Genomic DNA, 55,384 nt, shown 5'->3' with positions numbered 1-55,384 from the left:
CGCTCGGTGTCGCCGACCTGTGCTGGAGCGGCAGACAGGTCCGGTGGGTTCATGGAAGAGAACAGGTGGTGGCAGAGGCAGTCGCTCAGAGGGCCGACTGAAGGAGGTCGCGGTAGTCCTGCGCCGAGGCCAGTCGGGGATTGGTCTTGTGGCAGTGGTCTGCCAGGGCGCCCTGGATGACCCGGTCGAACAGATCCTCACCCACGCCCATGGCGGCAAGGCCGGCGGGCAGGCCCAGCCGGGCGTTCATGTCCCGGATGGCTTCGGGCACGTCGCTGCCGCTGGCCAGGCCCATGGCGTGCGCCATGCGCTGCAGGCGGTTGTCCTTCTTCATGGAGTCTGTCTCGGCGTTGAAGCGGATCACGGCCGGCAGGAACACGGCGTTGAGCGTGCCGTGGTGCAGCTTCGGATTGACGCCGCCCAGGCTGTGACTGAGCGAATGCACGCAGCCCAGCCCTTTCTGGAATGCCATCGCGCCCTGCATGGAGGCGCTCATCATGTTCAGGCGAGCTTCGCGGTCCTGGCCGTTCTTCGTGGCGCGCTCGATGTGCGCCCAGCCACGTTGCAGCCCGTCGAGCCCGATGCCGTCGGCGGGTGGATTGAAGGCGGGCGCCATGAAGGTTTCCATGCAGTGCGCGATCGCGTCCATGCCGGTGGCCGCCGTGAGCATGGGCGGCAGGCCCAGCGTGAGTTCGGGGTCGAGCAGGGCAGTGCGGGGCACCAGGTGCCAGCTGTGGAAGCCCAGCTTGCGACCGTCGTCGACGATCACGATGGCGCCGCGCGCGACTTCGCTCCCGGTGCCAGCGGTGGTGGGCACGGCAATGAGGGGTGGCACGCGGTCGGTGATCCTGGGCGAGCCTCCTTCGATGGTGGCGTAGGTCTTGAGCGGGCCTTCGTGGGTGCAGGCGATGGCCACGCCCTTGGCGCAGTCGATGGCGCTGCCGCCGCCCAGGGCAACGAGGCCGTCGCAGCCCTCGCTGCGGTAGATCGCCACCGCCGCGCGCACGGCGGCCTCGGTCGGGTTGGAGGGCGTCTGGTCGAACACCGCGGGCTTCATGCCAGGCAGCGCGGCCAGGGCCTTGTCCAGCAGGCCCGCGGCCTTCACGCCCGCATCGGTGACGATGAGCGGCTTGCGGATACCGACGCGCTCGCATTCGGTGGCCAGTTGGGAGAGCACCCCGAAGTCGATCAGGATGTTGGTCACGTAGAGGATTTGCGCCATGCGGGTGTCTCTGAGTTCTTTCGGGTTATGGTGAATCACTATAAGGTTGGAAGGCCCTGGGGCCAACGCAGTTCGTTCCCGATGCGTCGCAAAAAAGACAGAGACAATGCGGCGCATGTCGCCACCAACGAATCCCCGCAGCCTGCTCACGCCTGCCATGCGCGGGCTGCTCGATCGCATCGACCGCGCCGGCCATCCTCCCCTGCATGCGCTATCGCCAGACCAGGCGAAAGCCGCCTACCTGGCCGGCGCGCCCGTGCTGGACATCCCATTGCACAAGCTCACCCGGGTGCAGGACCTGCGCATTCCCACGCGCGACGGCGCGACCTTGCCTGCCCGGTTGTTGGCTCCCGCGCTGGACGTGGCACTGCCCGTGCTGCTGTTCTTCCACGGCGGCGGATTCACCGTGGGCAGCGTGGCCAGCCACGAGCCGCTGTGCCGCCATCTGGCCCATCTGGCGCACTGCGCGGTGCTCTCCGTGGATTACCGGCTGGCGCCAGCGTCGAAGTTTCCGACCGCGGTGGACGACGCCTGGGACGCGCTGGCCTGGCTGCGCGAGCAGGCCAACGAACTCGGGCTGGACGGCCGACGCATCGCAGTGGGTGGCGACAGCGCGGGCGGCACGCTGGCCGCCGTGACCGCGATCACGGCACGCGACGAGGGCTGGCCACTGGCGCTGCAGATGCTGTTCTATCCCGGCTGTGCGGGCCATCAGGACACCCACAGCCACAAGACATTTGCTCGCGGCTTCCTGCTGGAAGAAGCTCACATCACCTGGTTCTTCAGCCAATACCTGCGCACGCAGGCCGACCGCGACGACTGGCGTTTTGCTCCGCTGGATGGCGTCGACGGCACGGGGCACGTGCGCGAACTCGACGATGTGGCTCCCGCCTGGATCGGCCTGGCGGAATGCGATCCGCTCACGGACGAAGGCGTGATGTACGCCGACCGTCTGCGCCATGCGGGCGTGCCGGTGGCGCTGGAGATCTATGCCGGCATGGTGCACGGTTTCATCAACTTCGGTCGCGCCATCCCCCAGGCGTTGACTGCCCACAACGACGCGGCACGCGCGCTGCGCCGAGCTTTTCATCCGGAGAGGACCTGAGATGACCCTGAAACGCAGCGACTTCCGCTTCTTCCACCGGCTGCGCGTGCGCTGGGCCGAGGTGGACATGCAGAAGATCGTGTTCAACGCCCACTACCTGATGTACTTCGACACGGCGATCACCGACTACTGGAGGGCACTGGCGTTGCCGTACCAGGAGACGATGGACCAGCTGGGTGGCGATCTCTACGTGGTGAAAGCCACGGTTGAGTTCCATGCCTCGGCGCGGGTGGACGACCAGCTCGACATCGCCATGCGGTGCCTTCGCATCGGCAATTCGTCCCTCACGTTCCAGGGCGCCATCTTTCGCGGCGAGGACCACCTCATCACCGGCGAAATCGTCTACGTGTTCGCCGATCCGGCGACGCAGAAGTCGAGACCGGTACCGCCCGCGCTGCGCGAGACGCTGCTGGGCTTTGAGGCCGGCGAGGCGGTGACGCAGTTGCGTGTGGGGACGTGGACTGAACTGGGCACTGATGCCGGCGCCATCCGCACGGCGGTGTTCGTGCAGGAGCAGCGCATCCCGAAGGAGCTGGAATGGGACGAGGGCGACGCGGTGGCGGTGCATGCGGTGGCGTACAACCACCTGGGCCGCCCCGTGGCCACGGGGCGGCTGGTCTCTCACGCGCCAGGCGTGGCCAAGATCGGGCGCATGGCGGTCGACCGCACGCTGCGGGGCAGCCGCCTGGGCCGCGATGTGTTGCACGCCCTCATGGAGGCCGCTCGCGCTCGAGGCGACACCGAAGTGATGCTGCACGCGCAGCAGAGCGCCATCGGCTTCTACCGCCGCCTCGGCTATGTGGACCAGGGCGTACCTTTCGAGGAAGCGGGGATCCCTCACCAGGAAATGGTGGCGAAGCTCTAGGCCCAGAACAGGCCAACGCGGTGGTGGGCGTCACCCGGTGGCGAGGGCACTTGCGAATGATCGTGCGTCCACTCCATGACGTCCACCTGCCATCCGCTGTCGGCCGGGCGGGCACTGGCCACCAGGCTGCTGCGCGTGCCATAGGCGCGGCCGGGCATGCGCACGAAGGCACTGGAGAGCGCGCGTTCCGCGTCGCCCGGTACGCCGGTGAGAGGCAAGTCGGTGTCTGGCGCCGGCTGGTCGTCGAACAGCGCCTGCGCCAGGGGATCGATCCAGCCGCTCCGGTCATCGCGGCGCACCTGTTCCAGTGAGGCACGCACGGCCTGCTTGAGCCGCTGCGTCTTGGGCCAGGGCGTGTCCAGGCTGGCGTTGGACAACCCGTACACGCCATCGCCCAGCGCGCGGCGGTGCAGCGCGACCGGACGTTCTTCATGCGGCCGGTCCGGTTGCCGATTGCCCAGCCAGCTCCAGCGGCGGGCCTGAAAGTCGCCGACCACCAGGTTGAAGCCGCCATACGCTGCAGGATCGATGCCATCGGCGAATCGGTCCACATCGCCGTCGCCCTGAAGCCATCGCGTGACGAGTTCACCCCGGCTGCGGGCGCCCGGGCCCAGCACGGCTTGCCGCACGTTGGTGAGCATGGCCACGCGCCCCTGCGGGCTCAGGCCCAGCCAGGTGCCGCCATCTCGCAGGTCGCGCCCACCCACCACCTCGGTGCCATCGGGCAGCGCCCAGCGGTGCAGCGGCGCCGTGGGACGGTCCAGGTACTCATCGCGGTTGGCCGCGATGAGCAGCGGGCACGCCGGGTCGGCGTTCAGCGCGAAAGCGATGAGGCACATGGCGCAGCCTTCGGCCCGGCCCTCAGATGTCCTCGAGCAGGGAATAGGGCAGGGGCAGCAGCGTCAAGTGCGGCCCGCTCACGCTGCCCGCCCTCAGGCCACCTGCTGCCGCCGCGCTGGTCTGCAGGGAAACGATGGCGTCGAAGCCTTGCACCGGGTGAGGTGCCACTTCCACCACGGTGCCGCAGGGCTGGTCGGGATCGCCTTCGGAAAACACGTCCTGCCCCGCGACCAGCGCGCCTTCGGCATGCACCACATAGGCCCTGCGCTTGAGGGTGCCGCGGAACTGGCTTCGCGCCACCACCTCCTGGCCGGGGTAGCAACCCTTCTTGAAGTTCACGCCGCCCACAGATTCATAGTTCAACATCTGCGGCACGAACGACTCCACCACCGGCTGGCTCAGCATGGCCACACCGCTCTGCACCTCGAGCCACTGCCACAGCGGTTCGGCCAGCGCCGTTGCCGTGGGGGCCGCCGCGCCGACGGGCGCCACCCACAGGGCGCGGACGGCACCGGGCGCCGCCGGCAGACGCACCACGCTGACCTGGCCGTCCCGCCACTGGCTCCAAACTGCCGTCGGCAGCGCGGCAGGAACGCCACCGCCCGCCAGACCGAAGACCTGGAAGTTCTCGCTGGCGTCGCTCAGGCGGGCCTTGGCCCGCAACACGAACATGGACAGGCGCTTCAAGGTGGGTGCCAGCAGGTCGCGGTTGCACACGAGCAGGATGTCGTCGTGCGCGCGCTTGAATCCCACGAAGCTGGCCAGCATGCGGCCCTTGGCGGAGCAGAAGGCCGCCAGGCGCGCCTCGGACAGGCCCAGCAGGGAAAAATCCTGCGTGAGCTGGCCGTGCAGGAAAGCCGCAGCGTCCTCTCCCTCGACGCGGATCACGCCCAGTTGCGTGAGCGGGGTCGCGCCGTCCAGCATGGCAGCCTGCGCGGAAGGAGCGGGATCAAGGGAGTGGATCATGGTGGGGCGGTACTCGATGAATGGCGGGCAAGAGCCGGCCAGTGGGCAGGCGCGGGGCCCTGCGGGAGAGGGGGGCTCGATTATCATGGCCGGCCGGGCTGCCCGCAGCCCTCCCACCCCTTGTCCCTGCCCACACCAAGCCCGAGATGCGAATCCTCAAACTGCTGGTGGTCTACCCGCTGATCCTGGCCGTGCTGGCCGCCGTCGTCGGCATGTGGTGGCTGCAACAGCCGCTGCGCCTGCCCGCGGGCACCTCGGCGGAACGACCCCTGGATGTGACCATCGCCTCGGGCTCGTCGGCGCAGTCGATTGCCCAGACGCTGTCGGATGCCGGCATCGGTGCGCATCCCCAGATGCTCTACGCCTGGTTCCGCCTCTCGGGTGAATCGCGCGACATGAAGGCCGGCAGCTATGAGTTCGCCCCCGGCACCACGCCCCGGACCCTGCTGTCCAAGCTCGTTCGGGGCGAACAGGCGCTGCGCAGCATCACACTGGTGGAAGGCTGGAACGTGCGCCAGGTGCTGCAGGCCGTGCGCAGCGCGTCCGATCTCAAGCAGGACATGGAAGGTCTCAGCCAGGCCGACATCATGGCGCTCATCGGCTACCCCGGCCGCCACCCCGAGGGACGGTTTTTCCCGGACACCTACCGGGTGCTCAAGCACGCGCCGGCGTCCAGCGTGCTGCGCGCGGCCGCCAAGGCCATGGAAGAGCGCATGGCTCAGGCCTGGGCCCAGCGTGACCCCGCGACTCCGCTGCGCACGCCTGACGAGGCGCTGATCCTGGCCAGCATCATTGAAAAGGAAACCGGCCTGGAGAGCGACCGCCGTCGCATCGGTGGCGTGTTTTCCAACCGGCTGCGCATCGGCATGCGCCTGCAGACGGACCCCGCGGTCATCTACGGCCTGGGCGAAGCATTCGACGGCAACCTGCGGCGCAACGACCTCACCGAAGACACGCCCTACAACACCTACACGCGCGCCGGTCTGCCGCCCACGCCGATTGCCATGCCCGGCATGGCGTCCATCATGGCCGCGGTGCAGCCGCTGTCCACCAACTCCATCTACTTCGTGGCGCGCGGCGACGGCTCCAGCCAGTTCAGTTCATCGCTGGAAGAGCACAATGCGGCGGTCCGGCGCTACATCCTGCGCCGCTGAACCTCCCCCATCTCCCGCACATGCATCCGGCCGGACTCTTCATCACCTTCGAAGGCATCGACGGCGCGGGCAAGTCCACCCACATCGCCGCGCTGGCCGACGCTTTCCGAGCCGCGGGGCGTGGCCTGACACTCACGCGCGAACCGGGCGGCACGCCGCTGGCCGAGAAGCTCCGCGACATGGTGCTCAACGACGCCATGGACCCGCTGTGCGAGGCCTTGCTGATGTTTGCGGCCCGGCGGGACCACCTCGCGCAGGTCATCGAGCCCGCACTGGCACGGGGCGATGTGGTGCTGTGCGACCGCTTCACCGATGCCACGTTTGCCTACCAGGGCAGCGGGCGCGGCTTTGACCTGACGGTGCTGCGACAGCTCGAACAATGGGTGCAGGCGCGTCCCGATGCGACGGGACTGCGCCAGCCCGACCTGACCGTCTGGTTCGATCTGCCCCCGGACGTGGCCGCCCAGCGGCTGGCTGGCGCGCGCGTGCCCGACCGCTTCGAGGCCCAGCCCGTGGCTTTCTTCCAGCGTGTGGCAGAAGGCTACGCCCAGCGCCTGGCCGAAGACCCCGCCCGCTTCGTGCGCGTGCCGTCCGACCGATCGAAAGAGGCGGTCTGGCACGGTGTGCGCGCCGCGTTCGAGCAGCGAGGCTGGCTGCAACCTGCGCAGGCACCGGCATGAGCACCCTGGCACCCTGGCTGCAGACCCAACTGAAGGACCTGCTGGCCCAGCGGGGCCACGCCTTGCTGCTCGCCGGCCCTTCTGGCCTCGGGCAATACGACCTGGCGCTGGCGCTGGCCCGCGCCTGGCTGTGCGAGCGGCCGGGCCCGCAAGGCGCGTGCGGCGAATGCGGCAGTTGCCACGCCATCGATGTGCGCACGCACGCCGACCTGTGTGCCCTGATGCCTGAGACGCTGAGCCTGGAACTGGGTTGGCCGCTCGACGAGAGCGCGCAGAAAGAGATCGACGACAAGAAGCGCAAGCCCAGCAAGCTGATTCGCGTGGAGGCCGCGCGCGACGCAGTGGCCTTCACCCAGTTCACGCGCTCGCGGGGCAACACCAAGGTCATCCTGGTGTACCCGGCGGAGCGCATGAACATGGAGTCGGCCAACACGTTGCTCAAGACGCTGGAGGAGCCCGTGGGCGAGGTGCGATTCGTGCTCGCCACCGACGCCGCCCACCAGTTGCTGCCCACCATCCGCAGCCGTTGCCAGACGCACGCCATGGTGTGGCCCGACGAGGCCCAGGCGCTGGAATGGCTGGTGGCCCAGGATGCGGCCCGTGGAGCGAACAGGGAACAGGCCCGCGTGTGGCTGCAAGCGGCCGGTGGTCGACCCGACGATGCGCTGGATTGGGCTGCCTCCGGACTGCAGGGCGCGGCTTGGGGGCAACTGCCGGGTTCGCTCTCCCGCGGCGACTGGGCCCTGCTGTCGGACTGGGCGCCCGCGCGCCAGCTGGCGGTGCTGCAGAAGCTGTGTCACGACCTGATGGCCAAGGCCGCCGGCGCGCCGGCGCGCTTCTTTCCCGACGACCAGCTGCCGCCTGCACCCCGCTGGGGCGTGCTGGCCCAGTGGTCGCGCGAGCTCATGGCGGCGGCGCGCTCGGTGGAGCACCCCTACAGCGCCGGCCTGATGCAGGAAGCCTGGGCAGCCCGCACCCGCCAGGTGCTGGCAAGCACAGGGCAGGGCGGGGCCTAGTGGTGGCTCATCCCCACCAGGCCACCGCGCGGCGCCTGTCGGGACATAGCGCGCATATGTCACGGAAACACCCCGCTTTTGCACGCATGGCAGGGGTACTTCAGGGTCTTGTGCACCGACGATTGCCGCTAAACTGCCTCCCATGAGCACCAACCCTTCTCCAGCGGCCGCTGCAGCGCGCCCGAGCGTGATCCAGCTCTCCATCAAGGAGAAGGCTGCGTTGTATGCCGCGTACATCCCCCTGTTCGCCGATGGCGGCATCTTCATCCCGTCAGCGCGGGAGTACCGGTTGGGCGATGACGTCTATGTGCTGCTCAGCCTGCCCGACGACCCGCAGCGCTATCCGGTGGCGGGAAAGGTGGCCTGGGTCACGCCGCCCAAGGCACAGGGCGCTCGCACACAAGGCGTGGGCATCCGTTTCCCCGCTGACGAAAAGTCGCGCCAGCTCAAGCTGAAGATCGAGGAGATCCTCGGCTCCAACCTGGGTTCGGACAAGGCCACCCAGACGCTCTGATCCGTCCTCGCGGCGGTTTCTGCGAAGCCGATGCGGCGCACAATGCGTGTCCCATCGGCTTTTTGCTGCCCGTTCGATTCGCATGTTCACCGATTCCCATTGCCATCTGAGCTTTCCCGAGCTGCGTGAGCAGTTGCCCCACATCCTGCAGGCCATGGCCGAGGCGCAGGTCGAGCGCGCGCTGTGCATCTGCACCACCCTGGAAGAGTTCGAGGATGTCTACCAACTGGCCCACGACCATCCGCACCTGTGGGCGACGGTGGGCGTGCACCCCGACACCGAAGGCCTTCAGGAGCCCACGCTGGATGACCTGCTGGAGCGCGCTGCCCGCCCCCGGGTCATCGGCATCGGGGAGACGGGGCTGGACTACTACCGGCTCGGAGACCGCACGGTGGCCGACATGGCATGGCAACGCGAGCGGTACCGGACGCACATCCGGGCCGGGCGCCTGACCGACCTTCCGCTCGTCATTCACACCCGCAGTGCATCGGAAGACACCCTGGCGATCCTGCGGGAAGAGGGCGGCATCGGTTCCGCGACGGCCCGGGCCGGATCGGACGGCGCGCCCTCCCGCGGCGTGTTTCACTGCTTCACCGAATCCATGGCCGTGGCGCGCGCGGCGCTGGACCTGGGCTTCTACATTTCCTTCTCGGGCATCCTGACCTTCAAGACCGCCGCCGACCTGCGCGAGGTGGCTGCTTTCGTGCCACTGGACCGAACCCTGATCGAAACCGATAGTCCTTACCTGGCACCGGTGCCACATCGTGGCAAGACCAATTCCCCGGCCCTGGTGCCCTGGGTGGCGCGCCAGATCGCCGCCATCAAAGGCCTGGAGGTGCAGGATGTAGCCACCGCGACCAGCCGGAATTTTGATCTGCTGTTTGGCAGGGCGCTCGCCGCCGACTCCTGAAAACCTCTTGCAATACTTGAGATATATGAACAGACGCGTTGTTTTAAAAGCGATTTCCTTGTTGCCTCTGGTCAACCTGATGTCGGCATGGGCCAGCTCCTTCGACGACTTCTTCACGGCCATCAAGCGCGACGATGTCGGCGCGATCCAGGCCCTGGCACGGCGTGGCTTCGACCTCAATACCCGCAACGCCGCTGGAGAGCACCCCTTGTTCCTGGCGATCAGGGACGATGCGCCCGCCGTCGCCGACTTTCTGGCCGGCCAGAGTAAGGTGGATGTGAACGCCATCAGTGAGAAAGGTGAGACGCCGTTGATGATGGCCGCGCTCAAGGGACGCCTGGCGCTGGCCCGACGCCTCATCGAACGCAAGGCGGAGGTGAACAAGCCCGGCTGGACGCCGTTGCATTACGCCGCGACCTTCGCGGGTGCCGAAAGCCCGGCCATGGTGCGATTGCTGCTGGAGAACCACGCCTACATCGACGCCGAGTCGCCGAACCGGAGCACGCCGCTGATGATGGCCGCCCACTATGGCAACCCGGGCGTGGTCAAGCTGCTGCTGGAAGAGGGCGCCGACCCCTTGCTGAAGAACCAGAAGGGCCTGAGTGCCATCGACTTCGCCCAGGGCGCCAACCGGGCCGAAGCGGCGGAGATCATCGCCGCGTTCGTGCGGGCCAAGCAGCCGCGTGGCCGATGGTAATACCTTTCATTCATTCAAACATTGCTCCACAAGGAACGAAACGCCTGCTTTGAGGCCTGGAGTAGGTGTAATCCACATTGGTTCATCCAAACCGACGCATCAAAATCGCGCCGATACCCACAAATTGAGGAGACGCTGTGAAGCTCGCCAGTCAGAAGGACTTCTTTTCAGGACTCATGTTCACCATCGTCGGCATTGCCTTTGCCGTCGGTGCCACCAGTTTCACGGTCGGCACGGCATCCCGAATGGGGCCGGGCTACTTCCCGCTTCTGCTTGGCATCCTGCTCGCGGTGCTGGGCATTGCCGTCACCCTGTTGTCCTTTCGAAGCAAGGCCCCTGATGGCGACCCGATCGGTGCCTTCGCCTGGCGGCCGCTGGGCTACATCCTGGGCGCCAACCTGGCCTTTGGCGCCTTGCTCGTGGGCCTGCCGTCGATCGGCTTTCCGGCCATGGGGTTGATTGTTGCGATCTACGCACTGGTGATCATCGCCAGCATGGCACGCCCGAAATGGAGCCTGAAGGAATCGCTCATCCTGGCCACCATTCTCGCCGTGGGCAGTTACGGCGGCTTCGTCTACCTGCTCAACCTGCAGTTCCCCGTGTGGCCTGCTTTCCTGAATTCCTGATTCACTAGGCAGCACCCATCATGATGGAACTCTACGACCACCTGGCGCTGGGCTTCGGCGTCGCCTTCACTTTCCAGAACCTGGTCTATGCCTTCATCGGCTGCCTGCTCGGCACGCTGATCGGGGTGTTGCCGGGGATCGGCCCGCTGGCCACCATCGCCATGCTGCTGCCCGCCACTTACGGCCTGCCGCCGGTGGCCGCGCTGATCATGCTGGCCGGCATCTACTACGGCGCGCAATACGGCGGCTCCACCACCGCCATCCTGGTCAACTTGCCGGGTGAATCGTCTTCGGTGGTGACCGTGATCGACGGCCACCAGATGGCGCGCAAGGGCAGGGCGGGTCCTGCTCTCTCGGCCGCTGCGCTGGGCTCGTTCTTCGCAGGTTGTGTGGGCACGCTGGTGCTGGCGGCTTTTGCGCCGCCCCTCACCGAAGTGGCCCTGAGCTTTGGTCCGGCCGAGTATTTCGCGCTCATGGTGCTCGGTCTCATTGGTGCGGTGGTGCTGGCCTCCGGGTCGCTGATCAAGGCATTGGCCATGATCGTGCTCGGTCTTCTCATTGGCCTGGTGGGCACGGACGTGAACTCCGGCGTCGCACGGTTCAGCTTCGACATTCCCGAACTCACCGATGGCATCAGCTTCGTGGTGATCGCCATGGGCATCTTCGGCTACGGTGAAATCATCAGCAACCTGTCGCAGGACGAAGAGAAGCGGGAAGTCTTCGTGGGCAAGGTCAAGGGCCTGATGCCGACGGCAGAGGACTTCAAGCGCATGGCGCCTGCGGTGCTGCGCGGCACGGCGCTGGGCTCCGTGCTGGGGATCCTGCCGGGCGGTGGCGCCTTGCTGTCGTCCTTCGCGGCTTACACCATCGAGAAGAAGACCAAGCTCAAGCCCGGCGAAGTGCCTTTCGGCCAGGGCAACATCCGCGGCGTTGCGTCGCCCGAGGCGGCCAACAACGCAGGTTCGCAGACGTCGTTCATCCCGCTGCTCACGCTGGGCATTCCACCCAACGCCGTGATGGCGCTGATGGTGGGCGCCATGACGATCCACAACATCCAGCCGGGTCCGCAGGTGATGACCTCCAACCCCGAGCTGTTCTGGGGCCTGATCGCCTCGATGTGGATCGGCAATGCGATGCTCGTGATCCTGAACCTGCCGCTGATTGGCCTTTGGGTCAAGCTGCTGACCGTGCCGTACCGCTGGCTGTTCCCGGCCATCGTGCTGTTCTGTGCGATTGGCGTTTACTCGACCAACAACAACAGCTTCGACATCTGGATGGTGGCCATGTTCGGCTTCATCGGCTACCTTTTCATCAAGCTGGGTTGCGAGCCTGCGCCGCTGCTGCTGGGCTTGATCCTCGGGCCGATGATGGAGGAATACCTGCGCCGCGCCATGCTGATCTCTCGCGGGGACTGGTCGGTGTTCGTCACGCGCCCCATCTCTGCTTCGCTGCTTGCCGCGGCGGCCGTCTTGCTGGTGATCGTGCTGCTTCCATCCATCAAGAAGAAGCGCGAAGAAGCCTTCGTCGAAGACTGAAAAAGGGGCCTCTGGCCCCTTTCTTCATTTCATCCCCGGCCCACGAAGGGCATCTGGCTGGCCATCACGGTCATGTTCAGCACGTTGGTCGACAGCGGCAGAGCCGCCATGTAGCGCACCGCCTGCGCCACGTGCTCCACGTCCATCATGGGTTCCGTGGCCATCGTCCCGTTGGCCTGGCGCACCCCTTGTGTCATGCGTGCCGACAGCTCGGTCAGGGCGTTGCCGATGTCGATCTGGCTGCACACGATGTTGAAGTCCCGGCCATCCAGGGCGATGGTCTTGGTCAGGCCCAGCACGGCATGCTTGCTGGCCGTGTACGGGCTGCTGAAGGGGCGGGGCGCATGGGCCGAGATGGATCCGTTGTTGATGATCCGGCCACCTTGCGGCTTTTGCCGGCGCATCAGCCCGAAGGCCGCGCGTGCGCACAGGAAAACGCCGGTGACATTGGTGTCGATCACATCTTTCCAACGATCCACGGGCAGTTCGTCCATGGGAACCGCGGGCGCATTCACACCGGCGTTGTTGAACAGCAGGTCCAGCCTGCCGAAGCGCCGTTCGATGTTGTCGAACAAGGCCTGTACGCTTTCGGGGTCCCGAACGTCTGCGGGCACGGCCAGCGCCTGCTGGCCCGCAGCCTTGGCCGCTTCGGCCACGGCCGCCAGCGGCTCAGGTCGTCGGCCAGTGAGTACGACATGAAATCCGTCCTTCAAGAGCCCGAGCGCGACACTGCGACCGATGCCGGTGCCCGCGCCTGTGACGAGCGCGATCCTGGGAGAACTCTGTGATGCCATGGGTATGCCTTGTGGGTGGTTGGAAAAGTGGGTCTGATGGTAGTCGCGGCGGCGTGAATGCTCATTGCTTTGAAGTTCTACGATGTATATTATGTATAGTTCAATGTATAGAAGCTGCGGCCTGGAACTTGCTCATCCACCGCTGTCGCAAAGGCAGCGCCTTCAGGGCAAACACTGCTGACCCGCTTCCTGCGCTTCGTTACCCTGCACCTACAATCCATCGCCTGCAAACAACCATCGGGTCGTCCACAAGGCCGGCCTTCGAAAGATCTCCATGAAACACGCACTCCTGTCCCTCAGTCTCATTGGTGCCGCAGCGCTTGTCGGCTGTGGCAAGACCGAAACCCCTGCACCCGCACCAGCGCCCGCTGCCGCACCGGCCGCGGCACCTGCACCGGCTCCTGCAGAGATGCCGGAGCTCAAGGTCGCGATCGATCCGACCTACGAGCCGTTCACCTTCAAGACCGCCGACGGCAAACCCACCGGTTTCGATGTCGACATCGCCGAAGCGCTCTGCAACGAAATCAAGCGCAAGTGCGTGTACGTCGAACAGGTGTGGGACAGCATGATCCCGGGCCTCCAGGCCAAGAAGTACGACGTCATCGTCAGCTCGATGTCGATCACCGAGGAACGCCAGCAAGTGGTGGACTTCTCCGACAAATACTATTTCACGCCCAGCCGCATCGTGGTGAAGACCGGCACGGCATTCACCGACCTGGCGTCGCTCAAAGGCAAGAAGATCGGCGTCCTCAAAGGCAGCACGCAGGAAAAGTACGCCATGGCTGAGCTCAAGCCCGCCGGTGCCAGCATCGTTCCCTACGAAGCCCAGGATCAGGTCTATCTGGACATCAAGTCCGGCCGCCTCGATGGCACCGTGGCCGACCAGGTGGAGGTCAACGGTGGCTTCCTGAGCAAGCCTGAAGGTGCTGGCTACGGCTTCGTGGGCCCCGTCCTGAACGACCCCAAGTACTACGGTACTGGTGTCGGGGTGGCGCTGCGCAAGGGCGAGACCGAGCTCAAGGACCAGTTGAACGCAGCCATCAAGACCATTCGCAGCAATGGTGTCTACGAGACGGTGAGCAAGAAGTACTTCGACTTCGACGTCTACGGCAACTAAAAGCCCGGCGCCTTGACCGGCTACCACGCCTCGATCCTGCAGGGCGCCCTCCTCACGGTGGGCGTCTCGCTGGCGGCCTTGGTGGTGGCCGTCCTGCTGGGTCTATTGGGTGCCAGCGCCAAGCTCTCGGGCCGCCCCGTGCTCGTGGGCCTGGCCACGGTCTACACCACGCTGGTGCGGGGCGTCCCCGAACTGGTGCTGATGCTGCTGATCTTCTACGGCGGCACCATCGGCCTGAACCACTTGATCGAGGCAACGGGCAGCCGCGCCACGGTGGACATCAACCCGTTTCTCGCGGGCATGCTCACCATCGGCTTCATTTATGGCGCCTACATGACGGAAACCTTCCGCGGCGCCATTCTTTCCATTCCCAAAGGCCAGATGGAGGCGGGCTGGGCATTCGGCATGAGCCCGCTGCGCACCTTCTGGCGAATCACGGCACCGCAAATGGTGCGTTACGCGCTGCCCGGCTTCACCAACAACTGGCTGGTGCTGATCAAGGCCACGGCGCTGGTAAGCCTGATCGGTCTGCACGAGATGACCTACCTCGCCAAGCAGGCGAGCGCGGCCACGCGGGAGCCGTTCATGTATTTCCTGTTCGCTGCGGCCCTCTTCCTGATCTACACCACCGTCTCGCTGTGGGCCCTTCGGTGGCTTGACCGCCGCTTCAGCCTGGGCGTGAAGCGGGCGCGGGCATGAACTGGGAAGTCATCTTCCGGCCCACTTCGCTGGCCATGTACGGCGAAGGTCTCATCACCACGGTGTGGCTGCTGCTGTCGTCGCTGGGTGTGGGTGCCGTGCTGGCGCTGCTGTTCGCATTGGCGTTGACCAGTTCCATCGCGCCGCTGCGCTGGCTGGTCGGGGCCTACACGTATGTGATCCGCGGCACGCCATTGCTGATTCAGCTCTACCTCATCTATTACGGCCTGGCGCAGCTGGACTGGATCCAGGCGCGCTGGAACGACATCTGGCCCTGGACGCATTTCAAGGAGCCGTTCTTCTGCGCCCTACTGGCTTTCAGCCTGAACACGGCCGGCTACACGGCCGAGATGATCGCCGGGGCCATTCGCGAAACGGCCCCCGGTGAGATCGAGGCCGCGCAGGCCATGGGCATGAGCCGCCGTCTCGCGCTGCGCCGCATCGTGCTGCCCAGTGCCTTGCGCCGCACCCTGCCAGCCTACAGCAATGAAGTGGTGATGATGCTGCACGCCACCAGCCTGGCCAGCACGGTGCCGGCCATGCTGGATGTGACCGCTGCGGCCAGTCGCATCTACTCCGACTTTTACCTGCCCTTCGAGGCCTACTTGTTCGCCGCCGCGATTTACCTCACCATCACGTTCAGCCTGGTGGGCGCCTTCAAGCTGGCCGAGCGCCGCTTCCTGGCCCACCTCGCTCCGCGAGCTCATTGAATCGCGAAGAGAATCCAACGGCATGCAGCGCATCGAACATCCCCTGCCGAGTCCCAGCCTGGGCAGCCAGAAGACGCTGGTGAGCTTTCATTTCGGCTCGCCCGACGCCAGCCCGAAGGTTTACGTCCAGGCCAGCCTGCACGCGGAAGAACTCCCGGGCATGCTGGTGGCGCACCACCTTCGCGAACACCTGCAGGCCGCCGAAGCCGACGGCCACATCAGCGGCCAGGTGGTGCTGGTGCCGGTGGCCAATCCGATCGGCCTGTCCCAGCGGCTGGACCACAAGCCCATGGGCCGCTTCGAGTTCGACACGGCGCAGAACTTCAACCGCCACTACCCCGACCTGGCCGAAGCCGTACTGGCCGAGGCCACGAAGCAACTGGGGCAGGATGCGCAGGCCAACGTGGCGACGGTGCGCGCGCTGGTCGGCCAGTGGCTCCGGTCGTGGCAGCCCTCGAGCGAGCTGGAGGGCCTGCGTCGGCAACTGCTGCGGCTGTCGCACGACGCCGACCTGGTCCTGGACCTGCATTGCGACGGCGACGCGGTGATGCACCTCTACAGCGAGGAAGCGTGCTGGCCTCCGCTGGAACCCCTGGCGCGCCTGCTGGGTTGCAGGGCCGTGCTGCTGGCGCGCGAATCCGGCGGCGGCCCGTTTGACGAGCGCCTCTCGGGTCTGTGGTGGCAATTGGCCGATCGCCTGAAGGCGGCCGGCGTGCAGGTGCCGCTGCCCCAGGGCTGCGCCAGCACCACCGTGGAGTTGCGCGGTGAGGCGAACGTCTCGCACACGCTGGCGCGGCAGGACGCCCAGGCGCTACTCGCCTTCCTGGAGCACATCGGCGTGATCGCCACGCCCCACCCGCCCGCGCTGCCTGCCCTGCCCTGCACGCCCACGCCGCTGTCGGGATCGCAGACGCTGCGTTCACCAGTGCCCGGCGTGCTGGTGTTCCTCGCTGCCACCGGCGCCCGCCTGGCCGTGGGCGACGTGGTGGCCGAAGTCATCGACCCCACCGCGCCGGAACACGCGCGCGTTCACCCGGTGCGCGCGGAGGTGCCCGGCGTGCTGTATGCCACCGTGCGCGAACGCTACGTCGTTGCCGGCGGTGAGGTGGGCAAGATCGCCGGCCCCACGCCGTTCCGTTCAGGCGACCTGCTCGGCGCCTGAAACACGCTTTCAACCCTGGCCATGCCCATGACCATCGACACCGCCTCCGCCCGCTCGACGTCCCGACCGCTGCTGGAGGTGCACGACATCCACAAGCGGTTTGGTGATAACGAAGTGCTCAAGGGTGTGTCGCTGCAGGCCCGCGCGGGCGACGTCATCAGCCTGATCGGCAGTTCGGGCTCCGGCAAGAGCACGCTGTTGCGCTGCATCAACCTGCTGGAGAACCCCAACGCCGGGCGCATCGTGCTCGGCGGCGAGGAACTCCAGCTCAAGGCCGATCGACACGGTGAACTGCGGGCCGTGAACGCCGCGCAATTGCAGCGCTTGCGCACCAAGCTGGCCATGGTCTTCCAGCACTTCAACCTCTGGGCGCACATGACGGTGCTGCAGAACATCATCGAGGCGCCCGTGCACGTGCTCGGGATCCCGAAGGACAAGGCCGTGGAGACGGCGCGCCGCTACCTGGAACGCGTGGGACTGCGCGGCGTGGAAGACCGCTACCCCTCGCACATGAGCGGCGGCCAGCAGCAGCGGGTGGCGATTGCGCGCGCACTGGCGGTGGAACCCGACGTGATGCTGTTCGACGAACCCACCAGCGCGCTCGATCCCGAGCTGGTGGGCGAGGTGTTGCGCGTGATGAAGCTGCTGGCCGAGGAAGGCCGCACCATGGTGGTCGTCACACACGAGATGGGCTTTGCAAGAGAGGTGTCCTCTCACCTCATCTTCCTGCACAAAGGTTGCATCGAGGAACAAGGCGTGCCGGCCGAGGTGCTCGCGCGCCCGAAAAGCGAGCGCCTGGCCCAGTTCCTCTCCGGCAACCTCAAATGAGCGTCAGGGGCTGAGCGTGAGGCTCGACGCCCACTGCGTCGGGTTCATCGACAGTGTGCGGTACTGAACGCCCGCCCAGGGCTCGCTCATGTCGCGGTAGCGGCCCGAAAACACATTGCCGCTCTGCCCGGTCTGGTAGATGAAGCGTGAGTTGTCCAGATCGGCCAGGTCGTAGATGGCGCGCAGGCTGGCGGCGTGCCGGTTGGCGTACGGGGCATCCAGCTTGTCCAGGTGGTATTGCCCCACGTTCACCGTGAATGGATCGCCTCCCGTGGGCGTGCGAACCTCGAAGAAGTGCGCCAGGGGCTTCACGTTGCTGAGCGGCCGGTGGATGGAAATCGCGGGATGTGCTTCGCCCCATCGCCAGGCCGCCACGTCGGCACCGTGCACTTTCTGCAGCCGGTCCAGTGCATCGGCCAGCGCCGCGCTGCTGGCGGCGGCGCATCCTGCTGCCCCGCACCAGTTCGCGTCATCGCGCTCCAGGATGCCCTCGATGGTGTTGCGGAACAGCCGCTTGCCGTACATCGCTTCAAAGCGTTCCTTGCCCAGTCGCCCACCGACCACTTGCCGGGTGAACGAGTCGGCCCATGCCGAGTAAATGAGGGGTGCAGCCCGGTCGGCGCTCATGACGCCGTCGAAATCTTTCAACGCCGCCTGCGCGGCCGCCGCCAGCGGATGGTCGGACGCGGTCTTCTGCAGGAAGGGCAGCAGGCGCAACGTGGCCTGGGAGAACTGGTCGGCGTGCATCGCCTGAAAGGTGGCGACGCTGTGGCTCGGTGTCTTCTCCAGCAGTGCTTCGATGCGTTCCTGCCGGTAGGGAGCGGCCCAGTCCTGCGTCAGGAAGTGCGGGTAGTCCGGGCCGTGGATGCGCTGGTTGGCGGTGGCGATCCAGCCGCGCGAACCATCATCCTGGGGGGTGTCCTCGAACGGCAGCCAGCCGGTCCAGTCGTAGCGCGCATCCCACCCTGGCGCAGGCGCCACACCGCGAATGTCGTTGGCCGGCAACCTCAGCGGAATCTTGCCGACCGCCTTGTACTGGATGCGACCACTGCGGTCGGCCATCACCACGTTCTGCATGGGCGCGTGAAACTCGCGCATCGCCTCCAGCAGTTCCGGCACCGAGCGCGCCTGGTTCGACTTCATGGTGGCCACCACGTTGCGGTTGTCCGCGTCGAGCGCCGTCCAGCGAAGCGACAGCACGAAGCGCGTGGTGTCGAGCACCTGCGCATGTGCGGCCTGGGCATCGCTGAGCACCGGGCCGTGGCGCGTGCTGCGCACCGTGTGGATCACATCCATCTGGCCCTTGACGCGAATCGTCTCTGAACGGGTCGTGAACGGCGCCCAGGCCGGTTCGCTGCCTGGGCCGGGAACGCGGTACTGCGACGGGTTGGCCGGGTTGAGCTGCTCGAGGTAGAGGTCCTGCACATCGGGGCCGGTGTTGGTGAAGCCCCAGGCGACTTCGGCGGTGCGGCCGAGCACCACGAAGGGCGTGCCGGGCAGCGTGGCCCCGATCACGTCCATACCGGGCATGCCCTCGGCCGCGGGCGCCTGCAGCCGCGCGAAATACCAGATGGCGGGCGCACTCAGGCCCAGGTGCGGGTCGTTGGCCAGCAGCGGCTTGCCGGTGGCGCTGCGCGAACCGCCGACCACCCAGTTGTTGGACCCCTTGCCTTCCACGTCGCCCAGGCCTTGCGACCAGAGCGCCAGATCCGCGCCGATGCGGGCGAGGAACGCCTCACGCATGCCGTTGACGGGGGCCGGTGCGGTGCTTGTGGTGAGCGGGGTCGTGCGGTAGACGCCCAGATCCTTGTACAGCGCGGCAAGATCGGCCGACGATGCCGGCTGCTCGCCCGGATAGGGTGGAAACAGTTCCCAGAGCGCCCGGGTCTCGATCACTTTGAGCGCCGCGAGCCGCGCGAACTCGTTGCCCCAGTTCCCGCCGAGGTCCAGCGCCATCATGATCGACCAGCCCACGCTGTCCAGCGGATCCCACCAGGTGCCGGCGCGCGCCTGCTCCGAAGGATCGATGCCCAACAGCAGGAATTCCAGGCTGAGCGACTGGCTGCCTTGCGCGAAGAAGGCGTTGATGCCCGCGCTGTAAGCCTTCACGGCCTCCTTCGCCTCGGGCGGCAGACCATCGAACTGCGCACGTGCGGCCTCGCGGATGCCCAGTGTGCGCATCAGGCGGTCGGTCTCCAGCGTGGCCGGGCCCAGCACTTCGGAGAGCTGGCCGCGCATCACGCGGCGGTTGAACTCGAGTTGCCAGCCGCGCTCCTGCGCATGCACATAGCCCATGGCCATCCATGCGTCGGTGGGGCGACTGGCGAGGATGTGGGTCACATCGCTGGCATCGCGCTGCACCTTCACCGGCGCGGTGAGGCCCGGCAAGGCGAGCGAACCCGACATCTGGGGCAGGCTGCGCTGCACGTAGAACGCCGCCAGCGCCACGAGCAGCACCAGCACAAAGCCCAGCAGGGCGACCAATCGTCGAATCCAGCGCACGGGTTGTCTCCTGCATCGCTCCGAGGCCGGGCACCGGTCCGAAAGCGTTTGTTTTAAAGGTCGCCAGGTCTACTTGCGGACGAGGGCGTGACCGAGTGAAAGCGTGCCGTCCACCAGCTTGAAGCTCACGGTGGGGGCGCTGAAGTCGCTGAAAGGCGCGCCCATGGCGATCTCGCCATCGCTGTGCAGCAGGCATTCCTGACGGCGCAGCGAAATCGCGTTGTCGCCACCGGAAAACCGCACCCAGGTGCCGTAGCTGCTGATGTCTTCGAGCACGTAGTTGCCGGAGCGGATGTCGATCGCCGCGTGCAGGCGCGACACGCGGGGGTCGCTCACGATGAAGTCGGCCTCGGGCACGCGCCCGATCTTCAGCGGCAGGTCGGTGATGTTGAAGGCGTGGGTGGAATCGAGCCAGGCCAGTTCGATGCCGCCGAACATCGACTCGGCGGAGTTGTGCAGGGCATGCAGGTCGGCGGGCAACGTCAGGAACTCGGAGAGCATTTCGGGCTGCCATTCCACGCGGAACACCTCGCACGGTTCCACCCTGCCCTTGATGCGCATGGGCCCCAGGCTGCGGCTGCGCACGCCGTTGCGGGGCCCGAGCTTTCGGATGACGGTGTCGGTGGCCATGATCTGCTCGGGGCCGGCCAGATCGCTCAGTCGCGAGGCCACATTGACGGCGTCGCCAAAGCAGTCGCCATCGACGACCACCACCTGCCCGCGGGCCATGCCGATCTGCATTTGCAGCTTGAGGCGGTTGGGCCACTGGGCCACACGCTTGGCGTGCTCCTGCTGGATCTGCACCATGCTCTCCACCGCGCTCCGGTTGTTCGAAAACGACAACAGAACACCGTCGCCCAGCATTTTCACGACCTTGCCGCCACTCTCCACGCCGATCGTGCCGATCCACTGCGTCAGCCGGGTCACGGCCTTGGTGGCGCGGTCGTTACCCAGTGTTTCAAACACGGACACGCTGCCGGTCAGGTCGACAAAAGCAATAGTCAGTTCGGCCATAGGGACAGAGGAATATGCGCTGGATTACAACACACCGCCCCCCGTATTTTGAGAGCGGGCGCGACCCCTCGCCATACCCCGGTCGGCGGCTTGACAGACCTTGTTTTTAGGCTGCGCGAACCGGTTTCGCGGGCATCAACAGGCATAAAAAGGTATTACACACTTCAGCCTCATTCTGAAAAAACCCCTGTAAACATTTGATTTATCTGTTGTTTTTCGACTTTGATGCAAAATATGTCATGCACAAGCCGTGAAACGGGACGTATCCTGTATCCAATTCGTACAAAGTCGTTGAGGCCACTTCCATGCGCTGGTTCAAACCCGGTATCCGCCACAGTATTTCGGCGCTTCTGAGCCCTGAAGTGCGCAAGGACTCGACCGAGGCCCTGGAGCCGGTGCGGGAAGCCATGCTGGCCGTGCTGGGCGAAGAAGGTGCGAGGGCCAACCCCCAGCTCACACGGAAACTCAAATACCTCCACGACGCCCACGCCCTGTGGTTCGCCCGTGCCGAGATGGTGGCCGCGCTCAGCCAGTTGCACGGCGAGGCGCTGGCGGTGCACCGGGTGCAGAGCCTGTCACCCGTGTTCCAGGGCCTGGTCCCGAAGAGCCTGATGGACGCCTGCCGGATGAGGCGCTAGCCTCAGCCCCAGAAGATCAGGGCATCGCGCCCATCGACCATCAGGTCGACCTTGCGGCCCACGGGCAACAACACCTTGGTCTGGACATGCCCGAACGGCAGGCCTGTGAACACCGGTGTCTTTGTCTGCGTGCGCAGCCACTCCACCACCCGCTTGAGGTTGAAACCCCGGTCGTAGCCCGGCACCAGCTTGAAGCGGTTGAACGATCCCAGGAGCACCGCCTTCTGTTGCGCAACGATCCCGGCGTTCACCAGCTGGGTGAGCTGCCGCTCGATGCGGTACGGGTGTTCGTTCGTGTCTTCCAGGAACAGGATGCCGCCTTTCACCGCCGGCAGATACGGCGTACCCACGAGCGAGCAGATGACGTTGAGGTTGCCACCCCAGAGCGTGGCGCCGCGCACGCGCAGCACGGTGTCCTTCACCGCTTCGGGCGCCGGCAGCGTCCAGCCCGCGCCCTCCCCGTGGCCGACCAGCAGATCGTCGAAGCACGCCTCCATGATGTCGTCTGGCGCCTCGGCGCCGAAGTCCTCCCCGAGCGCGGGGCCGCCCCAGGTGATGCCGCCGGTCCGGGCGAGCAGGGCCATCTGCAACGCGGTGAAGTCGCTCAGGCCCACGAACTGCGTGCCACCTTCGATGGCTTTGGTGATCTGCTTCAGGGGCAACCGGCCGAGGATGCGCGTGAGCCCGTAGCCGCCCCGCGAAATCAGAGCGACGTCGGCCCCGCTCGCGGCTGCTCGGCCAATGGCCGCCAGGCGCGTGTCGTCGTCGCCGGCAAATCGCATGTGGCTCTTGAGCACCGACTCGTCGAGCTCGACGTCGTGACCCAGGGTCTTGAGCCGCGCCACGCCGCGCCGGAAGGCGGCCTTGTCGCGCACGGCGCTGGAAGGAGAGTAGATGTAGATGTGGCTCATGTTGGCCCGGATTATCCCGTGGAGAAATGCCGTACCGCCGCTTGCGCGATCGCCTCGCCATGCTCCTGGACGAAGTGGCCCGCCTGCGGCAGCAGCAAGGGCTCGGGGCAGCCACGAATGTGCGCTTGCAAGCCACGCATCACCGGTTCGCCCAGCACCGGGTCCTGCTGGCCGATGGCCATGAGACTCTGGCCCTGCCAGTCGTGCTGCCAGAAATCACGGGCCTGGCGCGACAAGGCCGCGCCATCGTCGTCGGCGTGTTCGGGCACCAGCGCGGGGAACGCCCGCAGTGCAGCGCGGTGCCCGCGATCGGGGAACGGGGCCTCGTAAGCCTCGCACTCGGCCGGGCTCATCTGCGGGTTGCCGCGCGCAAACAGGCGCGCCACGCTGAAGTCGGGGTTCTGTGCGCACATGTCGCGCCAGGCCAGAAAGCCCGGTGACAGTGGCGCGTCGCCCGTGGCCAGCGTGGTGTTCATCACCAGCAGGCCGCGGTAGCGCGCGGGCGATTCCATGGGCAAGGTGAGGCCGAGCAGCCCTCCCCAGTCCTGAACGACCAGCACGACGTTCTGCAGGTCCAGCCGCTCGATGAACTCGAGCAGCACCTGCCGGTGCCAGCTGAACCGGTGTGCACCCTCCTTCTTCGGCTTGTCGCTGCGCCCGAAGCCAATGAGGTCGGGCGCCACCACCCGGCCACCACCGGCCAGCAGCGTGGGAATCATCTTGCGGTAGAGGTAGCTCCATGCCGGGTTGCCATGCAGGCACAGCCATGTGATCGGCTCCTGGGCGCCACCCTCATCCAGGTAGTGCAGACGCAGGCCGTCCAGCGAGGTGAGATCGCTCACGTAATGCGGCCGCCAGGGGTAGTCGGGCAGCGCCTCGAAACGCTCGTCGGGCGTGCGAAGCGCGTTTTCGCGCAGGGGATGTGGGTTCACTCGGCGCTCCTTGAAGAATTCGCGCAGCAGGCCTGCACAGTCATCGGCCAGCACCCCGCCCTGCACCTCGGTCTGGTGGTTCAGGCGCGGCTGGGCAAAGAGGTCGAGCACCGAGCCGGCGACACCGGTCTTGGGGTCGGTGGCGCCGAAAACCACGCGGGCCAGTCTCGCGTGCAGCATCGCCCCGCTGCACATGGCGCAGGGCTCCAGCGTCACGTACAGCGTGCAGCCGTCAAGGCGGTAGTTGCCCAGGGCCCTGGCAGCCGCGCGCAGGGCCACGATCTCGGCGTGTGCGGTGGGATCGTGTCCTTCGATGGGTGCATTGCGTCCGGTGGCGACGACCCGGCCATCCTTCACCACGATGGCCCCCACCGGCACTTCGCCCGCCTGTGCGGCGGCGCGGGCCTCGTCCATGGCCAGGCGCATGAAGGCCTCGTCGGCGGGCAGGGAGACAGACATGCGGCTGAGTTTAGGTGAGGCTCGTGGAGTGCGAAAAAATAGCACTTAAGACCTAAAATTGAACCCCCGGCATACCCGAGACGTTCAGCAAATGCAGATGGCGAACATATGAAAGCTCGATCCCCATCCATCCTTTTCGCTTTCATCTGTGCAACGGGCCTGCACATGTCCATGGCTTGGGGTGCCTCGCCTGAGGTCAAACAGATTTCTCGTCGAATTCTGTCCCAGGGTTCAGGAGCGGCAACCATGTTTTATGAGCACGGGAATCTGAAAATCAGCCCTCCGTCAGATCGTGGTTGGTGCCCCAAAGGCCATCGGCATTACAAAGACTATTCAGGTGTCATGCCTCCCGTCGCCTACCCGCAAACGCCGGTATCGCTGGTGCATGTCCACTCCTGCAACCCGTCTGTGAACATGATTGCTGCATTTGAAGCGAAGGAATCAAAAGAGCCTGCCTGGCAGCTTGAGTTGCCGCCATACGAACAAGCGGTGGGGTCCTATGCCGAACCCGTTGAGGGCCCCTCGCCGAATCAGGCCGGTCTGGTCTTGTTGAGCCGGGGCAAGTTGGCCACACTGGATCTGAATGGGCGTGTCACACGCTTCAACGTCCCGTCTCCATGGTCCAGAACCACCTACGACGGCAGGAAGTTTTTTCAGATCATCGACCGACTTGGAGGTTTTGAGCCCGAGTTTGTCTTAAGAGAGATAGACAGCGTCACTGGTCAGGTGCGCGTCGTCACAAAACTGCCGGAAACGGACTGGATGAGTCACGCGAATGGCCAGGACATCCTGATGCTGGATTCCGCTCACGTATTGATTGGCACCCATTCGAGCACCCGATTTGCACAGCGCACGCAAGTCCTGGTCGTCCATCTTGAACAGGGAAGGATCATTTTCAGGAAGATCTATCAGCCTTATCGCCCGTCATCCAACTCATTGATGGCGGTGGCCCCTGGTGGAAAGTTCGCCGTCCTGCTTCAGAAGTACACCAACAGCGAACTCATGGTTGAAGAGTTTCAGCTCGCCCCGTCCGGGTCGCGAAAATAGGCCTCCCTGGCTGCTGACGGCTGCATCCACGGTGAAGTGGCCCTCAACCAGGGTGTGCAGGCGCACGAACACCGAGGCGCAGGGCGGGCACAGTAGGGAGTTGGGAACTTGCAGCCCGCAGGAACCACTACCACTGATATCCACATTCCGAGGTGACCCACCGCATGAGCCAGGACGCGCGCCGATGGGAGCTCGACGCCTTGCGCGGTCTGATGCTCGTGCTGATGACCCTGACGCACCTGCCCACGCGGGTGTCGGACCCGGCCGGGCAGCCGCTGGGTTACGTGTCGGCGGCCGAGGGTTTCGTGCTGCTGTCGGCCTACATGGCGGGCATGGTCTACAGCGACAAGGCCTACCGCCAGGGCGATGACGCCATGAAGTCCGCGTTTTTCAACCGGGCGCTCAAGCTCTACGCCTGCCAGCTGGCGCTGCTGCTGTTTGCGTTCACCGTCATTGCCGGCATTGGCCTGGTCAGCCGCGAGGAGTCCATCACCGGCCTGCTCGGCTTCTTCCTCGAAAAACCCGTCGTGGCTCTGGTGAGTGCCAGCCTGCTGCTCTACAGCCCTGCGCTGCTGGACATCCTGCCCATCTACATCGTGTTCATGCTGATCAGTCCCGTGATCCTGATGCACGGGCAGGAGCACGGGTGGCGTGGCGTCCTGCTGCTCAGCCTGCTGGTGTGGGTGGGCGCGCAGTTCGGTCTCGGGCCAGCGGTTTTCCAGTGGGCCACCGGCTGGTTCGACATGCCGCTGCGCTACCGGGACATGGGGGCCTTCGAGATCCTGGGCTGGCAATTTCTGTGGGTGCTTGGCCTGTGGCTGGGGGCGCTGCACAGCCAGCCGGACCGCGAGCCCACCCGCTTTCCGCGCTGGATGGTTTGGGTGGCGCTGTTGTTCGCGCTCAGTGCCTTTGCGTGGCGGCACGCCGTGGGCCAGGTACCGCTGCCCGGGAGCGTTGCGGTGAACCTGATGTTCGACAAGTGGCAACTGGGTCCCTTGCGGCTCATCAACGTGCTCGCGCTGTTGCTGCTCGCCATGCACTTTGCACCGGTACTCAAGCGGCACCTGCCTCGCTGGCGGGCGCTGGAAACCCTGGGCAAGGCCGCGCTGCCGGTGTTCTGCGCGCACCTGGTGCTGGCCTTGCTGGCGCTCGCGCTGTTTGGTGCCGCCCGCCCCGAGCGGCCCTGGTCGGTGGACCTGCTGGTCCTGTTCGTCGGCTTCTACAGTTTGTGGCTGGTGGCCAGGCTGTCGCTGGCGCGGGACCGTCGGCTGGCGGCGCGGCGCGCGCGCAAGCAGGCGCGCAAGGTCACACTTTCAGGTGCGATGCAATGACGCGTTGCCAGAGGGCATAGCCGTCGGCATTGAGGTGCAGCCGGTCGCTCGAGAAAAGCTCGCCACGCGGCTGTCCGCTGGCATCGAGCATCAGCGAATACACGTCGATGAAGTCGAGCTGCGGTTCGGTCTGGCTGTAGGTCCGGATCAGCTCGTTGGCCTCTCGTACCTGGGGCATGAGGCCCGCGCGCAAGGGACTGGGCTTGATCGACACATAGGCGATGCGGCTGCCGGGCAGGTCGGCCTTGATCGCCTGCACGAACGCGCTGAAGCGCTCCAGCACCTGCTGGGGCGTGGCGCCTTCGGCAATGTCGTTCTCGCCCGCATACACCACCACCAGGCGCGGCTTGTAGGGCAGCACCAGCCGGTCGACCAGCTTCACGCAATCCAGCAGTTGCGATCCACCGAAGCCGCGCTTGATCACCACGGGCTGGTCGGCGAAGCTGGTTTCCAGGTCGTTCCACAGGCGGATGGAGGAACTGCCGACAAACAGAACGCCACCGGGCTGCGGTGTCTGGCGCAGGTCCGCCGCGGCGAAGGCCTCCAGGCTGGCGTGCCAGCGCGGGTCCACCGTGGCGGGCGCCTTCTCGGGTGGACGGGCATCCTGCGCGGCCGTTGGCACGAGCAGACCGGTGACCACCAGGCCGCAGACGACCAGGGACAGGTGCAGGACGGGACGCAGGAATCGTCGAAACATGGTGGTGTGCAGGCTGCTCGAATGGATCAGGGAGCCGGGTGGACCGGGTCGGATGGACAAAGTTCACCCAAGGAGCAGTTTAAGGACGCCACCGCCCGACGTCCACCCGAGGTTGTTACAGATCACACCGCCAAGCCAAGGCGCCGCATCCAGCCGGCCAGGGCCTGTTCGTCCGGGTTCCCAGCGGCATAGGCGGCGTGCATGGCCGCGTGAGACTCGGGGCGGTGCTGGTTGAGCTTCACCTTGCACTGCAGGTCGGTGACCTTGAGTTCGAAGGCCACGATGCCGCGCATCAGCTTGTGCTGGAAGTCTTGATCCAGGCCTCGCCACTGGTCGGCGTAGGCGGGATCGTGGTCGTGGATGAGGTGCTTGAGCAGTCGGTCCTTGTCGTCGAAGCTTTCCACCGGGGTGGCGTGCACGGTGCCATGCACCGCCAGGTAGTTCCAGGTGGGCACGCGCGCCAGGTCGGGATAGACGCGTGGCGTCATGTAGGCGTGCGGCCCCATGAAGGTGACCACGGCACGGGGCCGCTCGAGCAGGATTTTGGCGTGGGGATTGGGACGCGCGACATGGCCCAGCAGCACGATGTCCTGGCTGGCGGTGCCCTCCTCCACGAGGTGCAGCGGCAGGTGCGTCACGAACGGCAACCCGTCGTCGTCGGTGCTGATGAGGCTGGCGAACGGGTGGGCGCGCATCAGCTCGAGTGCGATGGCAGCGTCTTTGGCGGCGAACTGGGGCGGCAGGTACATGGCAACAGCGCGGCTTCGTGGGGAGGTCAGTGTATTCGCCAGAAATGGGCGCTGGTGCGATGATGGCGCGCCATGAACTTCCTTCAACACCCAGCTTTCCAGAGCCTCGTGCTGCCTCTGCTGCTGGCCGTGGTGGGCATCGCGCTGCTGCGGTGGGTGGGAGCGCGCTGGGCGTCACTGGGCGCTGCCCTCGGGCTGGTCATGGCCCTGGCAGTGTGGCCCGGGTTGGACTGGCCGGCAGGTTCGCGCGCGCAAGTCATCCCCTGGATCGCCATCGCCGGGCTGGTCGTGGCCGCCCTCCTGCTGGCCCTGAAGGCGCCGGGAAGCCAGACACTGGCGGGCAGGCCTGGCCTGCTTGCCACCGCACTGGTCGCTGCGCTGGCGGTAGCGCTGGCGGCGTGGGCCGGCCTCGGTGGTTCGTTGCTGCTGGCGCAGCTGGCGCTCATGGTGGGCAGCGTGGCCGGTGTGGCCTTTCTGTGGGCCTGGCGATCGGCGTCGGTCACCCTTGCTTCGCTGGTTCCCCTGGTGCTGGTGTGTCTGGCCATCGCCTACGCACAGGCTGCACAGGCGCCCGCCGCAACCGATGCGGGCGGCGGGGCAGCAGACAGCAACGACCCCTACTACACCCCGAAGTGGAAGTGAAGCGCGAGCCCGGTGCCTGTCAAGCTGAGGGCTATTCCGGTCATTGAGCTGGGGCGCAGAGCGCGATGCGATGATGCCGCCCATGCCGACGCCCGAGTTGCTCACCCCCCCGCCCGAGGTCGCCGCCGAGGTCATCGCGGACATTCCTTCGGACTGGCCCGCGCTGTGGCTGCAGATGCTGCAGGCGCGCGATGGCGGACGCCACGCCCTGCTGCGGTACACCCCCGCCACGGGCTGGGTGGTCTCTGGCGAATGCAGCGCGCGCAGCCTTGAGCTGTTCATGGCCTACAAACCGATGCTCGACGCGCGCTCACGCAAGGATCTGTCTCCCTGGGTCGTGGCGCAGCTCGGCCAGAGCCTGGACGGCTTCGTGGCCACCGCAACGGGTGACTCCTATTACGTCAACGGCGCCCACGGCCTGGTGCATCTGCACCGCCTGCGGGCGCTGTGCGACGCGGTGGTGGTGGGAGCGCGCACCGTCGCCACCGACAACCCGCAACTCACCACCCGGCGCGTACCGGGGCCCTCACCGGTGCGGGTGGTCATGGACCCGCGCGCCGATCTGGATGGCGAATCGCGCGTGTTCCGCGACGGCCAGTCAGAGAGCCTCTGGGTGTGCGACGCACGCCACGCGGCCACGGCACGACAACGTCTTCGGGACGCGCCGGACACGACCGAGGTGCTGGCGGTGGAGGGCCTGCTCGATGAGCGCAATCCCGCCGCCTGCTACCGCGCCGAGCGGGCCGTGGAAGCCTTGGGCCGGCACGGGTTGCGGCTGCTGTTCGTGGAGGGCGGTGGCATCACCGTCTCGCGATTCTTCGGCGCCCGCGCGCTCGATCGGCTCCACCTGGTGGTGGCTCCCGTGCTGATAGGCAATGGCAGGCGTGGCCTGCAGGTGCCCGCCCGAGACGTGATGATCGAGTGCCCTCGCCCGCCGGCGCGCACGCTGCGCCTGGGGGACGACCTCCTCTGGGACCTGGACCTCAAGCCCTAGCCAGGCCAGGCCAGCACGTCCACATGCCCCACGCGCAGCCGGGTCTGCGCCACCAGCTCGCCCCGGCGTGATTGCCAGCCGCGCAGCGCGTCGGTGCGTTCCGGGGCCTGTTCCACCGCCGCGTCGGCCATGCCGTCGATCAGGCTGCCCATCAGATGGCGGTCGGTGGTGTGGCGACGCCCATCCACCATCCAGTCGCTGCGCGCCTGGCGCACCTGGTAACCGGCGTGGCGCAGGGCGGGAAGCAGGGTGGCGACGGCCTTCGCTCCCAGCGCAGCACCCAGGCCCTTGTCGCGGCGCTGGTGAGCGGCAAAAAGCAGGCCGACTTCGCCGTCCCCGGGGGCTTCGGGCGTCCAGCGGTGGCGGCCATCGACGCTGAGCGACATCAGCAAGGCGACGCGATGCCGGGCGCAAGCGGCCACCAGCCGATGCAGCCACGCCTCGCCCACCAGATCCAGCAGGGCCGATGCGGTGACAAGGTGGGCGGCATGCCAGGGCAGCGTCTCCAGCGAGGCCATGAGGTCCAGTCGCTGGCGCACCACATCCACGCCCTCCCCTGGCTCGGGAATCCGGCGCAACAAGGCGTCGTCGTGGTCGACCATCAGCCACTGCTGCGGCCCCGGCAGCCGTGGCGATAGCCAGCGCTGGTTGGCGCCGGTGCCACAAGCCAGGTCGATCACCCGCCAGGGCGTGCCGGTGGCAGGTCGCAGGGCAGCGAGCCGGGCATCGAGTTGGAGGCGAGCCGCCGCCCGGGATCTCGCAGCCGCATCGAAGGGCTCGCGCAGGCCGAGCCAGTCGGCGCTGAAGGTGGCCGAGCTCATGGCACCAGCTCCAGCACCCGGGCGAATGCCGCGGCCTGGCGGGGCCAGTCGGGCAACCGGGCTGCGGCTTCGCGGGCGCCAGCAGCCAGTTGCCCGCGCAGTGCGTCATCCTCCATGATGCGCGCCAGGGCATCGCGCAAGCTGATCGCGTCGCCAGGGTTGACGTGCAGCCCAGCCTGAGTCGGCAGCGTGTGCGCGAGTGCGCCGGCCTTCGTCGCCACCACCGGCAAACCATGGGCCAGCGCCTCAGCCACCACCATGCCGTAACCTTCGTGCAGCGAGGGCAGCACGAATACATCCGCCGCCGCGTAGCGCGCCTGCACGGCAGCTTCCATCAGTTCGCCGTGCCAATGCACACGCTCACCCAGCGTCGCCGATGCGGCGAACAGCGCCGCTGCGGTGTCGGCATCTCTCGTGGTGCTGCCCACGTTGTGCAATTCCCAGGGCAGTTCCAGCAACCCTGCCAGCGCCTCCAGCAGGAAGGCATGGCCCTTGCGCGGAGTGAGGGTGGCAACGCAAAGCAGCTGGATCGGCCCGGCGCCGCGCGCCGAGCGGTCGTTGGGTGGCACGGGGTCGGTCCCCGGCTCCACCACGGCGATGCGGGCGGAAGCCACGCCCATGGTCTGGAGGTCCTGCACCGTGCCCAGCCCGGTGACCACCACCTGGCGGACCAGTTGCAGGGCATCCGTCTCGGCTCCGTGCAGCCGCGATCGGGTGGCTTCGTCCAAGCCGGTTTCCAGGTGCAGCGGGTGGTGCACCAGGGCCACCCAGCGCAGTCGCGCGGCGTGCGGACGCATTTCATCGGCCAGCACCGCGCAAGCCAGGCCATCGGCCACGACCAGGCTGCCATCGGGGAGCGAGGCGATCGCATCGGCGGCCGCCGCGCGGGCCGCAGCGTCGGGCCAGGGCCAGTCGCCTGCCAGGTGGTGCACGTCCACCCGCCAACCGGCTTCGCGCAGCGACTGCACCAGCCGGCGGTCGTAGCCGTAGCCGCCGGTGCGGACGTTCCAGTCGCCCGGGACGAGGAAGGCCAATGATTTCATGCGGCCTGCGCGGGCAGGTTCCCCTCGAAGGAGGCCCAGGCCACGTGCGATTCGTGCAGCGTCACGCGCATCTGTCGCAAGCCCGGACCATCTGCGCCGGGCAACGCCTGCGAACCCATGGCGCCCGCGGCGATGCGTGCGGCGACGCGGTCGAAGATGACGCGCGCGAGGAATTCGGTGGTGGTGTTGCGGCCGCTGAACTCCGGGAGGTCGTCCAGGTTCTGGAAGTTGAGGGTGGCCAGCTCTTCGCGCAGCACCTGCGTGGCCAGACCGATGTCGACCACGATGCCGTCGGCATCCAGCGCATCGCGGCGCATCTCCAGATCCACCACGTAGGTGGCGCCGTGCATGCGCTGCGCGGGGCCGAACACAGCGCCCCGGAAGCTGTGGGCGATCATGAAATGGTCTCTGACGTTGACGGCGTACATGGTCGGGTTTCTCTTTTCTTCAGTCGTTGTAATCGATGCGGTGGCACAAGGTGGCAGCTGCGCCCGCACCGGCCAGGCGCTGCAGCACCCCGGGCAGTTGGTGAAACGGGGCGCTGTCGGTAACGAGCTGGTCGAGCACCGGGTCGCTCAACAGCGAGAGCGCCATGGCGAGCCGGCGGCGGTGGCTCCAGTCGGCACGCCGGCTGGGCGCCACGTGACCCACTTGCGAGCTCTTGAGCGTGAGGCGCCGGGAGTGGAAGGCTTCACCCAGCGGCACGTTCACGGCGCGGTTGCCGTACCAGCTCAGTTCGACCACGGTGGCTTCAAACGCCGCCAGCCGCAACGCGGTGGCCAGGCCTGCGGCGGTCGCGCTGGTGTGCACCACCAGATCCGCGTCGCCAGCGGCAGCTTCGGGCGCACTGAACACCGCCCCCATCGACTCCACCAGGGCCGCGCGCGAGGGTTCCGTGTCGACCACCTGCACCTGGCAACCGTGTTCCCGCGCCGCCAGAAAGGCCACCAGCAGGCCGATGACGCCACCGCCCACCACGCTGACCCGGCTGCCCCGTGCGGGGCCCGCGTCCCACAGGGCGTTGAGCGCGGTTTCCATCTGCGGGGCCAGGATGGCGCGCGATGCGGGCACGCCCTCGGGCACAGGCAACACAGCATCGCCGCTCACCTGGTATCGCGTCTGGTGCGGGTAGAGACAGAACACGGTGCGGCCGAGCCATGGCGCCGATCCGGCTTCGACCACGCCCACGTTCACGTAGCCATATTTCACCGGGCCCGGGAAATCGCCCTGCTGGAAAGGCGCGCGCATGCGTTGCCATTCGCTCCGGGGCACCTCGCCGCGAAACACCAGGCCTTCAGTGCCGCGGCTCACCGCGGTGTGCAGCGTGCGCACCTGCACATGGCCATCGGCCAGGGGTGGCAGGGTCTCGGACCGGACCTCGGCCCGGCCCGGCGCCACGATCCAGCACGCCTGTGCGACAAGGGAAGGTTGATCGGAGTTGAAGGGCATGAACGAAATGGGGAATGGAGGGTCCGAACGGCAGTGCGTGCCATGATGGCCCACCGTTGAGGACGCGCTTGCATCTTATGTCGCAGCCAATAACCCCCCACCATGCACCTGCCATCCCTGGTGAGCATCGGCCCGCGCTGCGGGTCGATGCAGCGCGATCCCTGGGCGCCAGCCTCGTCCTGATGGCAGCCGCCGCCAGTGCACTGGGCGTGGCCGGCGGTCTGGGCGCGGACTTTTCCCTGAAGGCGCTGCTGCTGTTCGTCGTGCTCGCCTGGCTGGTGTGGCGCGCTCTGCTCTCCCCGGCGATGCCTGCGCACCCGCATGCGCACTTTGGCAGCGCCAACCGCGTCACGTTGCTGCGCCTGGGGGTGTGCGCCCTGCTGGCCGCGTTGATCGGCGAAACGCTGCCCACGCCTGCGTGGTGGGCCGTGGTCTGGCTGGCCACGTCCACCGCTCTGCTGGACGCGGTGGACGGCCCGCTGGCGCGGCGCAGCGGGCTGGCCAGCGCATTCGGCGCACGTTTCGACATGGAAACCGACGCCCTTTTCACGCTGGTGCTGTGCGCACTGGTGTGGCAGGCCGGCCAGGTCGGCGCCTGGGTGCTGGCCAGTGGTCTCATGCGTTATGCCTTCGTGGCGGCGGCCCGGGTCTGGCCCTGGCTGGACGCACCCTTGCCTCCCAGCCGCCGCCGCCAGACGGTCTGCGTGGTGCAGATCACCACGCTGATCGTCTGCCTGGGTCCGATCGTGCCGCCCCTGCCGGCCTCGGCTCTCGCGGCCACCAGTCTGGCGTTGCTCACCTTGTCCTTCGCCATCGACGTGCGCCATCTGCAGCGCACCCATTCACAGGAGACCTGACCATGCGAGCCTTCTTTCTGCCCGTCCTCACCCTCTGCACCGCCCTGCTGGCCACCACGCCAGCGCAGGCGCAGGCCGCGCGCTACGAGATCGACCCGGATCACCTCACCGTGGCCTTCCTCGTCGACCACATTGGCTACGCCAAGGTGCTCGGCTTGTTCCGTTCGGCACGCGGCAACTACCGGTTCGACGAAGCCACGGCCACCCTGTCCGACGTGCGCATCGAGGTGGAAACCGCCAGCGTCTTCAGCAACCAGCGCAAGCGCGACGACCACCTGAAGGGCCCGGACTTCCTCAACAGCGGCGAATTCCCCCGCATGGTGTTCACCGCTGCCAGCGCCAGGCGCACCGGCGAGCGCACCTTCGACATCACCGGCCAGCTGGAACTGCTGGGCAAAAAGCAGCCCCTCACGCTGCAGGCCACCTGGAACAAGAGCGCGGAGTCGCCACTCGGCGGGCTCGGTGGCAAGCCCTACGTGATGGGCGTGTCCGCGCGCGGCAGCTTCAAGCGCAGTGCCTTTGGCATGAACTACGCCGTGTCCAACGGCTGGGTGGGTGACGAGGTGCCCCTGATCATCGAGTTCGAGGCGATCCGCCAGTGAGCCCGGCGCTGGCGCCAGGCGCGCCGTCGTCGCCGTCTGTGGTGGGCTGGCTGCTGCGCTTCGGGCTGGCCTTTGCTCTGCTCAACACACTGCTCACTTTCGAAAACCGCTGGCCGGGCTTTGGCGTGCTCTACATGCCGCGCCTGTCGTTCGAGCTCTGCCTGGCGATGGCCGCACTCATGGCCTGGGTCGCCTGGCGCGGTCAACCAACGCGCCGGGCCGCCGGCTGGCTGACCGTCGGCTTCATGGCGCTGGTGCTCGTGCGTTATGCGAACGTCACCGCGCCGGCCGTGCTGGGCAGGCCCGTCAACCTGTATTGGGATGGGCGACACGCAGCGGATCTGCTGGCCGCCGCGGCGCAGGCCTTGCCGGCCTGGCAAGTGGTGGCCGCACTGGCCGCACTGGCGCTGGGCCTGGGCGCCACAGGATGGCTCGTCCGCGAAGCCATCGTCTCCCTGTCCCATGGCCTGGCGTGGCCACGACCGCGTCCCTGGCTGCTGGCCACCGTGAGCGCACTCACGCTGAGCTTTGCGGCCTACGTGCCTGACCAGCGCGACACACGCTGGTTTTTCTCGCTGCCCGTCACGCCCACCCTGTTCCACCAGGCCAGCCTGCTGGCGCGGGTGTGGCTGCCGGGCCAGAGCCACGCGGCGCTCAGCGAAAGCCCGGCCTTCGCGGGAGACCTTTCCGGCCTGGCCACGCCGAATGGGCAGGCGGATGTGTTGCTGGTCTTCGCCGAGTCCTACGGCGCGAGCACCTTCGATCAGGTGGCGCAGGCGCGGGCTTTGCAAGCTTCGCGCGAACTACTGGCCGATGCGATCCACGCCGGCGGGCGTGCCGTGGTATCGACGCGAGTGGTCGCGCCGACGTTTGGCGGCGCCTCCTGGCTTTCTCACGCCGCGCTGCTCTCGGGCGTGGACACCCGCGACCCGGCCGACCACGATCTGCTGCTCACCAGCCAGCGGCCGACCCTGGTGAGCCATTTCGCGCGGCACGGCTACCGCACCGTGGGCTGGATGCCGGGGCTCAAGCGCCCCTGGCCAGAAGGCGCGTTCTACGGTTTTGACCGCCTGGCAGACGACCCTGCTCTCGGTTACGAAGGCCCGGACTTTGGCTTCTGGCGCATTCCGGACCAGGCGGCCATGGCGCTGTTGCATGTCCAGGAACTGGATCGTCGCGCACCCGAACACGACAGTCGTCCCCGGTTCGCGGTGTTCCCCACCACGAGCACTCACGCGCCCTTTCAGCCGCTGGCGCCTTTCGTGGCCGACTGGGCGCGCCTCACCGGCCCGAGTGCATACAGCGCTGCCGAAGCGAGCGCCGCCCTGGCGGCACCGGTCCAGGTGGCGCAGACCAGCACCCGTTTCCTCGAGAGCCTGAACTACCAGAACATCTGGATGGCCGACTACTTGCGCCGTCTCGCGCCTCGTCCCTTCGTGATGGTGATCGTGGGTGACCACCAGGCGCCGGCACTGGCTTCCGGCGCGGGCGCTTCCTGGGACGTGCCTGTTCATGTGATCACCGATCACCCGGCATTGCTGCATCGCCTGATGGCGCAGGGCTTCGTGCCCGGCCTTAACCCGCCGGCCCGCCCGCTCGGGCCCATGACCGTGCTCACGCGCGTGTTGCTGCAGGCGTTCGACGCGCCGCCCGCCCACGATCCAGGACACGCCGAGCAACTGGCCATGCCGCCGTCTTCCCACCAGCCACCCGCTCCGGGCAGTTGAATATCATGCGAGCGAGCCGCTCGTCATCCCCCGGACCACCTGAAAGGTCGAAGCCACATGGCCGAAGAAGCACCCAGTGAGCTGCTGTCCCGCCGACACCAGATGTTTCCGCTGCTCTCTGACGCGGAAATGGACCGGATGCGGCGGTTTGGCACCCTTCAAACCCACGCGCCAGGGGCTCGGCTGATCACCGCGGGTGAGCCCGGGCCCGGTCTTTTCGTGGTGCTTGCCGGCGTGGTGGCGGTGAGCCAGCGCGATGGCATGGGGCATGTCACACCCATCGTCCAGCACAGCCGGGGACATTTCATGGGCGAGGTGGGGGCGTTGTCGGGCAAGCCCTCGCTGGTGGACGGGATCGCGCAAGGCGATGTGGAAGTGCTGTTGCTGCTGCCCAGCCAGTTGAGGGCACTCATCATCGCCGAGGCCGACCTGGGCGAGCGACTGGTGCGCGCCCTGATCCTGCGCCGCGTGGCGCTGATCGAGGCCGGCGCCAGCGGCCCGGTGCTGATTGGAGAACCGGGCAGCGCCGACCTGATGCGCCTGCAGAGTTTCCTGCGCCGCAATGGCGAGCCGTACCAGGTGATCGATGCCGGCACCGACGCCGACGCCACGGCGCTGATGGAGCAGTCCGGCGCCGCGCCCGGCGAGCCACTGGTGGTCTGCCCCGACGGCACGGTGCTGGTCAATCCCGCCGAGGACGCACTGGCGCGCTGCATCGGCATGGTGGACACGGCAGCGCACGACGAACTGTTCGACGTGGCCGTGGTGGGCGCCGGGCCGGCGGGCCTGTCCACCGCCGTGTACGCGGCGTCCGAGGGCCTGCGGGTCGTGGTGCTGGACTGCCGCGCTTACGGCGGCCAGGCCGGCGCCAGCGCGCGGATCGAGAACTACCTGGGTTTCCCGACCGGCATATCGGGACAGGCACTGGCCGGTCGTGCCTACGTGCAGGCCCAGAAGTTCGGCGCGGAGATGCTCATCCCCGCGGAGGTGCAGTCGCTGGACTGCAGCCGCAGCGGGCCCGACCGCGAACTCGCCGTCCGGCTGAGCGACGGGCGTCGCCTGCGGGCGCGCACGGTCGTGATCGCCAGCGGCGCGCGCTACCGCCGGCCCGATGTGCCGCGCCTGCAGGAGTTCGAAGGCCGGGGTATCTGGTACTGGGCGTCCGCGCTGGAGGCCACGCTGTGCGCCAGAACCGAGGTGGTGCTGGTGGGCGGCGGCAATTCCGCCGGCCAGGCCGCCGTGTTCCTGTCCCAGCATGCTGCGCGGGTGCACATGCTGGTGCGTGGGCCGAGTCTGGCGGCCAGCATGTCTCGATACCTGATCGACCGGATCGAGGCCACGTCCAACATCGAGCTCCGGCCGCACACGGCGCTCACCGCGCTGCATGGCCGGGCAGCCGACGGGCTGGCCGGCGTCAGATGGCGAAACCGCCTCGACGATACGGAGGAAGAGCGACCCGTGCGCAACGTCTTTCTCTTCGTGGGAGCCGATCCAGAAATTGGCTGGCTCGGGGGCTGCCAGATTGAACTGGACGCCCACGGTTTCGTGCGCACCGGGTCCGACGTGAACGCGCCCGACGCCGACGATCGTCCTGCATCGCTGGAATCGAGCATTGCGGGCGTGTTCGCCGTGGGGGACGTGCGCTCGGGCTCGGTCAAGCGGGTGGGCGGCGCCATTGGTGAGGGTGCTGCGGCCGTGGCCCAGATTCACCGGTATCTGGCGGCACAGGCTTGAGCTGTATTCCAGAGATAGTCATTTCAATTCAAAGAACTTTCGAGAGTATTTAAAGTGATTTGTGAGAAGTTGGCGCGAGGTTCCCACGGTTCATGGGTGGACGAGGACCTGCCTGGGCAAATGGCGATCCCGGCGATGGCCCGCGGGGGCTGATTTGCACAAAAAGTCACTGTGAAATCAAAAAACTTCGTTAAGTTCATTAAGCATTACTTCATGCCACAGCGGAGCGCTTACGATGCTTGTCCAACGTCAGTTCGTAGCACTTTTCATTCAGTTCGTACCCCGGAGCGGATCTCGCACCCATGACGGCTATCGCCTCGATCAAGGCCCTGGCTCGCGATGCCTGCGGACAGGTGCTTTCGCTCGCCAGCGTCACGTCGCCGGCCGTTCGCATGCGCCAGCGCCTGTCGATCATCACGTTCCACCGGGTGCTCACCGAATCGCAGCGCCGGCGCTATCCGCTGCCGGGTCTGGCCGTGACGCCCGAAGAGCTCGATGCCCACCTGGGCTTTGCCACCCGCCACTTCCGGTGCCAGTCGCTCTCGGCCACCCTTGACCTCTGGGCGGAGGGCCGTCACTCCGGACCGCCGCTGCTGGCCATCACCTTCGATGACGGACAGCTCGACAACTACCAGAACGCCCTTCCCGTGCTCGACAAGCATCGGGTGACGGCCAGCTTTTATGTGCCCAGTCAGATTCTGGAAGACACCGGCCCGCTCTGGCACGACGCACTGGCCACCTGCATCGGTCTCCTGAACCACACCGCGGGCAGGCAGGTGGAGGCGCTGATGGAGCCCTTGCGCCCCGCTCAGGACGACGGCAGGTTGCCGGGTCACACGGACGTGGAAGCTGCGCTGGAAGCCACCAAGGCCTGGAGCGCGGCCCAGCGAGCCGACTGGATCCAACGGGCCCAGAAGCTGTTGCCCCAGCCGGTGCGCAACGCCTGGGACGGTTTCATGAACGTGCAGCAGATGAAGGACCTGTTGGCGCGCGGTCACGAGATCGGCAGCCACTCCCACTCCCATGCGCTGCTGCCGCAATGCACGCCGCAGGAACTGGTGTCGGAGATCCAGGGATCCCGCCAGAAGCTGGAAAGCGCGCTGGGCGCACCAGTGACGACGTTCTGTTATCCCAACGGCTCCACGGATTCACGGTCGGTGGAGACGGTTCGCCAGGCCGGTTACCGCGCGGCGGTGACCACCCGCTGGGGCAGCAACGAGCGCGGGCAGGACCCTTTCCAGCTGCGACGCTTCGACATGAACGCCCGCCACGCCAAGGACCGCCACGGGCGGTTCTCGGGCGCGCGGCTGGCCTGGCGCATGAGTGGGCTGTACCCCGGTCTGGGCGCTGGCAGGCTCGACCCCTACCGCGGAGCGTCGGCGTGATGAAGATCGCCTACCTCACCAGCCAGTACCCGGCCACCAGCCACACCTTCATTCGCCGGGAGGTGGAGGCGCTTCGCCGCGCCGGCATTGACATTTCCACCTTCAGCATCCGCCCGCCGTCGGCCTCGGAGCAGACCGACCCTGAAAACGTCAGCGCCTTCGAAAGCACCCACTACATCCTGCCGCCGCGCCTGCCACGACTGCTGGGCGCCCACCTGCGCTGTGGCCTGAAGCACCCCATTCGCTACCTGCGCACCCTGCGGGACGCATTCCGGCACCGGGTTCCAGGGTTCTCATCGGGCGTTTACAGCTTCATCTATTTCGGTGAAGCCATGATCCTGGCCGATGCCTTGCGCCAACAGCAGATCGATCACCTTCACAACCATTTCGCCAACGCGTCGGCGACGGTGGGCTACCTGGCCACTCGCTACCTCGAGATCGATTTCAGCCTGACGCTGCACGGCATCAGCGAATTCGACTATCCCTCAGGGCTTCTGTTGCGGGAAAAGCTGGAGCATGCCCGGTTCGTTGCCTGCGTGTCGCACTTCGGCAGGGCGCAGGCCATGCGCATCACGGATTCCGAGGATTGGTCGAAGATGGTGATCGTGCGCTGCGGCATCGATACCGCCCGATTTTCTCCAGCACCCGTCGTCCCCCGCAATGCGCGTCTGCGCCTGCTGCACGTGGGCCGTCTTTCCGCCGAAAAGGGCCAGGCTGGCCTGATTTCGGCGTTCGCGCAGATGCGGCGCCGCGGAATCGATGCCGAACTCCGGATCGTCGGAGATGGTCCGCTTGAAACAGAGCTCAAGCAACAGGTGCACGACCTGAAATTGGGCGACCACTGCGTCTTTCTCGGGCGCCAGGGCGAAGAAGGCGTGCTTGAAGAACTCAGGAAGGCCGATGCATTTGTCGTTGCCAGCCTGATGGAGGGACTGCCGGTCGTGCTGATGGAAGCCATGGCCTGTCGGGTTCCCGTGATTGCACCCTGCATTGCGGGCATCCCGGAGCTGGTGGTCCACGATGAAACCGGCCTGTTGTTCACCCCGGGCGACTGGAACGATCTGAGCAAGCAGCTTTTCCTGATGCTGGCAGACGAAGCCCGACGGCGGCGCCTGGCCGTGGCCGGCCAGCTCTGGACCCTGAAGAAATTCAGGATCGAAACCGCGGTGCAGCCCTTGATGGCGTGCTTTGCGGCACAGACCGCGGAAACCTACCCTTCATTCCCACTCGATGGTCGCTGGCGGCTTGCTGCTCACGTCGTAGGTCACCCGGTTGATGCCACGCACCTCGTTGATGATGCGGCTGCTGACCTTCTTCAGGAGCGCGTAGGGCAGCTCGGCCCAGTCCGCGGTCATGAAGTCGCTGGTCTGCACCGCCCTTAGCGCCACCACGTAGTCGTAGGTCCGCCCGTCACCCATCACGCCCACGCTCTTGACGGGCAGGAACACGGTGAAGGCCTGGCTGGTGAGTTCGTACCAGGTCTTCCCGCTGTCGGGATCCACCGTGGAGCGCAGTTCCTCGATGAAGATGGCGTCCGCTCGGCGCAGCAGGTCGGCATATTCCTTCTTCACTTCACCCAGGATCCGCACGCCAAGGCCCGGTCCGGGGAACGGGTGGCGGTACACCATGTCGTGGGGCAGACCGAGCGCCACCCCGAGTTCGCGCACCTCGTCCTTGAAGAGATCGCGCAGGGGCTCCAGCAGCTTGAGGCCCAGCTGTTCGGGCAGCCCGCCCACGTTGTGATGGCTCTTGATGGTCACGGCCTTCTTGCTCTTGGCGCCGCCAGACTCGATCACGTCCGGGTAAATAGTGCCTTGTGCCAACCACTTGGCGCCGTTTGTTGAAGCACCACTTGAGATGAGTTTGGCGGCTTCGGCCTTGAAGACCTGCACGAATTCGCGGCCGATGATCTTGCGTTTGGCCTCTGGATCGCTCACGCCGGCCAGATGTCCAAGGAACTGGTCGGCGGCATCCACCCGGATCACCTTGGCGTGCAGCTTGCCGACGAACATGTCCATGACCATGTCGCCCTCGTTCAGGCGAAGCAGGCCGTGGTCGACGAACACGCAGGTGAGCTGGTCGCCGATGGCGCGGTGGATGAGTGCCGCAGCCACGGACGAATCGACCCCGCCGGACAGGCCCAGGATGACCTCTTCGTCGCCCACTTGCTGGCGGATCTTCTCCACAGCCTCGGCGATGTGGTCGCGCATCACCCAGTCTGCGCGCGTGCCGCAGATGCCGAGCACGAAGCGCTCCAGCAACGCCCTGCCCTGCACCGTGTGCGTGACCTCGGGATGGAACTGCACGGCGTAGAAATGGCGCGATTCGTCGGCCATGCCGGCAATGGGACAGGACTCGGTGCTGGCCATCAGCTTGAAGCCGGGGGGCAGCTCGGTGACCTTGTCGCCATGGCTCATCCACACCTTGAGCATGCCGTGGCCCTCGGGGGTGGTGAAGTCGGCAATGTCCTTGAGCAGTTCCGTGTGACCCCGGGCGCGCACCTCGGCATAGCCGAACTCGCGCGTGTGCGAGCCTTCCACCTTGCCGCCCAACTGTTGCGCCATGGTCTGCATGCCGTAGCAGATGCCCAGCACCGGGATGCCCAGCTGGTAGACCACATCGGGCGCCTTGTCGTCCACCTCGTACACGCTGGCATGGCTGCCGGAAAGGATCACGCCCTTGAGCTGCCCATCAGCGGCGAACTCCCGCACCCATTCGTCGCTGACGTCGCAGGGGTGCACTTCGCAGTACACATGCGCCTCCCGCACACGGCGGGCAATGAGCTGGGTGACCTGGGAGCCGAAATCGAGAATGAGGATTTTCTGGTGCTGCATGGTGTTTGGGGATGTGCGGCGAGAAGAATGAAAAAGGCCGTCCTTGCGGACGGCCTGCTGGGCGGCGGCGGTCACTCCGCCCGGTAGTTGGGTGCCTCTTTCGTGATCTGCACGTCGTGCACGTGGCTCTCGCGGATGCCGGCCGAGGTGATCTCGACGAATTCCGCCTTGTGGCGCATGTGTTCGATGCTCGGGCAGCCGCAGTAGCCCATGGCCGCGCGCAGGCCACCCGCCATCTGGAAAATGATGGACACCACGGAGCCCTTGTAGGGAACACGTCCTTCGATGCCTTCCGGGACGAGCTTGTCGGCGTTGGGGTTGCCCGTGCTGCTTTCCTGGAAATAGCGGTCCGCGCTGCCCTGCTGCATGGCTCCGATGGAGCCCATGCCGCGGTAGCTCTTGTAGCTGCGACCCTGGAACAGCACGATCTCGCCCGGCGCCTCTTCGGTACCAGCAAACATGCCGCCCATCATCACCGTGTTGGCGCCCGCCGCAATGGCCTTGGCGATGTCGCCGCTGTAACGGATCCCGCCGTCGGCGATCATCGGCACGCCGGTGCCCTGCAGCGCGCTGGCGACGTTGTCGATGGCCATGATCTGCGGAACACCGACGCCCGCCACGATGCGGGTGGTGCAGATGGAGCCTGGGCCGATGCCCACCTTCACCGCGTCCGCGCCCGCTTCCACCAGAGCCATGGCCGCACCACCGGTGGCAATGTTGCCGCCGATCACGTCGATCTGCGGGTAGTTCTGCTTCACCCAGCGGACGCGGTCGAGCACGCCCTTGCTGTGGCCGTGCGCGGTGTCCACCACGATGGCGTCCACGCCCGCTTTCACCAGGGCTTCGACGCGCTCTTCGGTCCCCTCGCCCACGCCCACCGCAGCACCCACACGCAAACGGCCGGCGGCATCGCGCGCGGCGTTGGGGAAGTTGAGCTGCTTGGTGATGTCTTTCACCGTGATCAGGCCCTTGAGTTCGAAAGCGTCGTTGACCAGCAGCAGGCGCTCCAGCTTGTGCTTGTTCAGCAGGGTCTTGGCTTCGGCCGGTGTGGTGCCGTCGGGCATGGTGATCAGGCGCTCGCGCGGCGTCATGATCTCGCTCACAGGCAGGTCGTATCGGGTCTCGAATCGCAGGTCGCGGCCGGTGACGATGCCGACCACCTTGCCGGCCTCCACCACGGGAAATCCGGAAATGCCCAGCTCGTCGGACAGTTTCATCACTTGCCGGATCGTGGTCTGGGGGGTGATGACCACCGGATCGCGCAGCACGCCGGATTCGTAGCGCTTGACCTTGGCCACATGCGCGGCCTGCTCTTGCGGCGTGAGGTTCTTGTGGATGATGCCGATGCCGCCTTCCTGGGCGATGGCGATTGCCAGGCGGGCCTCGGTCACGGTGTCCATGGCGGCCGAAACCAGGGGCAGATTGAGCTTGATGTTGCGGGAGAACTGGGTGGCAAGCGATGTGTCCTTGGGCAGGACCTGGGAGTACGCTGGCACCAGCAACACGTCGTCGAAGGTGAGCGCTTTGCCGAGGAGGCGCATGGGTGAAGCTCCAAAAGCGTCGATTGTAGCCGCCTGTCCTACGTGCAAACCCGCACACGGTGTTGCGCTGCGCCGACCGCTCAGCCCTGAAAAGCGACCGCTCCGACGGCTCGTCGCGCGCTGCAGCATCCGCGCACATCGCTCGGCCCCACCCCGCACTAAACTCGCGCCATGCCCCAACATTCCTCCCTCGTCCGGCGCTGCCGCGCCGCCGGCCTCACGGCCCTGCTGCTGGTGTCCAGCCCCTGGGCGCTGGCGCAATGGCAGTGGATCGACGGAACCGGGCGCAAGGTGTTCAGTGACACCGCGCCGCCTTCCAGCATCCCTGAAAAGAACATTGTGAAGAGCCCGGCCAGCGCGCGTGCGCCCGTGGCGCCCGCTCCGGTGGCAGCCGCTTCGGCGCCTGCTGCTGCCGCGTCCCAGCCGGGTGGTGCGCCTCAGTTGCCCGTGAAGGACGATGAACTCGAGGCCCGCAAGAAACAGGCGGAGGACGCCGAGCAGGCCCGCCGCAAGGCGGAGGAGCAGAAGGTTGCCAAGAGCCGGGCCGAAAGCTGCGAGCAAGCGCGCAAGGCGAAGGCGGTGATGGACTCCGGTACCCGGCTGGCCACCACCAATGCCAAAGGTGAACGCGAAATCATGGACGACAAGGCACGCGCCGCCGAAGTCCGTCGCATGGACGAGATCATCCGTGCGAACTGCGGTCCCATGCCCAAGACCGCTGCCGCTCAGTAACCCGCTTTGGATCCAGGCCGCCGGCCGGCAAACAGGCCGGTCCCGCGGGCGCCCTGCCCCACGAAGCGCTCGCGCCGGGCCACCTTCGGATCCACCCGCAGCGGCCGCACGACTTCCACGCGATCACCTTCCCGCAGCACGTCATCGCGCGCCGCCTTGCGGCCCCAGACACTGGTCGCGAGCGCTTGGGCCTCGATCTCCGGGAAGCGGGCCAGCCAGTGCGCCTGAGCCAGTGCCTGACCCAGTGTGCATCCCGGCGCCACGTCCAACTGGATTTCATGCACGGTGCGTGGTGCGCTGGCGTACATCAGGGTGATGCGCATCTCAGTCGGCCCCATAGACCTGGTCTGCGCGCTTGACGAAGGCATCGACCAGGTTGCCCGCAATCTTGTCGAACACCGGTCCGACGAGCGCAGCCAGCGTCGTGCTGGAGAAGCCGTAGCTCAACTGGAAATCTACCTTGCAGGCGCGCTGGCTGCCGTCGCCCAGCGGGGTGAACTCCCAGACGCCATCGAGGCGGGAGAATGGACCATCGACCAGTTCCATGAGCACCTTGCGGTCTGCCTCGTGGGTGTTGCGGGTGGTGAAACTCTGGCGCAGGCCACTGATGGCCATGCCCACACGGGCCACCATGCCATCGTCGGTCTGCTCCATCACTTCGCCGTGATCGCACCAGGGGAGGAACCGGGGGTACTGCTCGATGTCGGTGACCAGCGCGAACATTTCAGCGGCGCTGTGCCACAGGAGAACGGACTTGTGAATCGTTTTCATACAATCGAACTCATTGTATTGGCCTGAAACGGCCGCACCTCGCGCGTCATGGCCACCAAAAACAGCAACGATTCCTCCACCAAAGCCACCGAAACCCGCATCGCCGACAACCGGAAAGCGTTTTACAACTACGCGATCGAGGAGCGTTTCGAGGCCGGCGTGGTGCTGGAGGGCTGGGAAGTGAAGGCCTTGCGAGAGGGCAAGGTGCAGCTCACCGATGGCTACGTGGTCATTCGCGAAGGTGAGATGTTCCTCATCGGGTGCCAGGTGAATCCGCTGCACACCGCCTCGACGCACGTCAGCCCGGACTCGGTGCGCACCAAGAAGCTGCTGCTGCACAAGGAACAGATCCGTCGCCTGATCGGCAAGGTCGAGCAGAAGGGCTACACCCTGGTGCCGCTGAACCTGCACTGGAAGAACGGCAAGGTCAAATGCGAACTGGCGCTCGCCAAGGGCAAGGCCGAGCACGACAAGCGCGACACGATCAAGGACCGGGAAGGCAAACGAGAGGTGGAGCGCGCGATAAAGTCGCGAAGCCGCTGAGACCGAGCGGCGTCATTGCAGCTACCTGCCCGCAACCTCGGCCATCAGGTTGTCCGCAAGGGTTTCGCCCCGCCACTCCAGCCCGTTGACAAAGCGCTGCAGCGCACTTTCGCCATCGAGGCCCACACGGTGCTGGTCCGCGATGAGCGTTTCGATCAGGTCGCTGCGGTCCGCGCGATCCAGAAGCACGGCCAGCAGATTGGGTGCGTCCTGACACAGCCGCGCAAGCCGTGGGTCGAAGAGCAGCGCCGCATGGAGCTTCATGTCGTGCAAGGTCAGTGCGGTCTGCACGGTGGGTGGCTGGATGCCGATGTCGATGACGTGCTCCGTTCCCTGGATGGCCGTGGCGGGCGACCGCAACAGCGCGTGAATCTCGCCTCTGACATGCCAATGCGTGACGCGCAGTTTTTCGCGCTGCGCCAGCACTTCCTTCGGGTGACGGATGAAACCCAGCAGCGCCCTGACCGATCCGTCGGCACTGCCCATCAGGGTTTCGATGGTGGCGCGAGCACGGGCGAAGTCCCCAGGCATGAGCGCCACCGCTCGCAGCGGTGCCTGGGCGAACACGGTGCACGGCTGGTCGAACCACACCGACATGACCGCTGCAATGCCACCACCGACGCCGTGCCCGGTGAAGTGGATGCGCCCTGGATCCTTGCCATCGCTGGCGGCCTGTCGCCGCACTTGCGCAAAGGCCGACGTGGCCTGCTGCAAGGCGTCGGTGAAGCCGGCGAGGCCCAGGTCCAGCGCCAGGTTGGTCACGAACTCGTCGTCATCGTTCGATGCAGCCCGCGCATCCGCATGGAAATCCGGGCCTGAGAATGCGAGCACCGTGTCGCCTTGCATGCTGCCGAAGGCGCTGGCGCTGAAGCCCTTGGCGAGAGGGTCCGATGGAGGCAGCGGCAGCCTGGACCAGTCCTTGGGCGTCGAGACGTCGACAGGTGCATTGCCGCTGCACACGATCGCCGACAAAGCGGCGCATTCCTTCTCCAGAGCCATGTTTCCTCCTGATCCAGGTCGCCTCGACGGCGGTCTTTTGGGATCGGAGTTTTTAGTACAAAAGTGAAAACATGTCCATGCAATTTTCGGGACAGGCGCTACCAATTGGTTTCATGAATGAATCAATTAGCACCAACTGCAAATACAGGATTCCAAGTGCGAACCATAGGGAATCAACTGCTTGGCGTGTGCGGTCAGCCGAGCGCGACAAGTGGATGTTTTTCCGACGGCCAGGGGCTTTCGAAGAACGCGTCGACCTGCTCACGCTTCACATCCTCGATGCGAGGCGGGTTCCATTGCGGTGCATGGTCCTTGTCGATGGCGAGCGCACGGATGCCCTCCACGGTTTCGCTGGCGGCACCGGGCCTCAGGTGGAAACAGCGGTGCACCATGTCGCGCTCCATGCGCAGGTCATCAGCCAGGCCCATTCCTCGAGCACGGCGGATCTGCTCCAGCACGACATGCAGCATCAGGGGCGAACGCTGGCGCAGCGTGGCGGCCGTGGAACGCGCCCACTCGCTGTCGGTCGACTCGAGGGCCGCAATGATCTGCACCACATCGGGCAGGCTGAAAACACGATCCACTTCCTTCACCGGCCACGTCGCCGGCAGAACCGTGGTGCTGAGGTGGCTTGCGCACCATCGCTCCACCGACGCGCCGTTCTCAAAGGGCGTTTGAGCGAAGGAAGCCCAAAGGCCTGGCAAACGACCGGAATCGATGTGGCCATCGGCCAGTCCGGCGGTCATGGCCTCCTTGCCATTGAGCACGCGGCCCGTGAGCGCGAGGTACTCGCCCAGGCGACCCGCGCAACGGCTGAGGAAGTAGCCGCCGCCCACATCGGGAAACAGGCCGATGTGGGTCTCCGGCATGGCCAGTTTGCTGCGCTCGGTCACGATGCGCAGGCTTGCCCCCTGACTGATGCCCATTCCACCGCCCATGACGATGCCATCCATGAAGGCGATGTAGGGCTTGGGGTAGGTGTGAATGAGGTGGTTGAGTGCGTACTCTTCGGTGAAGAAGTCTTCGAGCGCGGGGTCACCGGCCAGCGCCGCCTGGTGGAAAAAGCGGATGTCACCGCCGGCGCAGAAAGCGCCGAATGGCGCCTCTTTGCTCACTCCCCGCACCGCCACCGCCAGCACCATGGGATCTTCTCGCCATGCCCGCAACGACTGCGTGATGCTGCGGATCATCTCGAGCGACAGGGCGTTGAGTGCCCGGGGTCGGTTGAGCGTGATGCAACCCACACGGCCCCGAATTTCAGCGACGACGAAGTTTTCAGTGGCAGTTGAAGTCATCTTGGGAATCCGGTTCGGTCGTCGATCAGGTCATTGTGGCCGTTTGTCCACGGTCTGGATACGCGGCGTGCCGGTGCGCGAGCGCCAGCCCATGACTTCGTTGAGCACAAGGGCACCGATGACCAGCGTTCCGCCGGTCAGCACCTCGCTGCCAGGCGCCTCGCCGGCCCCCAGCCACGCCAGCAGAATGCCGAAGATGACCTCGAGCAGTGCCAGCAACGACACCTCTGGCGCCTTGAGCGAACGGGCGCACACCACCGCGAGCGCGCAGGGAATGGCGAGCTGAACCAGGCCCAGCAACGCCAGCCACGCGATGTCGGACCCGGTGGCCGCGAACGGCAAGGCCAGCGGCAAGGTCATCAGCGACGAGATCACGCCGCCCAGCAACACGGAAGGCACGAGATCGATCTTGTCGCCATGGGTCTGGGCGCGTTGCACCACGGTCCAGTTGATGGCGCCGGCCGCGGGCACACACAGGGCCGCCAGCGAACCGGCAACGAGACTGCCCGTCTCCACCGACGGGTCACCGAAAGCCGACAGAAACTGGCTGCCGTACATGTAGACGATGCCCACCCCTGCCGCCACGATGGCCAGCCAGGTGCGCAATGCCAGGCGCTGACCGATCACCATTCGGGCCACCAGCGCAGTGAACAATGGCCCGACCGACATGATGATGAGGACATTGGCCACTGTCGTGAAGGTCAGCGCCAGCATGAAGGCGGTGAACATCACGCTCCAGCAGACGCCGGAAATCCAGAACGCGCGCGAGCGCGTCAACACGCCCCAGTGCCGCTCGAGGAAGCCCTGGTCGGCGTCATCGGAAATGAAACCCGCCGCACGGTCGGCGGCGCGCCACCAGGGGAGGATCACCAGCAGCGAAAGCGCAGTGAACGCGCTGCGCCAGAAGGTCACCTCGAACCGGGCGGCGGATTCAAGCTGGCGCGACACCACGCCAGCGATGGACCACATCAGGGTCACCGCGACCATCAGGAACACCGCCTGGGTGTGCGTCAGGCGGCTGAGCGAGCGAAACGGCATGGTTCAGAGTGAGAAAAGGGGCCCGGCGCAGGTCCGCTCCCCGCACGGGCTCATGCGTCGCGGCTGGCGCGCTTGCGGTCGTGTTCCTTCAGGTAGCGCTTGCGCAGACGGATGCTCTTGGGGGTGATTTCCACCAGCTCGTCGTCCTCGATGAATTCGACGCCGTATTCCAGCGTGCACTCGATGGGCGGCGTGATCTTGATCGCGTCTTCCTTGCCACTCACGCGGAAGTTGGTGAGCTGCTTGGTGCGCGTGGCGTTCACCACCAGGTCGTTGTCGCGGTTGTGGATGCCGACGATCATGCCTTCGTACACCGGGTCGCCGGCGCGCACGAACATGCGGCCACGGTCGTCGAGCTTGCCCAGGGCGTAGGTGAAGATCTCACCGTCGTCCATGGAAATCAGCACGCCGTTCTTGCGGCTGCCGATGTCGCCCTTGTGCGGTTCGTAGCCATCGAAGATGTTGGCAATCAGGCCCGAGCCACGCGTGAGGTTCAGGAACTCGTTCGTGAAGCCGATCAGGCCACGCGCGGGAATGCGGTACTCCAGGCGCACACGGCCTCGGCCGTCGGGCTCCATGTTCACGAGCTCGCCCTTGCGCTCGCCGAGCGCCTGCATCACGCCGCCCTGGTGCTGCTCTTCGATGTCGGCCGTCACCATTTCAATGGGCTCGTGGCGCACGCCGTCCACATCGCGGAACACCACGCGCGGCTTGGAGACCGCCAGTTCATAGCCTTCGCGGCGCATGTTCTCCAGCAGGATGGTCAGGTGCAGTTCGCCCCGGCCCATCACCTCGAAGATGCCGTCTTCGCTGGTTTCCTTGACGCGCAAGGCCACGTTGCTCTGGAGTTCCTTTTGCAGGCGGTCCCACACCTGGCGGCTGGTCACGAACTTGCCTTCGCGGCCTGCGAGCGGGCTGGTGTTGACGCAGAAATTCATCGTCAAGGTGGGCTCGTCGATCTTGAGCATCGGCAGCGGCGCCGGGTTCAAGGGGTCGGTCACCGTCACGCCGATGCCGATGTCGGCGATGCCGTTGATCAGCACGATGTCACCCGGGCCGGCTTCAGTCACCTGCACGCGGTCCAGTCCACGGAAGGTGAGGACTTGGTTGACGCGTCCCTTGACCGACTTGCCGTCCGGGCCTTCCATCACCACGACATCCATCATGGGTTTGATCGTGCCGGCGCTGATGCGACCCACGCCGATGCGGCCGACGAAGGTCGAGAAATCGAGCGCAGAGATCTGCAGTTGCAGCGGTGCTGCCGGGTCGCCCTTCTGCGCCGGCACGTGCTTGAGCACGGTGTCGAACAGCGCGGACATGTCCGGGCCCCACTGTTCACCCGGTGCGCCCTCTTCCAGCGAGGTCCAGCCGTTGATGCCCGAGGCGTACACCACCGGGAAATCCAGTTGCTCATCGGTGGCGCCGAGCTTGTCGAACAGGTCGAAAGCGGCGTTCACCACGTGCTGCGGACGGGCACCCGGCTTGTCGACCTTGTTCACCACGAGGATGGGACGCAGGCCCAGGGCCAGCGCCTTCTTGGTCACAAAACGCGTTTGCGGCATCGGGCCTTCCTGGGCGTCGATCAACAGCACGACGCCGTCCACCATCGACAGGGCGCGCTCCACCTCGCCACCAAAGTCCGCGTGTCCGGGGGTGTCGACGATGTTGATGTGGGTGCCTTCCCAGCTCACGGCGCAGTTCTTGGCCAGGATCGTGATGCCACGTTCGCGTTCGATGGCGTTGTTGTCCATCACGGTGTCGATCACCTTCTCGTGCTCGGCAAAGGTGCCGGACTGGCGAAGCAGCTGGTCGACCATGGTGGTCTTGCCATGGTCGACGTGGGCGATGATGGCGATGTTTCGGATTTGTTTGCTCATGTTGCGGTTTCCGGTGAGGTTTCCTGGATTTGTCGAATGTCGTTGGGGCTCAAGAGGCGCCCCGGAATGAGTTCACCCGCGCGCACGTGCGCCGTGCCCAGCAAGGCGGGTTGTGGGCTGTCGTCGAGCGACGGGCCGAACACGGCCACCTGCTCGCAGTCGGCCCAGTCGCCACGGCGGCGCAGGCCGCTGAGGAAGCGCCCTGCATCTTCCGTGCCGAGCGTGACGACGGCATGGCCTTCGAGCAGCGTTTGCACGGGGCGCAGCAGGGCCAGGCGATCGCCCTCTTCCAGCGCTTCGAGCGCCTGCAGCGTGGTGCACCGGGATTCGTTGAACGCGCCCGTGGCGATGCGACGCAGGCTCGTGAGGTGCCCGCCACAGCCCAGCGCCTCCCCGATGTCTTCGCCGAGCGTGCGGATGTAGGTGCCCTTGCTGCAACGCACGCGCAGACGGATCTGCGGCTCGTCGCCCGAGAGGCGCATGTCGAGCAGCTCCAGGTCGTGGATCACCACCTGCCGCGGCTCGCGCTCCACGGTTTCCCCCTCGCGGGCGTACTCGTAGAGCGCCTTCCCGTCCTTCTTCAAGGCGCTGTGCATGGGTGGCACCTGGCTGATGGGGCCCATGAACCCGTCCAGCGCCTCCACCACCTGGCCCGGCGTGCAGGTCACGTCGCGCGTCTGCACCACATCGCCTTCGGCGTCGCCCGTGCTCGTCTTCTGACCCAGTCGCACCGTCGTCTCATAGGTCTTGTCGGCGTCCAGATGCATCTGGCTGAACTTGGTGGCGGCACCAAAACACAGCGGAAGCACTCCGCTGGCCAGGGGATCGAGCGTACCGGTGTGGCCCGCCTTTTCCGCGCGCAGCAGCCATTTGGCCTTCTGCAAGGCCTGGTTGCTGGAGAGACCCAGCGGTTTGTCGAGCAACAGCACCCCATGCACAGGGCGCCGCTGCACCCTGGTGCGTGGCGCGTGCATGGTCATTCTTCCTTTGAGCGAGAGGAAACCGCCTTGGAAATCAAGGCGTTCATGTCCGCCGCACGCTCGGTGGTGCGGTCGAACACGAAATGCAGCGTCGGCACGGTGTGGATGTGCAGGCGCTTGAAGAGGCCGCTGCGCAGGAATCCCGCCGCGGCATTCAGACCTTGAAGGGTTTCCTCGGCATCGCCGGTGAGCAAGCTGAAGAACACCTTGGCGTGCGCGTAATCCGGAGTGACCTCCACCGCGTTGAGGGTCACCATGCCCACCCGCGGATCCTTGAGCTCGCGCGCGATCAGCTCGGCCAGATCGCGCTGGATCTGGTCGGCCACGCGGAAGCCGCGGTTGGGGGTGGATGACGCCTTGCGGGGCATGGTGGTTCGGCCTTGTACTTACAGCGTACGGGCAACTTCCTTGACCTCGAAGAACTCCAGCTGATCACCTTCCTTGATGTCGTTGTAGTTCTTGAGCTTGATACCGCACTCGAAGCCTTCCTTGACCTCGCGCACGTCGTCCTTGAGTCGCTTGAGCGTATCGATCTCGCCGGTGTAGACCACCACGTTCTCGCGCAGCAGGCGGAAGTGCGCATTGCGCGTGACCATGCCGGAGGTGACCATGCAACCTGCCACCGTGCCGATCTTGGAGGCCACGAACACCGTGCGGATCTCGGCCGAGCCGATGACTTCCTCGCGCTTCTCGGGTGCCAGCATGCCGGACATGGCGGCCTTCAGCTCGTCCACGGCGTCGTAGATGATGTTGTAGTAGCGCAGGTCGACCTCATTGCCTTCGGCGAGCTTGCGCGCACCCACGTCGGCCCGCACGTTGAAGCCGATGATCACGGCCTTGGAGGCGATCGCCAGGTTGACGTCGGATTCGCTGATGCCACCCACACCGGCAAACACCAGCTGCACCTTGACCTCTTCGGTCGAGAGCTTGAGCAGCGAGGCAGACAGGGCTTCCTGCGAGCCTTGCACGTCAGCCTTGACGATGATGGGCAGGACCTTGACTTCGCCGGCACTCATGTCGGAGAACATGTTCTCCAGCTTGGCCGCCTGTTGCTTGGCCAGCTTGGTGTTGCGGAACTTGCCGGCACGGTAGGTTGCGATTTCGCGCGCACGGCGCTCATCGGTCATCACCATGAAGTCATCACCGGCCTGCGGCACTTCCGACAGGCCCTGGATTTCCACAGGAATCGACGGGCCGGCGGCCTTGATGGGCTTGCCGTTCTCGTCGAGCATGGCCCGCACGCGACCCGAGGTCTGGCCCACCAGCACCACATCGCCGGTCTTGAGCGTACCGCTCTGAACCAGCACGGTGGCCACGGCACCACGGCCCTTGTCCAGACGCGCTTCGATCACCAGGCCCTTGGCCATGGCATCCACAGGCGCCTTCAGTTCCAGCACTTCAGCCTGCAACAGCACCTGCTCGAGCAGCGCGTCAACGCCCTCGCCGGTCTTGGCGGAAACGCCCACGAAAGGCGTGTCGCCACCGAATTCCTCCGGCACGACTTCTTCCGCAATCAGCTCGGAACGCACGCGCTCCAGGTTGATGCCGGGCTTGTCGATCTTCGTCAGGGCCACGACGATGGGAACACCCGCCGCCTTGGCGTGCTTGATGGCTTCCTTGGTCTGGGGCATAACGCCATCGTCGGCCGCACACACCAGGATCACGATGTCGGTGGCCTGTGCACCGCGGGCACGCATGGCGGTGAACGCCTCGTGGCCGGGGGTGTCCAGGAACGAGATCATGCCGCGCTCGGTTTCGACGTGGTAGGCGCCGATGTGCTGCGTGATGCCGCCGGCTTCGCCGGCAGCCACCTTGGCACGGCGGATGTAGTCCAGCAGCGAGGTCTTGCCGTGGTCCACATGGCCCATGACGGTGACCACGGGTGCGCGGGGCATCGATTCCACCTGGTCGTGGGATGCTTCTTCGTCGGTGAAGGCTTCCGGGTCGTCCAGCGCTGCCACGATCGCCTTGTGGCCCAGTTCTTCCACCACGATCATCGCGGTGTCCTGGTCCAGCGGCTGGTTGATCGTGACCATCTGGCCGAGCTTCATCAACTGCTTGATGACCTCGGAGGATTTCAGGCTCATCTTGTGCGCCAGCTCGGCCACCGTGATGGTTTCGGGCACATGCACCTCGATCGCCTTGAACTCGGTCGGCGCCACGAAATTGCTCTGGCCGCTGTCTCGCAAATCGCGGTCGTTGCGGCGACCGCGAGGGCCGCCGCGCCAGTTGGAACGCCCGGCGCTCGTGTCGCCGCGGGTCTTGATTTCCTTCTTCTTGGCCGCGTCGTCCTTCCAGGTGGAGGACAGGTTCTCGGACTTGACTTCCTTCTTGCCAGCGGCACCCGCTGCGGTGGTGGCGGCGGTCGTGCTCCCCGGTGCCTTGACCGGCGTTCCGGCAGGCTTGTGCAGCGTGCCCTTGATACCGGCCTTGGGGTCGGGCGTGGGCTCAGGCTTCTTGGCCACGAGCGTGCGGGCGGGCGCCGACATCATGGCGCGGATGTTGGCCGCTTCGGATTCGGCCTTGCGGCGGCGCTCCACCAGATCCTGGGCACGCAGATCGTCGGCGCGCTTGGTCTCGGCGTTGCGATCAGAGATCACACGGGCAGCAGACTCGCGTTCGAGCGAAGCGGTCTTGGCCTTGGCGTCCTTGCTGACGCGTTCGGCGATCGCCTCGGCGGCAGTCTCGGCAGGTGCGGGCTTGGCAGCCTCGCGCGCGGCGCTTTCAGCCGCTTCAGCGGCAGAGGCGCGCTCCTGCTCAGCCTGCGCATCGCGCGCTTCCTGGGCCTCACGCGCCTGGCGCTTCTGGTTGAACTCTTCTTCCTGGCGACGCAGGAGCTCGGCCTGGCGTTGAGCCTCGGCCTCACGCTTTTCCAGCTCTTCCTTGTCCACCACCGGCGCCGCGATCACGGGTTCGGCGGCAACGGCCTCGGGCACGGCCACTTCGTCGTCGCGCTTGATGAAAGTGCGCTTCTTGCGCACTTCGACCTGAATGGTGCGCGCGCGCCCGGTCGCATCGGCCTGCTTGATCTCAGAGGTCGATTTCTTGACAAGGGTGATCTTCTTGCGCTCGCCACCCGCCGTGCCGTGGCTGGCCTTCAGGTGGCCCAGCAGCGACTGCTTGTCGGATTCCGTGAGCGCATCGGTTCCGGTGGTCTTGGGCACCCCGGCCGCTGCAAGTTGCTCCAGCAGGACGGAAGTGGGCTTGTTCAGCTCGGCGGCGAATTCGGCGACGGTGGTACTGGTCATGGGTTCTTTTCTCCGCTGGGGCCTCCGCTGGTCAGGTCGTGGATTGCGCTTCGTCACCGGTGAACCAGTGCGCGCGTGCCAGCATGATCAGCGCCGTGGCCTCTTCAGGCGTCATTGCGGTGATGTCGGTGAGCTCGTCGGTGGCCAGATCGGCCAGCTCGTCGCGGGTGTGGATGCCGGCATCGGCCAGCTTGGCAATCAGCTCCTGCGTCACGCCTTCGAGGTCGCGCAGGTCCTGCGAGACTTCCTCGACGCTTTCTTCGCGGGCGATTTCCATGGTGAGCAGGGCGTCCTTGGCGCGGGTGCGCAGCTCGTTGACCGTGTCTTCGTCGAAGGACTCGATCTCCAGCATCTCCTGCAGCGGCACGTAGGCCACTTCCTCGAGGCTGGTGAAGCCCTCCTCGATCAGGATGTCGGCGATTTCCTGGTCGACGTCGAGCTTGGCCATGAACACCTTGCGGATGCCATCGGCCTCTTCGGCCTGCTTCTGGGCCGACTCGTCGGCCGTCATGATGTTGATGCGCCAGCCGGTCAGCTCGGACGCCAGGCGCA

Annotated in this window: 54 protein-coding genes and 1 pseudogene (2 of these 55 only partly in view); 28 read left to right on the top strand and 27 right to left on the bottom strand. The window is 66.3% G+C overall.

The annotated features are described in order from the left end of the window. Positions 1-53, bottom strand: the beginning of a protein-coding gene (locus ACTIEY_RS10135; RefSeq protein WP_439518978.1) for a CheR family methyltransferase. 2,923 nt of this gene lie to the left of the window's left edge; the window shows 53 of its 2,976 coding nt (coding positions 1-53); the start codon lies at positions 51-53; its stop codon lies off the left edge, out of view. A 32-nt stretch (positions 54-85) separates the two neighbouring features. Beyond that, complete coding sequence (locus tag ACTIEY_RS10130; RefSeq protein ID WP_439518977.1) at positions 86-1,222, bottom strand: iron-containing alcohol dehydrogenase; 1,137 nt, start codon at positions 1,220-1,222, stop codon at positions 86-88. 115 nt (positions 1,223-1,337) lie between these two features. Between ACTIEY_RS10130 and ACTIEY_RS10125 the strand changes: the two genes are divergently transcribed. Together ACTIEY_RS10125 and ACTIEY_RS10120 are read left to right on the top strand one after the other, a co-directional pair. Beyond that, positions 1,338-2,327: an alpha/beta hydrolase gene (locus tag ACTIEY_RS10125; RefSeq protein WP_439518976.1), complete on the top strand. Its 990-nt coding sequence runs from the start codon at positions 1,338-1,340 to the stop codon at positions 2,325-2,327. Positions 2,328-2,334: 7 nt separating this feature from the next. After that, positions 2,335-3,192, top strand: coding sequence for a YbgC/FadM family acyl-CoA thioesterase (locus ACTIEY_RS10120; protein ID WP_439519439.1), 858 nt, complete (start codon positions 2,335-2,337; stop codon positions 3,190-3,192). Here ACTIEY_RS10120 and ACTIEY_RS10115 read toward each other — a convergent pair. Next, the gene (locus tag ACTIEY_RS10115) at positions 3,189-4,031 is read right to left on the bottom strand and encodes an NRDE family protein (RefSeq protein ID WP_439518975.1); all 843 of its coding nucleotides are present in this window, start codon (positions 4,029-4,031) and stop codon (positions 3,189-3,191) included. The genes ACTIEY_RS10120 and ACTIEY_RS10115 overlap by 4 nt on opposite strands. Before the next feature lie 22 nt (positions 4,032-4,053). After that, positions 4,054-4,998 carry a CAF17-like 4Fe-4S cluster assembly/insertion protein YgfZ gene (gene ygfZ / locus ACTIEY_RS10110; protein WP_439518974.1) on the bottom strand — a complete coding sequence of 315 codons (945 nt, stop codon included), beginning with the start codon at positions 4,996-4,998 and terminating at the stop codon, positions 4,054-4,056. Between the two features lie 146 nt (positions 4,999-5,144). On the opposite strand from ygfZ, the gene mltG reads away from it, so the two are divergent. The 8 genes from mltG to ACTIEY_RS10070 all read left to right on the top strand — a co-directional run bounded on the left by mltG (position 5,145) and on the right by ACTIEY_RS10070 (position 12,130). Further along, positions 5,145-6,152: an endolytic transglycosylase MltG gene (gene mltG, locus ACTIEY_RS10105; RefSeq protein WP_439518973.1), complete on the top strand. Its 1,008-nt coding sequence runs from the start codon at positions 5,145-5,147 to the stop codon at positions 6,150-6,152. Positions 6,153-6,172: 20 nt separating this feature from the next. Next, entirely contained in the window at positions 6,173-6,832 is a 660-nt protein-coding gene (gene tmk, locus ACTIEY_RS10100; protein WP_439518972.1) for a dTMP kinase, read from the top strand. Continuing rightward, the gene (locus tag ACTIEY_RS10095; RefSeq protein ID WP_439518971.1) at positions 6,829-7,848 is read left to right on the top strand and encodes a DNA polymerase III subunit delta'; all 1,020 of its coding nucleotides are present in this window, start codon (positions 6,829-6,831) and stop codon (positions 7,846-7,848) included. The genes tmk and ACTIEY_RS10095 overlap by 4 nt, the downstream gene beginning before the upstream one ends. Positions 7,849-7,990: 142 nt before the next feature. Then, entirely contained in the window at positions 7,991-8,362 is a 372-nt protein-coding gene (locus ACTIEY_RS10090; RefSeq protein WP_439518970.1) for a PilZ domain-containing protein, read from the top strand. An 82-nt stretch (positions 8,363-8,444) separates the two neighbouring features. Beyond that, positions 8,445-9,272: a TatD family hydrolase gene (locus ACTIEY_RS10085; protein WP_439518969.1), complete on the top strand. Its 828-nt coding sequence runs from the start codon at positions 8,445-8,447 to the stop codon at positions 9,270-9,272. Positions 9,273-9,330: 58 nt separating this feature from the next. Beyond that, positions 9,331-9,969: an ankyrin repeat domain-containing protein gene (locus tag ACTIEY_RS10080; protein ID WP_439518968.1), complete on the top strand. Its 639-nt coding sequence runs from the start codon at positions 9,331-9,333 to the stop codon at positions 9,967-9,969. Positions 9,970-10,106: 137 nt separating this feature from the next. Next, positions 10,107-10,595 carry a tripartite tricarboxylate transporter TctB family protein gene (locus tag ACTIEY_RS10075; RefSeq protein WP_439518967.1) on the top strand — a complete coding sequence of 163 codons (489 nt, stop codon included), beginning with the start codon at positions 10,107-10,109 and terminating at the stop codon, positions 10,593-10,595. Between the two features lie 23 nt (positions 10,596-10,618). Further along, complete coding sequence (locus ACTIEY_RS10070; protein ID WP_439519438.1) at positions 10,619-12,130, top strand: tripartite tricarboxylate transporter permease; 1,512 nt, start codon at positions 10,619-10,621, stop codon at positions 12,128-12,130. A gap of 29 nt (positions 12,131-12,159) precedes the next feature. On the opposite strand, the gene ACTIEY_RS10065 is transcribed toward ACTIEY_RS10070, so the two are convergent. Continuing rightward, entirely contained in the window at positions 12,160-12,924 is a 765-nt protein-coding gene (locus ACTIEY_RS10065) for an SDR family oxidoreductase (RefSeq protein WP_439518966.1), read from the bottom strand. 274 nt (positions 12,925-13,198) lie between these two features. On the opposite strand from ACTIEY_RS10065, the gene ACTIEY_RS10060 reads away from it, so the two are divergent. From ACTIEY_RS10060 to ACTIEY_RS10040, 5 genes are read left to right on the top strand one after another with little or no spacing between them, the layout of a single operon-like run. Then, complete coding sequence (locus tag ACTIEY_RS10060; RefSeq protein WP_439518965.1) at positions 13,199-14,041, top strand: ABC transporter substrate-binding protein; 843 nt, start codon at positions 13,199-13,201, stop codon at positions 14,039-14,041. A gap of 12 nt (positions 14,042-14,053) precedes the next feature. Beyond that, entirely contained in the window at positions 14,054-14,740 is a 687-nt protein-coding gene (locus ACTIEY_RS10055) for an ABC transporter permease (RefSeq protein WP_439518964.1), read from the top strand. Next, entirely contained in the window at positions 14,737-15,450 is a 714-nt protein-coding gene (locus ACTIEY_RS10050) for an ABC transporter permease (protein ID WP_439518963.1), read from the top strand. Before ACTIEY_RS10055 ends, ACTIEY_RS10050 begins: the two co-directional genes overlap by 4 nt. A 22-nt stretch (positions 15,451-15,472) precedes the next feature. Further along, positions 15,473-16,612 (top strand): succinylglutamate desuccinylase/aspartoacylase family protein, encoded by a 1,140-nt coding sequence (locus tag ACTIEY_RS10045; RefSeq protein ID WP_439518962.1) that lies wholly within the window; start codon positions 15,473-15,475, stop codon positions 16,610-16,612. A 27-nt stretch (positions 16,613-16,639) separates the two neighbouring features. Further along, a complete protein-coding gene (locus ACTIEY_RS10040; RefSeq protein ID WP_439518961.1) occupies positions 16,640-17,440 on the top strand; it encodes an ABC transporter ATP-binding protein in 801 nt (266 codons plus the stop codon). A 3-nt stretch (positions 17,441-17,443) separates the two neighbouring features. On the opposite strand, the gene ACTIEY_RS10035 is transcribed toward ACTIEY_RS10040, so the two are convergent. Further along, positions 17,444-19,942, bottom strand: coding sequence for a penicillin acylase family protein (locus ACTIEY_RS10035; protein ID WP_439518960.1), 2,499 nt, complete (start codon positions 19,940-19,942; stop codon positions 17,444-17,446). Between the two features lie 69 nt (positions 19,943-20,011). Continuing rightward, entirely contained in the window at positions 20,012-20,956 is a 945-nt protein-coding gene (locus ACTIEY_RS10030) for an FHA domain-containing protein (protein ID WP_439518959.1), read from the bottom strand. Positions 20,957-21,261: 305 nt separating this feature from the next. On the opposite strand from ACTIEY_RS10030, the gene ACTIEY_RS10025 reads away from it, so the two are divergent. Beyond that, positions 21,262-21,594: a hypothetical protein gene (locus tag ACTIEY_RS10025; protein ID WP_439518958.1), complete on the top strand. Its 333-nt coding sequence runs from the start codon at positions 21,262-21,264 to the stop codon at positions 21,592-21,594. Between the two features lie 2 nt (positions 21,595-21,596). On the opposite strand, the gene ACTIEY_RS10020 is transcribed toward ACTIEY_RS10025, so the two are convergent. Both ACTIEY_RS10020 and tadA read right to left on the bottom strand, forming a co-directional pair. Further along, on the bottom strand, positions 21,597-22,505 hold the full coding sequence (locus tag ACTIEY_RS10020) for an LD-carboxypeptidase (protein ID WP_439518957.1): 909 nt from the start codon (positions 22,503-22,505) through the stop codon (positions 21,597-21,599). A gap of 11 nt (positions 22,506-22,516) precedes the next feature. Then, positions 22,517-23,896 carry a tRNA adenosine(34) deaminase TadA gene (gene tadA, locus ACTIEY_RS10015; RefSeq protein WP_439518956.1) on the bottom strand — a complete coding sequence of 460 codons (1,380 nt, stop codon included), beginning with the start codon at positions 23,894-23,896 and terminating at the stop codon, positions 22,517-22,519. A gap of 108 nt (positions 23,897-24,004) precedes the next feature. On the opposite strand from tadA, the gene ACTIEY_RS10010 reads away from it, so the two are divergent. Next, entirely contained in the window at positions 24,005-24,943 is a 939-nt protein-coding gene (locus ACTIEY_RS10010) for a hypothetical protein (RefSeq protein WP_439518955.1), read from the top strand. 164 nt (positions 24,944-25,107) lie between these two features. Next, positions 25,108-26,274 carry an OpgC domain-containing protein gene (opgC, locus tag ACTIEY_RS10005; RefSeq protein ID WP_439518954.1) on the top strand — a complete coding sequence of 389 codons (1,167 nt, stop codon included), beginning with the start codon at positions 25,108-25,110 and terminating at the stop codon, positions 26,272-26,274. Here opgC and ACTIEY_RS10000 read toward each other — a convergent pair. Further along, positions 26,249-26,971 (bottom strand): SGNH/GDSL hydrolase family protein, encoded by a 723-nt coding sequence (locus tag ACTIEY_RS10000; protein ID WP_439518953.1) that lies wholly within the window; start codon positions 26,969-26,971, stop codon positions 26,249-26,251. The two genes, opgC and ACTIEY_RS10000, sit on opposite strands and share 26 nt — an antisense overlap. A 122-nt stretch (positions 26,972-27,093) precedes the next feature. Next, the gene (locus ACTIEY_RS09995; RefSeq protein ID WP_439518952.1) at positions 27,094-27,720 is read right to left on the bottom strand and encodes an FMN-binding negative transcriptional regulator; all 627 of its coding nucleotides are present in this window, start codon (positions 27,718-27,720) and stop codon (positions 27,094-27,096) included. A gap of 72 nt (positions 27,721-27,792) precedes the next feature. Here ACTIEY_RS09995 and ACTIEY_RS09990 point away from each other — a divergent pair, with 72 nt between their 5' ends. Together ACTIEY_RS09990 and ACTIEY_RS09985 are read left to right on the top strand one after the other, a co-directional pair. Further along, positions 27,793-28,362, top strand: a complete 570-nt coding sequence (locus tag ACTIEY_RS09990) for a hypothetical protein (protein WP_439518951.1) — start codon at positions 27,793-27,795, stop codon at positions 28,360-28,362. Between the two features lie 82 nt (positions 28,363-28,444). Continuing rightward, a complete protein-coding gene (locus ACTIEY_RS09985) occupies positions 28,445-29,356 on the top strand; it encodes a RibD family protein (protein WP_439518950.1) in 912 nt (303 codons plus the stop codon). Here the strand turns inward: ACTIEY_RS09985 and ACTIEY_RS09980 are convergent. From ACTIEY_RS09980 to ACTIEY_RS09965, 4 genes are read right to left on the bottom strand one after another with little or no spacing between them, the layout of a single operon-like run. Then, on the bottom strand, positions 29,353-30,177 hold the full coding sequence (locus ACTIEY_RS09980) for a class I SAM-dependent methyltransferase (RefSeq protein WP_439518949.1): 825 nt from the start codon (positions 30,175-30,177) through the stop codon (positions 29,353-29,355). The two genes, ACTIEY_RS09985 and ACTIEY_RS09980, sit on opposite strands and share 4 nt — an antisense overlap. Continuing rightward, entirely contained in the window at positions 30,174-31,220 is a 1,047-nt protein-coding gene (locus tag ACTIEY_RS09975) for a glycosyltransferase family 4 protein (RefSeq protein WP_439518948.1), read from the bottom strand. The genes ACTIEY_RS09980 and ACTIEY_RS09975 overlap by 4 nt, the downstream gene beginning before the upstream one ends. Continuing rightward, entirely contained in the window at positions 31,217-31,648 is a 432-nt protein-coding gene (locus ACTIEY_RS09970; RefSeq protein ID WP_439518947.1) for a 6-pyruvoyl trahydropterin synthase family protein, read from the bottom strand. The genes ACTIEY_RS09975 and ACTIEY_RS09970 overlap by 4 nt, the downstream gene beginning before the upstream one ends. Before the next feature lie 19 nt (positions 31,649-31,667). Then, on the bottom strand, positions 31,668-32,669 hold the full coding sequence (locus ACTIEY_RS09965; protein WP_439518946.1) for a zinc-dependent alcohol dehydrogenase: 1,002 nt from the start codon (positions 32,667-32,669) through the stop codon (positions 31,668-31,670). 182 nt (positions 32,670-32,851) lie between these two features. Between ACTIEY_RS09965 and ACTIEY_RS09960 the strand changes: the two genes are divergently transcribed. The 6 genes and pseudogenes from ACTIEY_RS09960 to ACTIEY_RS09935 all read left to right on the top strand — a co-directional run. Next, on the top strand, positions 32,852-33,526 hold the full coding sequence (locus ACTIEY_RS09960; RefSeq protein ID WP_439518945.1) for a CDP-alcohol phosphatidyltransferase family protein: 675 nt from the start codon (positions 32,852-32,854) through the stop codon (positions 33,524-33,526). 2 nt (positions 33,527-33,528) lie between these two features. After that, on the top strand, positions 33,529-34,128 hold the full coding sequence (locus ACTIEY_RS09955; protein ID WP_439518944.1) for a YceI family protein: 600 nt from the start codon (positions 33,529-33,531) through the stop codon (positions 34,126-34,128). Continuing rightward, the gene (locus tag ACTIEY_RS09950; RefSeq protein WP_439518943.1) at positions 34,125-35,855 is read left to right on the top strand and encodes a hypothetical protein; all 1,731 of its coding nucleotides are present in this window, start codon (positions 34,125-34,127) and stop codon (positions 35,853-35,855) included. Before ACTIEY_RS09955 ends, ACTIEY_RS09950 begins: the two co-directional genes overlap by 4 nt. Before the next feature lie 57 nt (positions 35,856-35,912). Then, positions 35,913-37,589 (top strand): FAD-dependent oxidoreductase, encoded by a 1,677-nt coding sequence (locus ACTIEY_RS09945; protein WP_439518942.1) that lies wholly within the window; start codon positions 35,913-35,915, stop codon positions 37,587-37,589. Positions 37,590-37,891: 302 nt separating this feature from the next. Beyond that, complete coding sequence (locus tag ACTIEY_RS09940) at positions 37,892-38,974, top strand: polysaccharide deacetylase family protein (RefSeq protein ID WP_439518941.1); 1,083 nt, start codon at positions 37,892-37,894, stop codon at positions 38,972-38,974. Beyond that, positions 38,974-40,092: pseudogene (locus tag ACTIEY_RS09935) on the top strand (glycosyltransferase); the annotation flags it as partial. The gene ACTIEY_RS09940 and the pseudogene ACTIEY_RS09935, both read left to right, overlap by 1 nt. Before the next feature lie 99 nt (positions 40,093-40,191). On the opposite strand, the gene guaA reads toward ACTIEY_RS09935, so the two are convergent. Then, positions 40,192-41,808: a glutamine-hydrolyzing GMP synthase gene (gene guaA, locus ACTIEY_RS09930; protein ID WP_439518940.1), complete on the bottom strand. Its 1,617-nt coding sequence runs from the start codon at positions 41,806-41,808 to the stop codon at positions 40,192-40,194. A 71-nt stretch (positions 41,809-41,879) separates the two neighbouring features. Then, complete coding sequence (gene guaB, locus ACTIEY_RS09925) at positions 41,880-43,349, bottom strand: IMP dehydrogenase (protein ID WP_439518939.1); 1,470 nt, start codon at positions 43,347-43,349, stop codon at positions 41,880-41,882. Between the two features lie 171 nt (positions 43,350-43,520). Between guaB and ACTIEY_RS09920 the strand changes: the two genes are divergently transcribed. Continuing rightward, entirely contained in the window at positions 43,521-44,081 is a 561-nt protein-coding gene (locus tag ACTIEY_RS09920) for a DUF4124 domain-containing protein (protein WP_439518938.1), read from the top strand. Here the strand turns inward: ACTIEY_RS09920 and ACTIEY_RS09915 are convergent. Both ACTIEY_RS09915 and ACTIEY_RS09910 read right to left on the bottom strand, forming a co-directional pair. Next, positions 44,075-44,404: an RnfH family protein gene (locus ACTIEY_RS09915; RefSeq protein ID WP_439518937.1), complete on the bottom strand. Its 330-nt coding sequence runs from the start codon at positions 44,402-44,404 to the stop codon at positions 44,075-44,077. The two genes, ACTIEY_RS09920 and ACTIEY_RS09915, sit on opposite strands and share 7 nt — an antisense overlap. A gap of 1 nt (position 44,405) precedes the next feature. Then, positions 44,406-44,852: a type II toxin-antitoxin system RatA family toxin gene (locus ACTIEY_RS09910; protein WP_439518936.1), complete on the bottom strand. Its 447-nt coding sequence runs from the start codon at positions 44,850-44,852 to the stop codon at positions 44,406-44,408. A 48-nt stretch (positions 44,853-44,900) separates the two neighbouring features. On the opposite strand from ACTIEY_RS09910, the gene smpB reads away from it, so the two are divergent. After that, positions 44,901-45,395, top strand: a complete 495-nt coding sequence (gene smpB / locus ACTIEY_RS09905) for an SsrA-binding protein SmpB (protein WP_439518935.1) — start codon at positions 44,901-44,903, stop codon at positions 45,393-45,395. A 21-nt stretch (positions 45,396-45,416) separates the two neighbouring features. Here the strand turns inward: smpB and ACTIEY_RS09900 are convergent, their stop codons facing one another. The 8 genes from ACTIEY_RS09900 to nusA form a co-directional block, all read right to left on the bottom strand. Continuing rightward, the gene (locus tag ACTIEY_RS09900) at positions 45,417-46,394 is read right to left on the bottom strand and encodes a hypothetical protein (protein WP_439518934.1); all 978 of its coding nucleotides are present in this window, start codon (positions 46,392-46,394) and stop codon (positions 45,417-45,419) included. Between the two features lie 194 nt (positions 46,395-46,588). Then, positions 46,589-47,689: an enoyl-CoA hydratase/isomerase family protein gene (locus ACTIEY_RS09895; protein WP_439518933.1), complete on the bottom strand. Its 1,101-nt coding sequence runs from the start codon at positions 47,687-47,689 to the stop codon at positions 46,589-46,591. A gap of 30 nt (positions 47,690-47,719) precedes the next feature. Next, positions 47,720-48,727 carry a DMT family transporter gene (locus tag ACTIEY_RS09890; protein WP_439518932.1) on the bottom strand — a complete coding sequence of 336 codons (1,008 nt, stop codon included), beginning with the start codon at positions 48,725-48,727 and terminating at the stop codon, positions 47,720-47,722. A gap of 50 nt (positions 48,728-48,777) precedes the next feature. After that, the gene (gene typA, locus ACTIEY_RS09885) at positions 48,778-50,604 is read right to left on the bottom strand and encodes a translational GTPase TypA (RefSeq protein WP_439518931.1); all 1,827 of its coding nucleotides are present in this window, start codon (positions 50,602-50,604) and stop codon (positions 48,778-48,780) included. Further along, the gene (gene truB / locus ACTIEY_RS09880) at positions 50,601-51,578 is read right to left on the bottom strand and encodes a tRNA pseudouridine(55) synthase TruB (protein ID WP_439518930.1); all 978 of its coding nucleotides are present in this window, start codon (positions 51,576-51,578) and stop codon (positions 50,601-50,603) included. Before truB ends, typA begins: the two co-directional genes overlap by 4 nt. 2 nt (positions 51,579-51,580) lie before the next feature. Next, positions 51,581-51,952: a 30S ribosome-binding factor RbfA gene (gene rbfA / locus ACTIEY_RS09875; protein WP_439518929.1), complete on the bottom strand. Its 372-nt coding sequence runs from the start codon at positions 51,950-51,952 to the stop codon at positions 51,581-51,583. 18 nt (positions 51,953-51,970) lie between these two features. After that, complete coding sequence (gene infB, locus ACTIEY_RS09870) at positions 51,971-54,832, bottom strand: translation initiation factor IF-2 (RefSeq protein WP_439518928.1); 2,862 nt, start codon at positions 54,830-54,832, stop codon at positions 51,971-51,973. A 31-nt stretch (positions 54,833-54,863) separates the two neighbouring features. Beyond that, positions 54,864-55,384: the end of a transcription termination factor NusA gene (gene nusA / locus ACTIEY_RS09865; protein ID WP_439518927.1), read on the bottom strand. It continues 979 nt past the right edge of the window; the window shows 521 of its 1,500 coding nt (coding positions 980-1,500); its start codon lies off the right edge, out of view; the stop codon is at positions 54,864-54,866.

The sequence above is a fragment of the Hydrogenophaga sp. genome (assembly GCF_051858985.1).
GTDB lineage: Bacteria > Pseudomonadota > Gammaproteobacteria > Burkholderiales > Burkholderiaceae_C > Hydrogenophaga.
This window is presented reverse-complemented; position numbering and strand designations above follow the sequence as displayed.

What these genes read in the sequence shown, in the direction of transcription:
- ACTIEY_RS10130 (WP_439518977.1), bottom strand. Translation starts at nt 1,222, where the DNA reads ATGGCGCAAATCCTCTACGTGACCAACATCCTGATCGACTTCGGGGTG.
- ACTIEY_RS10125 (WP_439518976.1), top strand. Translation starts at nt 1,338, where the DNA reads ATGTCGCCACCAACGAATCCCCGCAGCCTGCTCACGCCTGCCATGCGC.
- ACTIEY_RS10115 (WP_439518975.1), bottom strand. Translation starts at nt 4,031, where the DNA reads ATGTGCCTCATCGCTTTCGCGCTGAACGCCGACCCGGCGTGCCCGCTG.
- ygfZ (WP_439518974.1), bottom strand. Translation starts at nt 4,998, where the DNA reads ATGATCCACTCCCTTGATCCCGCTCCTTCCGCGCAGGCTGCCATGCTG.
- mltG (WP_439518973.1), top strand. Translation starts at nt 5,145, where the DNA reads ATGCGAATCCTCAAACTGCTGGTGGTCTACCCGCTGATCCTGGCCGTG.
- tmk (WP_439518972.1), top strand. Translation starts at nt 6,173, where the DNA reads ATGCATCCGGCCGGACTCTTCATCACCTTCGAAGGCATCGACGGCGCG.
- ACTIEY_RS10095 (WP_439518971.1), top strand. Translation starts at nt 6,829, where the DNA reads ATGAGCACCCTGGCACCCTGGCTGCAGACCCAACTGAAGGACCTGCTG.
- ACTIEY_RS10090 (WP_439518970.1), top strand. Translation starts at nt 7,991, where the DNA reads ATGAGCACCAACCCTTCTCCAGCGGCCGCTGCAGCGCGCCCGAGCGTG.
- ACTIEY_RS10085 (WP_439518969.1), top strand. Translation starts at nt 8,445, where the DNA reads ATGTTCACCGATTCCCATTGCCATCTGAGCTTTCCCGAGCTGCGTGAG.
- ACTIEY_RS10070 (WP_439519438.1), top strand. Translation starts at nt 10,619, where the DNA reads ATGGAACTCTACGACCACCTGGCGCTGGGCTTCGGCGTCGCCTTCACT.
- ACTIEY_RS10065 (WP_439518966.1), bottom strand. Translation starts at nt 12,924, where the DNA reads ATGGCATCACAGAGTTCTCCCAGGATCGCGCTCGTCACAGGCGCGGGC.
- ACTIEY_RS10060 (WP_439518965.1), top strand. Translation starts at nt 13,199, where the DNA reads ATGAAACACGCACTCCTGTCCCTCAGTCTCATTGGTGCCGCAGCGCTT.
- ACTIEY_RS10050 (WP_439518963.1), top strand. Translation starts at nt 14,737, where the DNA reads ATGAACTGGGAAGTCATCTTCCGGCCCACTTCGCTGGCCATGTACGGC.
- ACTIEY_RS10045 (WP_439518962.1), top strand. Translation starts at nt 15,473, where the DNA reads ATGCAGCGCATCGAACATCCCCTGCCGAGTCCCAGCCTGGGCAGCCAG.
- ACTIEY_RS10040 (WP_439518961.1), top strand. Translation starts at nt 16,640, where the DNA reads ATGACCATCGACACCGCCTCCGCCCGCTCGACGTCCCGACCGCTGCTG.
- ACTIEY_RS10030 (WP_439518959.1), bottom strand. Translation starts at nt 20,956, where the DNA reads ATGGCCGAACTGACTATTGCTTTTGTCGACCTGACCGGCAGCGTGTCC.
- ACTIEY_RS10025 (WP_439518958.1), top strand. Translation starts at nt 21,262, where the DNA reads ATGCGCTGGTTCAAACCCGGTATCCGCCACAGTATTTCGGCGCTTCTG.
- ACTIEY_RS10020 (WP_439518957.1), bottom strand. Translation starts at nt 22,505, where the DNA reads ATGAGCCACATCTACATCTACTCTCCTTCCAGCGCCGTGCGCGACAAG.
- tadA (WP_439518956.1), bottom strand. Translation starts at nt 23,896, where the DNA reads ATGTCTGTCTCCCTGCCCGCCGACGAGGCCTTCATGCGCCTGGCCATG.
- ACTIEY_RS10010 (WP_439518955.1), top strand. Translation starts at nt 24,005, where the DNA reads ATGAAAGCTCGATCCCCATCCATCCTTTTCGCTTTCATCTGTGCAACG.
- opgC (WP_439518954.1), top strand. Translation starts at nt 25,108, where the DNA reads ATGAGCCAGGACGCGCGCCGATGGGAGCTCGACGCCTTGCGCGGTCTG.
- ACTIEY_RS10000 (WP_439518953.1), bottom strand. Translation starts at nt 26,971, where the DNA reads ATGTTTCGACGATTCCTGCGTCCCGTCCTGCACCTGTCCCTGGTCGTC.
- ACTIEY_RS09995 (WP_439518952.1), bottom strand. Translation starts at nt 27,720, where the DNA reads ATGTACCTGCCGCCCCAGTTCGCCGCCAAAGACGCTGCCATCGCACTC.
- ACTIEY_RS09990 (WP_439518951.1), top strand. Translation starts at nt 27,793, where the DNA reads ATGAACTTCCTTCAACACCCAGCTTTCCAGAGCCTCGTGCTGCCTCTG.
- ACTIEY_RS09985 (WP_439518950.1), top strand. Translation starts at nt 28,445, where the DNA reads ATGCCGACGCCCGAGTTGCTCACCCCCCCGCCCGAGGTCGCCGCCGAG.
- ACTIEY_RS09980 (WP_439518949.1), bottom strand. Translation starts at nt 30,177, where the DNA reads ATGAGCTCGGCCACCTTCAGCGCCGACTGGCTCGGCCTGCGCGAGCCC.
- ACTIEY_RS09975 (WP_439518948.1), bottom strand. Translation starts at nt 31,220, where the DNA reads ATGAAATCATTGGCCTTCCTCGTCCCGGGCGACTGGAACGTCCGCACC.
- ACTIEY_RS09970 (WP_439518947.1), bottom strand. Translation starts at nt 31,648, where the DNA reads ATGTACGCCGTCAACGTCAGAGACCATTTCATGATCGCCCACAGCTTC.
- ACTIEY_RS09965 (WP_439518946.1), bottom strand. Translation starts at nt 32,669, where the DNA reads ATGCCCTTCAACTCCGATCAACCTTCCCTTGTCGCACAGGCGTGCTGG.
- ACTIEY_RS09960 (WP_439518945.1), top strand. Translation starts at nt 32,852, where the DNA reads ATGGCAGCCGCCGCCAGTGCACTGGGCGTGGCCGGCGGTCTGGGCGCG.
- ACTIEY_RS09955 (WP_439518944.1), top strand. Translation starts at nt 33,529, where the DNA reads ATGCGAGCCTTCTTTCTGCCCGTCCTCACCCTCTGCACCGCCCTGCTG.
- ACTIEY_RS09945 (WP_439518942.1), top strand. Translation starts at nt 35,913, where the DNA reads ATGGCCGAAGAAGCACCCAGTGAGCTGCTGTCCCGCCGACACCAGATG.
- ACTIEY_RS09940 (WP_439518941.1), top strand. Translation starts at nt 37,892, where the DNA reads ATGACGGCTATCGCCTCGATCAAGGCCCTGGCTCGCGATGCCTGCGGA.
- guaA (WP_439518940.1), bottom strand. Translation starts at nt 41,808, where the DNA reads ATGCAGCACCAGAAAATCCTCATTCTCGATTTCGGCTCCCAGGTCACC.
- guaB (WP_439518939.1), bottom strand. Translation starts at nt 43,349, where the DNA reads ATGCGCCTCCTCGGCAAAGCGCTCACCTTCGACGACGTGTTGCTGGTG.
- ACTIEY_RS09920 (WP_439518938.1), top strand. Translation starts at nt 43,521, where the DNA reads ATGCCCCAACATTCCTCCCTCGTCCGGCGCTGCCGCGCCGCCGGCCTC.
- ACTIEY_RS09915 (WP_439518937.1), bottom strand. Translation starts at nt 44,404, where the DNA reads ATGCGCATCACCCTGATGTACGCCAGCGCACCACGCACCGTGCATGAA.
- ACTIEY_RS09910 (WP_439518936.1), bottom strand. Translation starts at nt 44,852, where the DNA reads ATGAAAACGATTCACAAGTCCGTTCTCCTGTGGCACAGCGCCGCTGAA.
- smpB (WP_439518935.1), top strand. Translation starts at nt 44,901, where the DNA reads ATGGCCACCAAAAACAGCAACGATTCCTCCACCAAAGCCACCGAAACC.
- ACTIEY_RS09900 (WP_439518934.1), bottom strand. Translation starts at nt 46,394, where the DNA reads ATGGCTCTGGAGAAGGAATGCGCCGCTTTGTCGGCGATCGTGTGCAGC.
- ACTIEY_RS09895 (WP_439518933.1), bottom strand. Translation starts at nt 47,689, where the DNA reads ATGACTTCAACTGCCACTGAAAACTTCGTCGTCGCTGAAATTCGGGGC.
- ACTIEY_RS09890 (WP_439518932.1), bottom strand. Translation starts at nt 48,727, where the DNA reads ATGCCGTTTCGCTCGCTCAGCCGCCTGACGCACACCCAGGCGGTGTTC.
- typA (WP_439518931.1), bottom strand. Translation starts at nt 50,604, where the DNA reads ATGAGCAAACAAATCCGAAACATCGCCATCATCGCCCACGTCGACCAT.
- truB (WP_439518930.1), bottom strand. Translation starts at nt 51,578, where the DNA reads ATGCACGCGCCACGCACCAGGGTGCAGCGGCGCCCTGTGCATGGGGTG.
- rbfA (WP_439518929.1), bottom strand. Translation starts at nt 51,952, where the DNA reads ATGCCCCGCAAGGCGTCATCCACCCCCAACCGCGGCTTCCGCGTGGCC.
- infB (WP_439518928.1), bottom strand. Translation starts at nt 54,832, where the DNA reads ATGACCAGTACCACCGTCGCCGAATTCGCCGCCGAGCTGAACAAGCCC.